The following is a 44,001-nucleotide window of genomic DNA, read 5'->3' as shown; positions in this document are numbered from 1 at the left end:
AATCTCTATGGACTATGAGGATGTGCAAGGAGCTCTCTTCATAACAGCACCGTCACATTGATTTATAAAGATAATCCATTATTTTTCATGAGAGATCATGAATAGCATAGGATTTTCTCATGCCAAATTTAGTTATGTTGCATTAGTTAAAACCATGTCTCTTGTATGTGGCAAGCAGAGAGAGCCTGCGTGAATAAAAGACTTTAGAAAGAATAAGTCCTCTTCATGAATTGTCTCAAGTTTTAAGGGATATCACAACATTGGGTGCTGGCATAGTATAGATGGTGCTGGGTTATTTAAAGAAGAGCTGATAAATAGGCAGAGAGACGCTTTTTATCGATGTTATAAAACAGTGTGAGCACGCAGCATATTTTGCTGTGTTAAGGGTTTTTATTACTTTGAAAATCAATATTTCATGGATCATGCATTTTGAGGGTTTATAAGGCTTTTCTTTAAAGTACATAAATCACTAAAACAGCATTATTAAATACAAATTGTTTTATTTTACCAGCAAAAATATCTATATTTTGTGTATTATTTTTATTAAAATATAATATGTAGTGATTTACAAATCAGATGTACACATAATGATATAATATCGAGAAATCGATGAGAAAGCTGCGTTAAATGTTGGGGAGAATAAAAGAGAGCAAGAATGAGTGAATTGGGCGAAGTGGTAATGGGATTCATATTACTGATAGTCATAGGGGCAATCGCTATCATAGGAATGGTTATATTAAACTATCTTTTTGAGGTTGTGGCAGAGGTTTTTGTAGAGATTATGAAAAAGGTATGGAAAGGATTCGGAGATACAATTTTATTCATTATCATACTCGGTGTGCTTTGGTTTTGCGAATTTTCAATGGAGACTTTGTTAAGTGTGGCAGTTATAGCCTATTTTGTGGAAAGTTTGATGCTGGCGTTCGCAAATAGCCATAAAAAGCAATTAATTGAACAACTTGAGCAATGTGAGAAATTATGGCAGCTAAAATATCGAGAGTGCGCGATATACCAAGATATTATTGCACAAGGGGATCAGAATCTTTTTAAAAAAAACCAAAGAATACTAGAAAAATGGATTAAACAATGGGATGAGGGAGTAAGGTTATGGGAAAGGAGTATATTGGAGATAAAAAATCCTGGGCACTTTTCTCAAATTAGCGAACAGCAACATCCGATGATGGTGGAAGATATCTGTGCTCAAGGATATGCTGATACATTTTTTCTTTATGAGAAGGCGCTGAAAGTGGAATTTACTGCTGAGCAGATTGAAAGAATAAATGAATTAATGATGCGCCCAATTTTTAAGGAAACTTATCCTAAAGTTGTACGATTAATGAGACAGAATGGCATCAAATTGCGAGAATTTGTGGGCCCTATTACGAAAAAAAAGCGCTATAAGCCTACAATGCTGTTGTTTCATTGGTGGTTATATATGATTGATGATACGATTACAGCTAAATACGAACAGCAACAAAAAGACAAAGCTTTACAGCGCGCGGAAAAGTTAAAAGCGAAAATCGGCTTTGAAGATATATCCGAGGATATAGAAGGAAACATGTCTGAATATATAAAAGTAAGCATGTTTGAATATATAGACATAGAAAAAGACAGGCCTAAATATACAGAATATGAGATGCTAGAGTCTATAGAACGGTGTGGACGTTTTCTATCTCATACTTACCGACGACTATGCATTTGTAAAAGAGAGCTTTTATCATTCTTGTATGATGTTTCCAGTGATTATAAGGCGGCAAGAAAAACTTTCATTTACTATAAGCAGCTTATTGATACGGTGAAAGAAGGATATATTGCCTTTGATGAAAATTATTATTACTCTACGGTTGAAAGGGCAATGAAGGTTTGCAAAGAGAGAGATAAAGAAGAGAAAAAAGATCTCTGCATTTCTGAAGAGATGCCAACATTTGAAGAAGCTTACAAATTAGGAGTCAGAGAATGGATAAAGGTGTCAAATGGGAAATGCGATAACCGATTGATCTTTTGGGAGGAACTTACCACACAAACAAAATTAAAAGTTATCTTTGGGAATAAGAAGGTAAAGGCGCTGGAAGAGGCTGTTGAAAAAGATAAAGAACAGCTTGCAAGTGAAATGCAGGAAGCAATTTTGGAAAACAAAGATTTTCATTATTATAAATGTCGTCGGCATTTGATAAACTATTTGTAAAACGGTTGAATAAAGGGGTAGGGAACAGCTCTATAAATCAGTGGGTTTTCTGAAATCTCTGTTATTATGCAGTGGTGGAAAAGAGAGAAAACTTTTCAGCATATGCGGCAGCTTTTATGAGAGAGGAGAGTTTTTCGATCAATGGATAGCGCACTATAAAGAGCATATATTGAGAGAGGGAATGGACTGTGTTTTGCTTTGGGTGCGATAATTGCTTCTTGGGGCATTTTGTTATGATGTTTTTTTGTTTATTGCCTTTTGCAGCTTTTTTGGAGGGGGATTTGAATAACAGAAACGTCAATAAGGTAAGCTGTTGAGGATTGCTTTTGTGGGGGGTATGCGAGTATATTTTTTATTTGTGATGATGTTTTTGTCACTATCTGATCAGTTATTTCCTATCGTTTTCTGTAAAGAAAATTTAAAACTCTCTCTCCACGTGGTTTTTTAAGGTTCTAAGGTTTTTGTAAAAAACTGTAAGAGTTAAATGCCTTTTTTGAGGTTTTTTTCTAGCTTAGTGTAAATGTGTTCATTGCCAGCAATGATGTTTTTTTTGCGAAATATATTGTTACTGCCTTCTTTATCGGTGATAAAACTACCAGCTTCGCGAACCATTATTAGTATGCCGGTAGTTCTATCAAAAATTTGTAGGTTATCTTCCCAAAAGCCATGGTTTTTTTCTGTGGCGACATAAGCTAAACTGCAAGAGAAGCAGTAGCCAAGAAGGTGAAGTTCAGCAACTTTTATCATTACTTGCGCAATTCAATAAGAGATAAGGTTGCGCCAATAAGAAATAAGGTTGCGTAATGAGGGATATCTCTATGGGGATGTTGCAAAGTTGAACTTTTAGCATTGCCTTTTAATAAAAACACTGCTTCTAAGGTCTAAATGCCTTTTTTGAGGTTTTTTTCTAGCTTAGTGCGAATGTGTTCATTGCCAGCAATGATGTTTTTTTTGCGAAATATATCGCTGCCCCCTTCTTTATCAGTGACAAAACCACCGGCTTCGCGAACCATTAATATTCCAGCAGCCATATCCCAAATTTGTAGATTGTCTTCCCAAAAGCCATCGGTTCGGCCAGCAGCAACATAAGCTAAATCAAGAGCAGCAGCGCCAAAACGGCGAAGTCCGGCAACTTCCGCCATCACATTGCGTAATTCAATAAGATAGGTTCCATGATTTGGGCGACCAAAATGAGGCATTCCTGTGGCAATGACACAATCTTCTAGTCTGCGTCGAGCAGAAACGCGACAGCGTCGGTCATTGAAAAAAGCACCACACCCGCGTTCTGCGGTAAAGAGTTCATCACTTACGGGATTGTAAATGACACCACAAACGATTTTTCCTTGACTTTCTAAGGCAATGGAAACAGCAAAAAAAGGAATGCCATGGAGAAAATTTGTGGTGCCATCTAATGGGTCAACAATGAAACGATGTTGGGAATCTTCGCCAATGATTTCTTCAGACTCTTCCATTAGAAAACCAAATTTTGGGCGCGCTTTGCTTAATTCATTGAAAATAATTTTTTCCGCTTTGCGATCTGCTTGGCTGACGTAATCTGCTGGTCCTTTCAAAGAAACTTGCAAATTTTGCACTTCACCGTAATCACGCACCAACGAGCGTCCTGCTTTCATTGCAGCTTGCACCATGACATTCATGACTGCAGAATGGGCCATATTTTATTCCTTTATTTATCTTTTTCATTTGCGCGACGCAAATAAATCAACTCATTGGTGTCTACAATGATACGTTCACCAGCATTCATAAAGGGGGGAACAAGAATACGAATTCCGTTTTCAAGAATGGCGGGTTTATAAGAGGAGGTAACCGTTTGCCCTTTGATGGCAGGATCGGCTTCCGCAATCGTGACAGCAACTTGATCAGGAAGTGAGATGCCAATAGGTTTTTCTTGATAAAGTTCAACTGTGACAGTCATCCCATCTTGGAGAAAAGCAGCACGTTCACCAACAAAATCCTTTTGGAGTTCAAGTTGTTCATAAGATTCTGAATCCATAAAGACCAAAGCATCCCCTTGTTGATAAAGAAAGGTGAAATCCTTTTGTTCAAGGCGCACGCGTTCAACTGTCTCAGCAGCACGAAACCGTTCATTAAGTTTTGTACCATCAATTAAATTTTTCATTTCAACTTGGTTAAATGCACCACCTTTTCCTGGTTTTACAGCGTTGCATTTAACAGCAACCCATAAGCTTCCTTGATGTTCAATTACATTACCAGGGCGAATTTCATTGCCATTCATTTTCATCGTTTCTATCCAATTCTATTCTTGCAAAAAGAACTCTCTTGTTGTCTTTATGGCGCTTTTCTTTGCTGCCTTTAACAGTCAAGCTCTTTTGTTATTTTCGGGCTCAAATCCCTTTGATTAGCTTTGCGGCTCTCTCATGATCCTGTATGCTCTATAGGCTTTCTCATGGTTTTTGCAAAGAGAAAAGCTTAAGTAAAAAGGACATTTATGTATTTTTGCTTTTCAGTTCTTTGCAAGACCATAAAAAGCACTTAGACGCAAGCTTTTTAAAAATTTGCACAAAAATTTTTTTAGAATTTTTGGGGAATTTATCCCGTTGTGTCGTAAAATATCATCATTAATGGCAATGATATAATTGATGGTAATGATATAAGTTCCATAAAATTCACGAGCTATTCTTATGAGAATATATGATGAATATTTGAATACAGAGTTTGTTATAGTGTCTCATGGGATAGAGCGTGGTGTGTACTATCCGTGTGATGTTACCTTGCATTCTGATCAGCGATCAACTGTAAAAAGGCTTTCTTTTTTATCGAGGTGAACGTTCTAAATCTTTTTAAAAGCAGGTATTCCTCTGTGCTTGATGCGATTTCATCGTGGTGGTATGGGGGCTGTTGTTTTGTGATAATATCGGCATAGAAAAAGAAAACTGGAACATTCAAGATATCGGAAATTTCCTTTAAACGCCCTGCGCTGACACGATTTAAGCCGTTTTCATATTTCTGGATCTGTTGGAAAGTAACACCCAAATGTTGACCTGATGTTTTTTGAGACATTTTTAGCATTTTTCGTCTCAAACGAATTTTTTTGCCAATGAATTTGCCACTGAAAATATCGTTATAAGGATTTTTACCGATACCCTAGAAAATGCTACATGGGATATAGAAAGCTATTCAGCTGCTTCAATCACAGATAAGCCAAGTTTTGCATTTACATCTTCGCGTAACAATTTGCTAGGGTGTGGGGCATTTTTCATTATTTTTTAGTATTCTTCTTTCTTTAAATCTTAAAGCTATAATTTACACTATTTTGTATTGTCACAATCTATAATAAAATTTATCCACCTCTGGCTAAAAATGAGGTTTTTTATTGAGGTGCAAATCTCTTTGCCTTTCGCAAGAGCTTTTAAGTCTTTACGTGTAAAATATAGAGAATGTTTACATTAAATAGCGGGTTCATTGGGGCTGAGTACTTATATGAGCACGTGGTTCTCCGTTCACATTATACTGAAGAAGAGACACTATAGTGCTACTATTTAATCTTATTCTATAACTCAAATTCACACCCATGTTTTGCTGCTTTTGAGGTTGATCTGTATAAATCACATTATATCCATTCCGTCGCAACAGATTGATAAATAAAGGAGTAAAGCTGTCTGCTGTATTATTTTTCTTTATAAGAAGTGTGGTTGTAGCTGGTGGTAGAGATCTCTTGATATCGCTAATAAATTTGTTAGCGACTAATTGTGCTTGACGCTTTGTAAGACTTTGATCAACATAATTTGATGAATAATTGCCTACAGACGCACAACCTGCCACCAACACAACCGGTGACAGCAATAAATATTTTAACATCGTTAATTCCTCTTACTTATTGTTACTCTTTTTTGCGAAGCTCCTATTCCAGAAATAAGAGCAACTTTACACATAGCTACGTTAACAACATATCGCTATCTAATCAATCGGTTAATTAATCAATGAATAATGGTTTCAGCTGTAAGGTTGCTTGAAGTGCTTCTGGTGGCGTATATTTTAATAAACAGCTGCTTTTGGTGATTGCGATAAAAAGCAATTTTTTGCGTTTGCATGTTAAGATCATGTCCTCTATCATCATTATAAAATGATGCGTTAAGTGCTGTTCCAGATCGACCAAAAAAATTTTCAAGCATTGCTTTTTGAGGGCTATCTTTTTTAAAATACGCATGAATGCTTATCCTGTTTGCTGTAAAATATTATCGTTTGAGGTATGGTGCTGTAAGGCATCAAACTTTGCATATGTGATATTTTTATGAGAATGTGTGGTGAATATTTGAGAGGGAGCTTGTCCGGATAATCTTGTGAAATGAACCACATGAAATGGAAAGCTAGAAGAGTTCTGTTCTGAGAAGACGGATTGTTTACCAACTGGATAGGGAAAGGACTTCTGTCCTTTGAGATGTGGGAGGCAAGTTAAGAACAGAGGAGTGTAGTGCCCTATATCACAATGTTAAAAGTTTTCATTCTGATCAGCAATGAGCTGTAAAATGGCTTTCTTTTTTACAGTGGTGAGCGTTCTAAATCTTTTGAGCAGCAGGTATTCTTCTGTGCTTGATGCGATTTCATCATGGTGGTATGGGGGCTGTTGTTTTGTGATAATATCCGCATAAAAAAAGGAAACCGGAACATTTAGAATATCGGAAATTTCTTTTAAGCGCCCTGCGCTTACACGATTTAAGCCGTTTTCATATTTTTGAATTTGTTGGAAAGTGACACCCAAATGTTGACCTAATGTTTTTTGAGACATCTTCAACATTTTTCGTCTAAAACGAACTTTTTTGCCTACAAAAAGATCAATATTAAGATTTTTACTTTGCATCTTAAAGCCCCCCGCCGGGTGCGAGCGCCCTCGCGTTGGTATTCCGGGAGCTTGAAAATACTGAATCCGAATCAGCCTTTTTGCTTTTAGTGCTTTAAGCACCTGGACATAGCAAAAACTCCCGGAATCCCGGGATACCCAAAAAGTGGGTTTATTTTCGCGTTCGGATTATAGGGTTTTCAAGGCCCTATTGGTCGTTGCGTATGCGACCAAAACACCTTTCAATTCATAAAGTAATTTCAGCAAATTTACAATAAAAATTAGAATAGTGTTTCTTAACGTGTCGTTTCTTAAAACAGAGAGTTGGCGTGTTTTGCATTCAAGCAATAAGGTGTTCACAAAGGGGGATTTTGAATAGCGCACACTATCCGTGTGATGTTAGCTTGCACTCTCATCAGAGATCAGCTGTAAAATGGCGTTCTTTTTTACAGGGGTGAGCGTTCTAAATCTTTTTAAAAGCAGGTATTCTTCAGTGCTTGATGCGATTTCATCGTGGTGGTATGGGGGCTGTTGTTTTGTGATAATATCGGCATAGAAAAAGGAAACCGGAACATTCAAGATATCGGAAATTTCTTTTAAGCGCCCCGCGCTGACACGATTTAAGCCGTTTTCATATTTCTGGATTTGTTGGAAAGTAACACCCAAATGTTGACCTAATGTTTTTTGAGACATCTTCAACATTTTTCGTCTAAAACGAACTTTTTTGCCTACAAAAAGATCAATATTAAGATTTTTACTTTGCATTTTAAAGCCCCCCGCCGGGTGCGAGCGCCCTCGCGTTGGTATTCCGGGAGTCTAAAAACACTGACCTCGAATCAGCATTTTGCTTTTAGTGCGAAGAAGCACCTGGACATAGCAAAATCTCCCGGAATTCCGGGATACCCGCAAAGCGGGGTAAATTTATGTACGAGGTTTCGGGTTTTTAGAGCCCTATTGGTCGTTGCGTATGCGACCAAAACACCTTTCAATTCATAAAGTAATTTCAGCAAGTTTACAATAAAAAATAGTTTTTTTAATGAGAGTTGGTGTGTTTTTCATCCAAGCAAAAAGAATGAAAAAATAGAGCTTTTGGGATTTTCGTGATAGCCTAGTTCTTTTTCTTATTGGATATTGTTTGCTTAAGCAAATGATACCAGTGCATTTTTTTGCCAATGGAAATGTCGTTATAAAGATCTTTGGTTTGCATTTTAAAGCCCCTCGCCGGGTGCGAGCGCCCTCGCGTTGGTATTCCGGGAGTCTAAAACACTGAACTCAAATCAGCCTTTTTGCTTTTAGGGCTTATCGCCCCTGGACAGTGCAAAATCTCCCGGAATTTCTATAAATTTTATCTCTTTGAAGCAGAGAGGAGTATTTCAAAAAACAGGAAGAAGCTTTATTGCCTCTTTGTGCGCTTTTTCTAGTTGTGTTTTGTCCATGCCTTGGAGCATTATTTCAAGATCAGGGGCTTGCATTTTTGCCTCCTTTGCGAGCATATACCATGCCGCTGCCATTATTATATCGCCTTTTGTTCCTGTGCCATCTCGATAAAGCCTTGCAAGGGAAATCTGTGCTGGTGCTACCATGTTGATAGCATTTCTTTGAAGTAAATGAAAAGCACGGGGAAAATCTGTTTCTCCTCCACGCCCCTGTATAAGCCATTGTGCTAAATGAAGTTGAGCTTTTAAGTGGTTGTTTTGTGCCGCTACCTCCATGAGTTTGCGGGCATTGCGATCATCCTTTGGTCGTTTTAACGTGCCTAAGGAAAGAATTTTTGCAGCAGAAAAAGCAGCTTCAGCATCTCCAAGAGCAGCCCCTTTTAAGTACAATTTTAAGGCTTGCTCGATGGCTTCATTTTCACGACTTTGGGAAGAAACACCAGGGAGAGCTTGTTTTTCCTGTGCGGCTTTATAAAGAAGCAGTTGTCCGTAATAAAAATAGGCTTCCTTGACGCCTGCATTGACAGCTTTTTGAATGAACTGTTCACCAAGTTCTTGATTTTGTTTTATAAAATTACCATCAAACAACATAAGTCCATAGCGTAGTTGTGCTTGGGGTTCCCCCTGTTTTGCAGCGCGTTCAAACCATAAAGCAGCACGTGCACCGTCAATAGGAACAGCACATCCTTCCATATAAATTCGGGCAAGAAGAGTTTGTGCAAAAGGATCATTTTTTTCAGCACGTCGGAGTGCTTCACGAAAAGCTTTTAAATAATAACCTTGGATGTAATAGTCATAGGCTTGGTCATAGTCTCCAGCTTTTAAGGGCTGAAAAGGTTCTTGTGTGTTTGAAGCTTCTTGAATCGTATTGAAAGAGCCTTCAGAACTTGAGAATTCTTCAGTGTTTCCAGCTGAATTGACAGCAGAACTTGCAAGCCCAATCACGCCTAAGATAAGCAGCTTAACGCTTCTCTTGATCATGGTGTTTTCTCCTCATTACCGATCAGAACTTTCACATTTTTTTTTCATCATTACAAGCCGTATAAGAATCTCATTTCTATATTATTTTTTATCTCTTAGTGTTCGTCTTCGTTAAGGTAGGGTTGGGTAAGTTTAAAAAAATAGCGTAAATGTTGACGAGAGCCAGACTGTTTAAAATAGTTCTGTTAAAAATAATAATGATAAAGGGTTATCGTGTGTCAAGATGCTGATCTTTTATTATATTAAGGGCTTCGCCCCCTAAAATGAAAAAATGCTTATAATGGAGGTTGCTTTTTAAAATACTTATGAGTGCTTATGAATAGCACGCGCTATCCGTGTGATATTAGCTTGCATTCTCATCAGAGATCAGCTGTAAAAAGGCTATCTTTTTTACAGTGGTGAGAGTTCTAAATCTTTTGAGCAGCAGGTATTCTTCTGTGCTTGATGCGATTTCATCATGGTGGTACGGGGGCTGTTGTTTTGTGATGATATCCGCATAAAAAAAGGAAAGTGGAACATTCAAGATATCAGAAATTTCTTTTAAACGCCTTGCGCTGACACGATTTAAGCCTTTTTCATATTTCTGGATCTGTTGGAAAGTGACACCTAAATGTTGCCCTAAAGTTGTTTGAGACATTTTTAGCATTTTTCGTTTCAAACGAATTTTTTTGCCAATAAAAAGATCAATATTAAGATTTTGAGATTGCATTTTAAAGCCCCCTGCCGGTTGCGAGCGCCCTCGCATGAGTATTCCGGGAGTCTGAAAACACTGAATCCGAGTCAGCATTTTGCTTTTAGTGCTGAGAAGCACCTGGACATAGCAAAATCTCCCGGAATTCCGGGATACCCACAAAGTGGGTTCATTTTTACGCTCGGATCTAGGGTTTTCAGTTCCCTTTTGGTCGTTGCGTATGCGACCAAAACATCTTTTAATTCATAAAGTACTTTCAGGAAATTTACAATAAAAATTAAAATAGCGTCTCTTAACGTGTCGTTTCTTAAAACAGAGAGTTGGCATGTTTTGCATTCAAACAATAAAGCTTCACAACAGGGGACTTTGAATAGTGCGCGCTATCCGTGTGATATTAGCTTGCACTCTCATCAGAGATCAGCTGTAAAAAGGCTATCTTTTTAACAGTGGTGAGCGTTCTAAATCTTTTGAGCAGCAGGTATTCTTCTGTGCTTGATGCGATTTCATCGTGGTGGTATGGGGGCTGTTGTTTTGTAATGATGTCCGCATAAAAAAAGGAAACCGGAACATTTAGAATATCAGAAATTTCTTTTAAGCGCCCTGCGCTGACACGATTTAAGCCTTTTTCATATTTTTGAATTTGTTGGAAGGTGACACCTAAAGCGTGTCCTAAAGTTGTTTGAGACATTTTTAGCATTTTTCGTTTTAAGCGAATTTTTTTGCCAATAAAAAGATCAATATTAAGATTTTGAGATTGCATTTTAAAGCCCCCTGCCGGTTGCGAGCGCCCTCGCATGAGTATTCCGGGAGCTTGAAAGTACTGAAATCTAATCAGCTTTTTTTGCTTTTAGTGCTGAGAGCACCTGGACATAGCAAAAACTCCCGGAATTCCGGGATACCCACAAAGTGGGGTAAATTCATGTTTAGATTTTCGGGCTTTCAAGACCCTCTTGGTCGTTGCGTATGCGACCAAAACATCTTTTAATTCATAAAGTACTTTCAGGAAATTTACAATAAAAATAGTTTTTTACTTACAAAATTTGTTTTTTAATGAGAGGCTATCCGCTTCTTAAATCTCTCTGGAATGATTACCAAAATCATAATATCAGATCCGTGTTTATCAAAGGGACTAAAATGATTTCTTCCATGGTAATGAATTGCGGTCTCTTCATTAAAATTTGCACAATCGCTTGCTGTTTGAGGAAGGGTGGGGGGTAAATCGTTTCTTTGAGCTTATAGGGTGTGTGTGTCTGTGGAATGTGGTGGGGTGACGTGTGGTTTTGGGCGTGCGCTTTAAAAAATAAACATAAGCATTATTCAAATTTAATTTAATGCATGAGTAATTGTATCTGTATTAAAAGAGAAATCAGCTTCTTTTAAGCGCTTAATAAGTTTGGGAAATGTTTCATTTACCTGTTCTTTAAAAGAAAGGTAGTAAACTCCACCAACATCTGAAAGCATTTCAATGCCTTCTTTTTTTAGAATAGCAATCCTCTCAAGAGGAAGCGCGGCAGCTAACATGCCCATTTCGAAAATAACGTTTTGTCGTGCACGGGGTTGAATTTTTTCTTCATCTTGAGATATAGCATAACCCATGTCATCATGCGTGAGGAGTACAATACCAAAATCTATAGAACTGTCACAAATTTCTTTTTTCAAAGTTTGAATGATGGGTAAACCATTGCCGCTTGTATTTTGTAAGATGTATGGTTCCAGATCAAGCTTGAGAAGAGCATTTTCAAGCTCCTTTAAGGCATAACGATCATGACCGTGAACGATAAAATTTTTTTATTTGAGGTATTGGGGGCAGTTTTTGAGGAAGGAATCGTTGATGTTTCTTCTAGATGCTTTGCTAAATCTTCTATTAACTTTTGTTTTATGTTTTCTTTGCCTTGAACTTGAAGTTTTCCTGTGCTTTTAAACCAATTAATAGTGCCTCCTTTGGAGGTTTTGATCTGATATATTTCAGGGGAATCATGTTTTAGTAATTTACTTTCTATGATTTGATATCCAGCTTTGCAAATTATGTTTGTAAGATCTTCAAGTGTTCCGCTATATTGCATTTTTATGTCCCCTGCATATTTGTATCGTCAGCTATTGGTATTTAGTACCAATATTGAAAATGACCATTTTCCCCAATCATAATGCTTTGTTTTTATAAGACATTGAACGAGAAAGTTTTTATGATCTTTTTTTCTATATATCATATGAAAAAAAGACGCTAGTTTTTTCATCAATTTGATTGAATTATTAAGCAATTTTATTGAGTTTCGAGGTATCCTCTTTATCTGTTATTGTGTGTTCTATATAAGTAATATAGTGGTGAGTGTTTGGATTTTTATTAACGCTTTATTTATAAATTCTCCTCCTATATTACAAGGGGGTGTTTTCACATTTTTCTTGCATTGTTTTAAGCAGTATTAAGGGGTTGTCGTTCCCAAAAATCACTTCTTCTACAGCAATGAATTCACATCCAGTCTTTAAGACTTCATCAAAGGTTGAAAAATCGCTTCCTGCTTGGATAATGGCGGGGGTTTGCATAATTTCTGCCCACCATGTTGCTAACTGGAGATTGCGGGGGTGCGCATGGGGTTTTTTATCAGCCCCTAATTTGCCAAAAAATAGATAATCAATGCCTGTTTCCGCTGCAAGCATAGCACTATGGCGATTGCGTAGATTGCCAAAGCCTATGATCTTTTGTTCCTTTTGCTGATTTTTGAAGCTTTCAAGAGCGTTAAGATCATCTTCTATGTGCAATCCATCAGCCTTTATGCGCCCAGCAATGCGGCTGTCATCAGCAATAAGAAGGGCTGCGTCATGATGTTGAATATCTTCTGCGTAAGTTTGCGCTTGTTGTTGTAAAAAAGAGCTATCATCTTTCTGCTTTTCAGAATCATAGAGGATGACGCATGCAAAAGACTTTGTTTGAAAAATTTGCTGCAAAAATGTGTGTGGGGTGTTGCGCCGAACATCAAGTGTTAAAATCAACTGAGGGAAAAGAGGTGGATCAATTGGTTTATTTTTTTGTTGTGTCATGTCAAAGCCCTGTTTCTTAGAGAAAAATAATGCTTAAAATTAAAGTTTCATTCTATTATGCTTATTTGCGATGAAAGTGACCACCATTTTCACGTAATTTAAAGGATTTGTGGGTGTGTGGGAGCCTGCTTATGAGAAATGAGAGTGTTTTTAAGCATAATATGTCGCCTTTTTGCTGTGATACATGTACGGATTCTTTTCGTTCTTTTGCCTTTAAAAAACTTTTGCCTTTTAAAAAATAAACGCTTAAAATGAAACTTGACTCTTAAAAAATGAAAGTTTCATCCTGTTTATGCTTGTTGGCAATAAGGGTAACCACCATTTTTATGGGACTTCAAGGGGTTTGTGGCGTGTGGGAGTCCACTGATGAAATACCAAGGTGTTCTTGAGCATAATACTCAACCTTTTCGCCGTGATACGCGTATTGACGTTTTTCGTTCTTTAGCTTTATTGACGATTTTCATCAACCATATTCCCAGAACGATCTATGAGTCTTTTACCCATAGAAATTTCGGTTTTTCCGATTCAGCAGAAGTGTTTGTTTTGCTTTCAGGGATTGCTCTTGGGTTAAGCTTTCATGGTCGGTTACAGCAAAAATCCTTTGCTTTTATCATTCGAAAACTTTGGTACAGAGCTTTGCAGCTCTATGGCGCATATCTTTTTACTACTTTTGTCACGTTAAGCCTTTTTTTTGCTGCCTTTTTATTATGGCGAACAGAAAAACTTTTATCGATGAATAATGTGGGACTCTTTTTTAAAGAGCCTGTTATCGCATTTTTGAGTACCTTAAGTTTTGGGCATCAATTGGGATATAATAATATTCTTCCACTTTATATCGTTTTGATGTTTTTTGCGCCTTTTATCCTTTATTTGAGTTGTAAACAGACAAAATGGCTGCTTTTGGGCTCCTTTACACTGTATCTTATCTGCGGATTTTATAAAATTGCTCCTCCTTCTTATCCTTTAGAGGGAAAGTGGTTTTTAAACCCTTTGTCTTGGCAATTCTTATTTGTCATAGGATTGACCAGTACTTTAGCGCTTAAACAAGGAAAAAAAATCGCTTTTCAGTCTTTTTGGATTGTTTGTGCGGCAGCGTATCTCTTGTTGGCGCTGTTATGGGTTCGCTTAAACTGGTGGGGCATTTTGGGGTGGCTTGGCTGGTCTTCCCCATTGTTGAACTTTAATAAAACCTTTTTAAGCTTGCCACGTTTACTCCATGTTCTTGCATTAGCCTTTCTCATTCTTTCTTTACCGCGCATCAATAAATGGTTTTGTGTCTCTCAGAAACATCCTTTAGCAATCTTAGGAAAACATAGTTTACCGGTCTTTGTAACGGGAACTATTTTTGCGATGTTTGGACAAATTATAAAAACAGTGATGACAGAAACGTTTTTTTCCGATACCTTCTTAATAATAACGGGTATTGCTTTGCAATTTGGAGTCGCCTATTATTGTGAAAAACGGCAATCTTGGCAGGGATCCTTTTCGAGGAAACTGATCCGTTTATAAGAAACGTTCCTATAGTGTTTGTAGTGTTTGTTGGGTGCGTTAACCTTAGTATAAAAAGCGCGTTGCGCAAAAAAATTAAAAGAGGTAGCAGTTTTAAAAAAAAGCGTTCTATACAGCAACAAAAGAAACTTTTTAATACTCTGTTCGTTGAGGAGTATAATTTTGTGCTGATACTTGGAGTATAAAAGCGTGAGTGTACATAAACGTCCATATGATGAACCTATTATCATGATTGAGCATAATGCTTTTGAAAATGCTTTTAATCGTCTCTATGAAGAAACAATGGCGCTGATTGAAAAAACCGCAGCGTATATTGATTCAGAAGGGAAATTAGTAGCACGTTCCCTTTCGGCAGAAGTTTCTGCAATCTATGCAAAAGAAGCTATGTATTTAAGTACACGACTTATGCAAATCGCTTCTCAACTCCTTCTTCTTCGGGCAGAGCGTGAAGGGGAAATGTCATCAGAACAAATAAAAAAAGAAATTGTAAAAGTGTCTGTTCATACACCGACATTGGAACTTGAAACCTCTCATTGGCATGAATTGCCAGAAATTTTCCGCCAATTTGTTTCTCATTCATTGCGTTTGGAAGCACGCATACAGTATATGCGTGCTGGGTGGGAAACTGCAGCCTCCTGTGCCTTAGAAGATGATAATCCAGTAGGAAAACAAATTGAATTGCTCAAAACAGCCTTTGGGCGTTCTTAGAGGTATTTCCTTGCTTTGAGCGAAGGGAAATGTCATCAGAACAAATAAAAAAGAAATTGTAAAAGTGTCCGTTCATACACCGACATTGGAACTTGAAACCCTTCATTGGCATGAATTGCCAGAAATTTTCCGCCCATTTGTTTCTCATTCATTGCGTTTGGAAGCGCGCATACAGTATATGCGTGCTGGGTGGGAAACTGCAGCCTCCTGTGCCTTAGAAGATGATAATCCAGTAGGAAAACAAATTGAATTGCTCAAAACAGCTTTTGGGCGTTCTTAGAGGTATTTCCTTGCTTTGGGTGAAGGTGAAATGTCATCAGAACAAATAAAAAAGAAATTGTAAAAGTGTCCGTTCATACACCGACATTGGAACTTGAAACCCTTCATTGGCATGAATTGCCAGAAATTTTCCGCTAATTTGTTTCTCATTCATTGCGTTTGGAAGCGTGCATTTTTTCGTAGATATGCGGCTGTAGTTTAAGCGCTCTGGTCAATAAGAGGTAGTTGTAGTTTAAGAGATGATAATTTCGTGGGAAAATAAATCGAATTGCTCAAAACAGCTTTTGGGCGTTCTGAGAAGAATAGCTCCTTGCTTCTTTCTGGCGATATTTAGAGAAGTATATCCATTTTTACAACCGAAATTTCACAGCTAAAACTAATCTAGAGTGCTTTTTTCTGCCTAATTTTTATTTGAGCGTAGGAAATATCTTGAGCTTATAGCTTAGAGGGAGATAGGTATTGATTTCGAATATGGCATGGAATGGGGTATGGTTGCTCTTATGGAAATCGGCTTTGGTTGATTGCAGCTGGAACACTTTCTGTTGGTATATCGTGTGATTTTGTTTTGGCTATGATAATGATCAGATGCTAAATAGAGCAGGGGCTTGTACATCAATTTATTTACGCTCTTGGTTTTGATTGATTCAAGATAAAGAGGTTTGAAATGAGAAAATTTTACGTTATTCAGGATTTTTATTCAACATACAAAATAATGAATTATCTTTATAGATCAATGTGTTGATTTATTATGGTAGCAACATGTTACAACGTAAAAAGTTTCCATAAAGTGTATACTATCTATTGCATAGCCTCTTTACACTTAATGAATGTACAATCCAGCACTCTCTATTTGCTCGCTTGCGATTTTTAACCGTTATGGCATTGGATATGATACAGAAAGGGAATTTTTATGCTTTATAGGGTGCTTGATAGGGCGCTTGCTTGTGATGTGTGAATGGTTTTGATTGATTTCAGTGATGCTTCATAAAGTATGTTCCATAAAGATGCTGTTCGTTGCGTGTTATAGTTATAATTGTATAAATTGGGGGCATGATCATCTTTTGACTGGTTTTGTCTTGTACTGCTGTTTTCTTTGTGGTCTTGTCTTTATTCACATCTTTATTCACAGGGGGGAAAAGTGTATAGACTGTAGTTTATGGCAGAGACGATTCGTATTATAGGCATTGATCCCGGATTACGGCGTACAGGGTGGGGCGTTATCGATGTTGCGGGTAATCGTCTTCAGTTTATTGCAGCGGGGACGGTTTCTTCTGATGTAAAGTGTGAGCTGGCTTCCAGACTATGTCAGATCCACAAAGGTCTTTCAGAGGTTGTGCATCAATTTATGCCCCATGAAGCCGCTGTAGAACATGTATTTGTCAACAAAGATGCTACAGCAACTTTAAAACTTGGGCAAGCGCGTGCAATTGCACTGCTGGTTCCTGCTCAAGCAAATCTTCCTGTTTTTGAATATGCGCCTAACAAAGTGAAAAAATCGGTTATTGGGGTTGGACACGGTGCTAAAGAACAAATCCATATGATGGTCAAAGTTCTTCTTCCACGGGCTGAATTTGATAGCAGTGATGCGGCTGATGCTCTTGCTCTTACTCTTTGTCATAGTATGCATCGTAAGAGTATTGAGCGATCTTATCAGGCAAGGATGGCGGTATGATTGGGGTGGCAACATGATTGGCAAATTAAAGGGCACCCTTGAACATATCTTGGATGATCATATCCTTCTTGATGTTCACGGTGTGGGTTATGTGGTTTTTGTTTCAAATCGGCTCCGTCCTTCTTTACCCTCTGTTGGGGAGGCGTTAAGCCTTTTTATTGAAACGCATGTTCGGGAAGATGCAATCCGCCTTTTTGGTTTTGCTACAAGAGCTGAACAGGAGTGGTTTTGTCTTTTACAAAATGTTCCTGGAGTAGGGGCAAAGGTTGCTTTGGCAATCTTGGGTACTTTATCGCCAGATGAACTTGCACAGGCTATTGCCTTAAACGATGTTGCGATGATTAGTCGAGCGCCGGGCGTTGGTAAAAAAGTCAGTGAAAGAATTGTGGGTGAGCTGAAAAGTAAAACACTTCCCTTTGAACAAGCGATCAAGACTGTTTCGGTGCCTCAGCGTGAGATGACCAATCAACCTGCGCATGATGCTCTTTCTGCGTTGATGAAGCTAGGATTTGAACGCGAGCAAGCATCTCGTGCTCTTGCTCTTGCGATGAATGCTCTTGAGGGGGAAACTGTTTCTTCCGCCATGCTGATCCGCCATAGTCTCAAATTGCTTTCTTCTCCTACTTAAAATCAAGGTAACAATGCATAAAGATGAAGATAAACGCCTTCTGGGTTCCGCCTCCCTTCCTAACGATCCAGATCGTTCCTTAAGACCACAAGTTCTCGATGATTTTATTGGTCAAGAAGCGGCACGGGCTAATTTAAAAATATTTATTGAAGCAGCAAAAACGCGGCAAGAAGCGCTGGATCATGTTTTGTTTGTAGGACCTCCGGGATTAGGAAAAACAACGCTTTCACAGATTATGGCAAAAGAATTAGGCGTTAATTTTCGCTCTACGTCAGGACCGGTTATCGCTAAAGCAGGAGATTTAGCTGCTCTCTTGACCAATCTTGAAGAACGTGATGTCTTGTTTATTGATGAAATTCATCGCTTAAATCCGGCGATTGAGGAAATTCTTTATCCAGCCATGGAAGATTATCAACTTGATTTGATCATTGGGGAGGGGCCGGCGGCACGCTCAGTGAAAATTGATCTGGCTAAATTTACTTTGGTAGCGGCAACCACACGTTTGGGGCTTTTGACCACACCGCTGAGAGATCGTTTTGGCATCCCAATTCGTCTCAATTTTTATACTATAGAAGAATTGGAATATATTGTGCAGCGTAATGCACGGCTTTTTGCCGTCAAGATTAGTGATGATGGTGCTCATGAAATTGCACGCCGAGCACGGGGGACTCCTCGTATTGCTGGACGGCTTTTGCGGCGTGTTTGTGATTTTGCTTTGGTTAAACAGGCAAAACAAATTGACCAAAAAATCGCTGATGAAGCGCTTTCGCGCCTTGAGGTCGATCATCTTGGTCTTGATCCGCTTGACCGTCGCTACTTGCTCCTGATTGCGGAAACTTTTTTAGGGGGACCGGTGGGGATTGAAACGATTGCTGCTGCTTTATCAGAACCACGCGATGCCATTGAAGATATTGTTGAGCCGTATTTGCTCCAACAAGGTTTTATTCAAAGAACCGCTCGTGGACGCATTCTCACTGAAAAGGCTTGGAGCCATTTAGGGCTTTCTGCTCCTGCCTCTACAACGTCTATACAAAGGCGTTCTCAACTTTCTGATGCTCAAGACAATTCATCACTTCAGGCGTCTTTATGGGAGGGGGAAGATGACTAAGACACTCTCTTTATTAAAAGAAATTATGTGAATATTTTATAGCAAAGTCATAAAATACAAGAGACGCACTTCTTTTTGCATATTCTGACCAAAAGGGTCTTGCTCTATTAAGGGGGGCTTTTGCTTTTCACAACTTCAACACAAAAATGTGTTCAATCTTTTGATTGATAAACAATTTGCTATATTAATATTAAATGATTTTATGGGATATGAAGTCGATGACAGAAATAACACCTTTTAAGAGCAATCATACAAATGCTTTTCATAATTTTCAGGTCCGCGTTTATGTTGCGGATACAGATTTTTCCGGTGTGGTTTATCATGCGCGTTATCTTGAGTTTTTTGAACGAGGACGTTCAGAGTTTTTACGGGATACCGGTTTTAATAATAAGATGTTAGCAGCTGGGGGTGAGGGGGAAAAACTGTTTTTTGTTGTTCGTCATATGGAAATTAACTTTTTAAGACCAGCTAAAATTGATAATCTTTTAGTCGTTAAAACACGTGTTACTCATATCCAAGGGGCACGCTTTTTTATGGAGCAATCTATTTTGCATGAGGCGACCACGTTGGTAACAGCCAAAGTTGAAATTGCTCTGATTAATGAAGAGGCAAAACCGCGACGTTTACCCAAAGGACTTTTTGAAAAAATACTAGGTTAAAAGTGTTATTCATTGAACGAGCAGTTTCAGGAGAGATCAGGGGGTATAAAGTGACCTACAATCTAAGACATATATTTATTATAGCTTAAATGTTTTCCAACAAGGTCATACGATACATCAAAAGAAAGCACCTTTGCTACAATAACTATAATAAATTGGAGATGATATTTCACAAAATTAACACGCCTCATCCATGTTATGATTCAAAATCAATGTCTTATTATCCATTTTCTGCTATAAACTGAAGATACTTTTCTTTTGAAGAAAGATTCGTTGGCATAAGAAAACAGCAGAAAAGTACAAAACAAAAAAAGAAATAAAAAATACATTAAGATTTATTTTTATAAAAATGCACATACTCAGCAAAATATTGCAATAAGTGATAATAAGCTATTAGGTCGACAATTCTCTCCAAACACTTAAAGGGTGTTTTAAGCAGTTTTATTTGTTTTTTAGTAGGTTGTTATTTGGCATCACAAGAGTGCGTGTTCTATCCATTTTCATCTATCATGCATGACTGTATCTGCGCTTCTAAATGCAGTGAATGAATGAGAGATCAATGCATACAAAGCAGAAATGCAAAAGTATATTATTTTATATAATAGATTGACTTAGAAAGATAAATTATCACTTCTTATGGGCACAAATTCCAATAGATTATGGGCACAAATTCCAATAGATTATGGGCACAAATTCCAATAGAGTAATGAGAGTAAAATACTTTCATTTCAAATCTGTTTATGTTGAAACAATTAAAATTATTTGCTTACACATCATCATAAGATGAGCAATGTAAATCATTGAAAAAAATGTAAAATATTCCTTATGGATCATTCTTAATGCAATAATGATCAAATATCGCAAGTGAGCAAAGAGAACGAAAAAGCCGGTTTTCATAAAGTAAAGATGTGAAAAGTTTTTTTTCATGTTACAGAAGCTTTTACGTTATACCATGGAGCCAGAGAGATGAAGGGCATTGAGAGGGGCTAATTCACAACACAATGAGATTATATGAGACTTACACTAGATTATATGGGACTTACCTTAGGGGTGCATGGGTGAGGCGCATTGTTGTGAGGCATTTTATGGTGGTTTATTGTCGTTTTTTTGTGCCAGATGGTGTCCTCGTATTAAATTTGATGGAAATGAGAGAAACAATAGCCTGAGGTAAAGCGCAATCTTTCATGATTATAACATATTTATTTATAATGATAATTCATTGCGTTGTCATTTTCAGATAATTCTGAAACGTGTAAGATGTTTTCTTTTCAAGCTCTATTGTTGCCAATTAATCAAAAACATTTTCTTACATGTCACAAGCGGGCTTGGTGAGTGGGGACAAAAACACTTAAGATAAGGAATAAAAATGCCTCTTATGAATGTTTTCAAGTGCTAAGACTTATCGCTGCATTTTAAGCTTAAAACGTGTATGAGGGTTTAGCTTTCTTTTCATGAACGTAAAGATGGTGGTGCATAATAGATTTGATATCTTTTATTTTTATAGCATTTATGGGGAAGGCTTTATGGTTATATTATTTCATAAATGCTGTTGTGAAATGAGGGAGATGTGTGTTGAGGGAGAGTTTCTCGTCATCACTTTTTATAGAAATTTAAGAAATAAGTCTTGTTTTAGCGCATGAATTTATGTGAAACTAAGGTTTTTTACTTAAATTTAGAAACTATAAAATAATCTGTTTTATAGAATTTTTAAAAATACACCTTTTATTTAGAGGGATAAAAATTATGCCGCATGGTGAACTAACGAATCCGGAAACAATTGGAATGTTACATTTGTTTATGCAAGCGAGTTGGATCGTGAAAGGTGTTATGATCGGGTTGCTGCTTGCTTCCATATGGAGTTGGGCAATTATTTTTGATAAAATTTTTACATATCGGAGAATACGGCGTCAAATAAAGCAGTTTGAACGTACATTTTGGTCAGGCAAAGCGCTAGAAGATCTTTATACATCATGTAAAAGTCAACGCACCAATAGTATATCCGCCGTTTTTATGGCGGCAATGGTTGAATGGAAAAAATCTCTTGAAAAAGGGACCCATACATCGAAAAGTTTGCAGAGCAGAATTGATAAGGCTATGGATTTGACGTTGGGACGTGAAAGTGAAAAAATAGAATCGAAATTAAGTTTTCTTGCAACACTGGGATCCGCGGGCCCCTTTATTGGACTTTTTGGAACAGTTATTGGTATTATGGAGTCTTTTCTTTCTATTTCAGCTTCTCAAAATACATCACTTGCCATTGTTGCGCCAGGGATTGCAGAAGCGCTTTTGGCAACCGCTATTGGTTTGTTTGCAGCAATTCCAGCCGTTATTGCTTATAACAAGTTGACTCATGAAAGTGCGCGCATCATTGCACAAATAGAAAATTTTGCCGATGAATTTTCAACAATTGTATCGCGGCGTATTGATGAAACACGCACAGCACCTTCCTCTTTATAAAAAGGAGCTTATCCCATGGGAATTTCTGTTGCTTCTTCTTCTCGAAAAAATACACGTAGGCGCCATCATTCACGAAGCCAATTGATGAGTGAGATCAATGTCACTCCTTTTGTGGATGTTATGCTGGTCTTGTTGATTATTTTTATGGTCTCTGCCCCCCTTTTAGTGAACGGTGTTCCTCTAGATTTGCCTCGTAGTCAAGCGGGGCCCGTACGAGCTCAAAAAACGCCCCTTACGGTTTCACTTGACGCGCAAGGGCGCTTTGCCATTAATCAAGATTATTATGAAACATCACAGGCACTGATTGCACACCTTAAAACTCTTCTGGAAGAAGATGCTACACAAAAAGATCAACGGGTTTTTGTACGGGTTGCTAAAACTGTTGAATATCAGCAAGTATTAAAACTGCTGGCGGATATTCAAAAAGCGGGGTTTTCTCAAGTTGCGTTAGCAAGTCTAGCACAATAAATAATAAGTAATAAATCCGCATAAATGATTGTTTTTAAAATGTTTTTAAAAGAGTATAGAGTGATTTAAAATGAAAAAATGTAAGGCATAAATAAGGCATAAAGAATGAACAAAGACTCCTATCATAGCATGAAACGAGGCTTGGCTTTATCCCTTGTGGTCCATGTCATTTTTCTCAGTTGGGGAGCCATTCAGTTTACAAGCTCTGTCTCTTTACCACAATCATTGGAAGCAATTCCCATTACTCTTTCTCCTTTAGTGGATGAGTTGTCCTCTCAACGAGGAGCCGTAAAGGCTCCTATTCGTGCAATCCCTGCCGTAAAACCGACTATGCAACCACAAGAAAAAGAAGATGCACGCCATATTGGAGAGGGACAAATAGATAGTCTAGCACCGTTTCAACCAAAGGAAAAACTGCGCCCTGTTGAAACAGCATCGCTACCACCAAGCAAGAACACGTCAGAAACATTGACACCCGAACTTACAAAACCAGAATTATTAGAAGCAAAAACAGAGGATGCGCCCAAAATTGCGCCGGAGACGCCTTTGAAAGCGTCGGAGGAGGTGCCCAAGCCTGCACCGGATATGCCTTTGAAAGCGCCGGAGGAAGCGCCCAAGGTTGCACCTGAGATGCCTTTGAAAGCGCCGGAGGAAGCGCCCAAGGTTGCACCTGAGATGCCTTTGAAAGCACCGGAGGAAGCGCCCAAGGTTGCACCTGAGATGCCTGTGAAAGCGCCGGAGGAGGAGGACAAGGTTGCACCTGAGATGCCTTTGGAAGCGCCGGAAGATGCGCTCAAGCCTGTGCACAAAAATGAAGAGATGATATCGCCAAAAGAATTGGCTCCAACGGTACAGAAGGTACCAGCAGAGCAGATTGTTCATCAAGCGCCCAAAATTACACTTCCAGAAAAAATTTTTCTTCCACAGTTTAAACCAAAATTTGATGAAGATGTTCTAGGGAAGAATGCGGTTACATTGAATCAAAAGACGCCAAAGCTTAACAAAAAAAACCAAGAGAAACAGACCATTGAAGATATTTTAGCACTGGAGGAAAATAATTTGCTCAATCGTGCGCGGTCACAAGGAGGGGGAGCAAAACGTTCTCATACACCAGAAGCAATGGGGGGAAGAAAAAATATTAATGATACCACAAAAATGGCACAAACATTGGTCAACATTGCGGGGGGATGTATTCAACAGAAGCTTAAACTTGTGGCACTTGGTGGCGATTTAAAAAACCGTCCGGTTGTGCGGTTGCGTTTTTACTTAGACCGTGAAGGAATGGTTGTGGGCGATCCTATCATTGATCCCGTAAGCGGTCTTGAGAGTCAACAAGCTATTATGATGAGGCAGGTGTATGCCGCTGTCTTTTCATGCCAACCTTATGCAGATCTCCCACGTGATCAATATGATCTATGGGGGCAAGGTTTTGACTTTAATGTTGATCCTCTCCAAGAAATAAGATGATAAATGAGAAAAAAGCGCTTAACGAAAGGACACATTCTATGACGACTATAACGAGACATAAAGTTTTTGCTTGGTTTATTGTCACTTGTGGATTGTGGCTTTCAAGTATTTCATCGGGTTATGCGCAATTGAAAGGAACTATTTCAAGCGCTGATTTTAATCCCATTCCCATTGCAATTACAGACTTTATTTCCAACGATTCGATTGGGTTGAAAATATCTGCTGTGGTGACAGCTGATCTTGAACGGTCGGGGCTTTTTTTACCGCTTGATAAAACAAACTTTTTTGAAAACATTTCTAATCCTAATAAACAACCGCATTTTGCGTCTTGGCAGAAAATAAAAGCGCAAGGTTTAGTTACGGGGCAAGTCATGAGAGAAATCGATGGACGTTTGAGGGTCGATTTTCGTTTATGGGATGTTTTTGGACAAAGACAATTGAAAGGACGGCGTTTTTATACCGCGACAGAACGTTGGCGGCGTGTGGCACATATGATCGCAGATGAGATCTATAGCGAGATGACAGGAGAAAGTGGTTATTTTGATACACGAATTGTTTTTATCGATGAAACAGGCCCCCAAAATGCACGCATTAAGCGCTTAGCAATGATGGATCAAGATGGCGCAAATTTGATTTATATGTCTGATGGAAGTGAATTGGTGCTTACACCGCGGTTTTCCCCAAAAAGACAAGAAATGACCTATATGGCTTATGAGGACAATCAAGTTCCTCATGTTTATCTTCAACAAATTGAAATGGGACAAAGAGAGTTGATCGGAACGTTTAATAACATGACAATTGCTCCGCGTTTTTCTTCTGATGGACAAAAGGTCATCATGAGTTTGTTACAAAATGATGGCAGTGCAAATCTTTACACCATGGATTTACGAACCCGTACGATGACGCGACTTACAACAACTTCTGCTATCGATACTTCTGCTTCTTATTCACCGGATGGAAAACAAATCGTCTTTTCCTCAGATCGTAGTGGAAAGCCGCAAATCTATAAAATGAATGCGGATGGAAGTGATATTCAGCGTATTTCTTCAAATGAAGGGAGTTATTCGACACCTATTTGGTCACCACGGGGTGATTATATTGCCTTTACAAAACAATTAAGCGGACAATTTTCTATCGGTGTTATGCGCCCTGATGGACAAGGAGAACGAATTTTAACCACAGGTTTTCACAATGAAGGACCAACTTGGGCACCCAATGGTCGTGTGCTGATGTTTTTTCGAAAAAATCCCGGTATGGGACCCAAAATTTATACGATTGACATTACAGGACGCAATGAACGACAACTCCCTACACCCAATGATGCTTCGGATCCAGCATGGTCGCCTTTGCTCAATATACAGTAAAACAAAATGCTTAAAAACAGAACATAGAAGGAATATGGTCTATACAGTCTCAAGTTTACACAATCTCAATTGTTTTTCATTCTTTAAAAGAAGGAACTGATTATAGTGAGCATGGAGAGTTATGTAGATTTCATCCATTATCTACGGTTGTTTATCGATAATGGAATTTCCTTGGGGGAAAATGCTTAAAAAAATTCAAAAATAATTCCTTGAAAAAATAGAGTCAAAAATTCTGAGGTCTCTAGATTTCAACTTTTTATTCAAAGTGTTGCTATATATATTTAAACTTCCTTTTCGATTTGGTTTGCGAAGAGTTTGGACTCCAAGAGTGTTTTTTCTGTTGCTCTGTGATGTGTCTTATTCAAGTGCGCTGTTGTTTTAGGTCTGAATATTGGTTGATCGGTAATAGAAAAAGGACAGATTTTTAAGATAAATGACATAATTTTATGAAACATATGATATTTTATGAAACATACGATGCCATAAAGTTAATGCCATAAAGTCAAAAATTTATTCGCATGGCTTAGAGAAATATACCGGCTTTTTGTACAATACTTTGCTAAACAATCCGCTCTGGCTTTCCATTTGCTTATTTTATATCTGTGATATTGTAAAATACTGTCATTTGAGATGTGGGGATATAAGGCATATAAAACTCCTTGATATATTTTAAGTGTTTTTTAAGTGCGTGGCGAATATTTAGGGAAGTGTGTATTTTTTGCTCCTTAAGTTTCAAGTGAATTTCAAGGGTGATTCGTTATAGAAGAACGTTAAGAAAATCCGAATTATTTACAGATCAGATCATCTTCATTCCTTGAAGGTGGGGAGGTTAATCTTAAAGAACAAAAAGATCGAATAGAGGGGCTATAGGGATAATCTTTGGGGCATGTAAGAAAGGCGTGAGGCTACAGAGTTTTGTATGCTTTCTTTTTTGGTTATGTTTTCTAGAATTAATGGCGGTTTTCTTGTTGTACCAATGGTTGGTCCCCGCTATTGACGCGGGGCTTTTATATGTGCAGATAAAGAGGAGAGCTGACAGATGCTTTTGAAGCCCTCATGAATGAAGAGAGGGCTTATGCAAATGGTGGGAATTATACAGATAATTTTGCCAAAATCTCATCGCTGACATCAAAATTGGCATAAACATTTTGTACATCATCATCTTCTTCTAATGTTGAAATCAGTCGTAAAACGGACAAAGCTTTTTCTTCATCTATTGGTGCAAGGGTGGTGGCTTTCCAAATCGTTTTAATCGATTCTGCTTCACCAAGTTTTGCCTCTAGAGTTTTGGAAACTTCACCAATATCTTCAAATGCGCAGGTAATATGATGTCCGGTTTCTTCTGATTGCACATCTTCGGCACCGGCTTCAATCGCTGCATCCATGATGTTATCGGCTGTTCCTGCTTCTGGCTTATAGATTATTTCACCAATCCGATTAAACATGAAACTGACCGATCCTGTTTCTCCTAGGGCTCCTCCTGATTTTGTGAAGGCGGCGCGCACATTTGAAGCGGTCCGGTTGCGGTTATCGGTTAAAGCTTCAACAATGACGGCAACGCCGCCTGGTCCATAGCCCTCATAGCGTACTTCATCATAATTTTCGACATCGGTGCTTGAAGCTTTTTTAATCGCGCGTTCAATATTATCTTTCGGCATCGATTGTGCTTTGGCATTTTGAACAGCCAGCCTTAAACGGGGATTCATGGCTGGATCAGGAGCACCTTGTTTTGCTGCTACGGTAATTTCGCGCGCAAGCTTAGAAAATATTTTCGAGCGCATTGCATCTTGACGCCCTTTACGGTGCATAATATTTTTAAATTGTGAATGGCCTGCCATAGTTTTCCTTCCTATTTGAGGGCTTTCTTTCCAGTTGGATACTCTTTAGAATTTAAGGCGATAAAGCATGCATCCCACCAGAATAAATGTGCCACAGCATGAGGTGAAATAATCGAATAAACCCTTTATAAGAAAATTCATCTTAAAGGTAAAGAGACCTTAGTTGAGGATCATTACAAGAGAGATCTCTTGTCGTTAAGCAAAAATAACGCTATAACAGAATGTAATCTCATAGCAAAATGGTTTATTCCATACTTCGCTTTGTTTTAGGAGTGGTTGGAGAGACCTAGTAACATATAAAAAGTTTCAGTGCTCTTGAGTGGGCGGTAACCGGCCTCATAGAAGAGGCGCAGAAGAGGATTTATAAAAATGGCAACGCAACTTTTGATGCCCAAAGCAACAGCTGTTTGGTTGGTTGATAATACAGCTCTTTCTTTTGATCAGATTGCAGAATTTTGTAAATTGCATGTCTTGGAAGTAAAAGCTATCGCCGATGGTGATGCAGCTTATGGTATTAAAGGTTTAGATCCAATTAGTTCTGGGCAATTGACGCGCAGTGAAATTGCACGGGTGGAGGCTGATCAAAACGCACGCTTAAAAATTTCTCAATCTAGGGTGCATATTCCTGAAAAAAAACGTAAAGGGGCGCGCTATATCCCTCTTTCTCGACGTCAAGATCGTCCTAATGGTATCCTATGGTTGGTCACAAATCATCCCGAATTGAAAGATGCACAAATTGCACGGTTGATTGGGACAACAAAAGCGACAATTGAACAAATCCGCCTTAGAACCCATTGGAATAGTGCAAATTTGGTTCCTCTTGATCCTGTAGGACTTGGTTTGTGTTCGCAAATCGATTTAGATTTTGAGCTCCAGCGTGCGGCGAAAAATCGTCCTGTTGCTGCAGAAGAAGATAGGTCGTTGCTTCCGGCTTCTGTGACGGAAAACGCTGCTCTAGAGGAAAATGAGAGTGAAGAAAATCTGCATAAGACTTTTGACGCTGATAAAGTTTTTGCAAAGCTGAACGCACTGCAAAAAAGTCGTCAAGATCAAGATGATGCATAGAAAACCAGATGCATAAGGGAAACATTTCTTATGGCAATGTGAGAGGAACAGCTGAAAAGAAGAAAAATTGGCAGAGACTCAAAAATAAAAATAATGACCAAAAAAACAGAAAAATTTCATCTTCATTAGGAATTAACGGTTATTCTTGAAAATGTTTTTAAGAATTTATCCTTCTTTACGCCACTCAAGGAGAAACGGACTATGCGCTCTACCAAAAAAAACTTCTCTCATTCCTTAGCTATCTTCTTTTTTTTCTCACTATGCTTGGGTGGGTGTGGTAAAAAAAATGTTGGTGCACTTAACGGTATGAATGGCGTTTATATGAATGATGCTGGTTTGAATCAGGTGTCACCAGGTTCAGGACAAGAATTTACGGTTAATGTGGGTGATCGCGTATTTTTTAGTCTCGATTCTTCTTCACTTGATGCTGATGCCGAACGTATTTTAACGCGCCAAGCAGAATGGTTGCTTCATTATCCTTATTATTCTATTATGATCGAAGGTCATGCTGATGACAGGGGAACACGTGAATATAACTTGGCACTTGGACAGCGCCGTGCTGTTGCTGTGCGAAACTATTTGGTGTCTCTAGGTGTGTCTGAACAACGGATTCAAACAATTTCTTACGGAAAAGAAAGACCTGTAGCGGTCTGTGATGATATTTCTTGTTGGAATCAAAATCGACGTGCTGTGACAACGTTGAGTGACATGAATAGTCATTAAAAAGGAGATTGTTTGTTTCAACTATTCAATAAGCTCTTAAGGGGAAAAAAGAATGTATCGTAAAATCAATTGGAAAACACTCTTTTATATGGGGGTTTTCATAGCTTGTTCTACTTCACTTGTTCAAAGTGCGGCACGAAAGGCTTCCGAATATCCTGCACATGATACGGATAAAGTTGATGCAGTTGATAAGGCATCTGATGCAGTGAAGAACGCGCCTGAAGCAGCTGATAAAGCAGCATCTAGCGCGGTGGAAAAAGCTACTGATGCAGTTGAAAAGGCTGTCGATGCTGTGAAGGATGCACCTGAAGCAGCTGATAAAGCAGCATCTAGCGCGGTGGAAAAAGCCACTGATGCAGTTGAAAAGGCTGTCGATGCTGTGAAGGATGCACCTGAAGCAGCTGATAAAGCAGCGTCTAGCGTGGAGGAAAAAGCCACTGATGCAGTTGAAAAGGTTGTTGATGCTGTGAAGACAGCGCCTGAAGCAGCTGATAAAGCAGCGTCTAGCGTGGAGGAAAAAGCCACTGATGCAGTTGAAAAGGCAACTGATGCTGTGAAGACAGCACCTGAAGCAGCTGATAAAGCAGCGTCTAGCGTGGTGGAAAAAGCCGCTGATGCTGTTAATAAGGCTGTCGATGCTGTGAAGGACGCGCCTGAAGCAGCTGATAAAGCAGCATCTAGCGTGGTGGAAAAAGCCACTGATGCAGTTGAAAAGGTTGTTGATGCTGTGAAGGATGCGCCTGAAGCAGCTGATAAAGCAGCATCTAGCGTGGAGGAAAAAGCCACTGATGCAGTTGAAAAGGTTGTTGATGCTGTGAAGGATGCGCCTGAAGCAGCTGATAAAGCAGCATCTAGCGTGGAGGAAAAAGCCACTGATGCAGTTAATAAGGCTGTCGATGCTGTGAAGGATGCACCTGAAGCAGCTGATAAAGCAGCATCTAGCGTGGAGGAAAAAGCCACTGTTGCAGTTAATAAGGCTGTCGATGCTGTGAAGGACGCGCCTGAAGCAGCTGATAAAGCAGCGTCTAGCGTGGTGGAAAAAGCCGCTAGTGTTGCGGAACACCAAGGGATTATTTTAGAGAATCAACAGGTTTTATTTAAAGATTATGATTTAGATAAGCTTTTGCATAAGCTACGAATGGTGCTTGAGCATAACAATCTAAAAAATGTTAACAAGCAGTTTCATGGGCTTTTTGATACAAAAGACTCTTCTGTTTATTCTTGTTCTTTTGAAAAGTCCGCTGTGGATGAAAAATCTCAAACTGTAAAAAAAGAGACGGAGCAGGACCATAGTGCGGGTGATCAGACAAAGGTTGCTGCTGTGGAAGCTAAAGTGGAGAGCCATAATCCTGAAAACACTCAACATTTTAACAAAGCGCATGAAGTAAGTGCTCCAATTGAAGCACATCAGAGTGACAATCTTTCTTCTTCTAAAGCTTTGTATAAGGAAGGGTATGATTTTATTCGTTCTGCCAACTATGTTGATGCTGAAAAAAGCTTTTGCGCTTTTCAAAATCGTTACAAAAAAGATTCTTTGAGTGATGATGCTTTATTTTGGTTGGCCGAATCTTTGTTGGGACAAAAACGCTATCATGAAGCAGCACAAGTTTATCTTACCGCATGGTATGCAGATAAAAAGAAGCTCTATACCTCCGAGATTTTGCTGAAGTTAGCAAGAAGTATGGTTGCTCTTGAGCCAAATAAAGACGATTGTGCTCATTTTGTGAAAAATTCAAAACGTCAAAAAACATTAGAGTCTATTTTTTGTAAACCTGCAAAATAAATAGCGAGGTCGTTTTCGGTGTGCGTTAGACTGGCAAGAAATCTCTTTAAAACATCGGATTTTATTCAATGTCAGAAGTTGATTCTTGCCGTCTCAGGGGGAAGTGATTCTTTGGCTTTGATGTTTTTGGTCAAAGAGCATTTGGAAACTCTCTCAGTTCCTCCAGAAATGATTGTTGTCACAGTTGATCATCAATTGCGTAAAGAATCGACGCGTGAAGCAGAAACTGTTGCGAAAATTTGTCAAGTTCATCAAATTCAACATATCGCTGTGCGGTGGGAAGGTGAAAAACCAAAGACGCATATTGCTTCCAGTGCTCGTGTTGCACGCTATGATCTCTTGGTTAAAGAAGCACAAAAACAAGGCGCATCAGTTATTATGACGGGCCATACACTCAATGATCAGGTTGAAACCTATCAAATGCGTTATCAACGTCTCCAAAAGAATAGAGGTGCGGTGTACGGTGAAGTTGGTACCATGCGTGATGGAGTTTCTGTGGGCGGTTTTTTGGGTGCTTTGCACGGTAACGTTGGTGCTCTGCATGATGAGGTTTATGCCAGTGGTTTTACCAGTGCCATGCGTGGTGAAGCCGAGGGTATGCGTGATGAGAATCATGCCAGAGAAACAAGAAAAAATATTGCCGAAAAAAACGATGGTTTCCTATATGAGCGTGGTTTGTCCTGTATTCCGCGTGAGGCGTTGTTGCATAGAAAAGTGCGTTTGATTCGTCCACTCCTTGGTGTAAAACGCCAAACATTACGAAATTATTTACGCTTACAAGGACAAACATGGATTGATGATCCAACCAATGAAGATCGCAATTTTGAACGTGTACGCGTGCGTCAATCTCTTTCTCCACAAAAATTGGCTTATATTGCTCACAAAATAAATGAAGCCGCATTGCGGCGTCGTCAACAAGCGAAAAATATTGCTGATTTGATCTTAGCGCTGGATATTACTGTTCAACATGGGCGTTGTTTCATAGCAAAGCCTGCGCTATTTTTACAGAAACATTCCGGTTTTCCTTTCGTGGTGGGGCTTTTTGCTGTGTTGATGGGAGGGGGATTTTATTTGCTGCCCAATCAGAAATTAAGCATGCTTGTTCAAAAACTCTGTCTCGATTCTCCAGAAAAGAAGCGTTTTACTTATGCGGGATCTGTTATTGAATATAACAAGCAAGGAATTTCTTTGTGGCGTGAAAGGCGAAATATGAAAGAGGCTATCGTTGAGCCAGATAAAACTTTTATATGGGATGGGCGTTATCAAATCATAAATCATGGATCTGAGGCTATAAAGGTTGGAGCCGCAAATTTAGAACAGCTGAAATTTTTATTGAAAAATAGTGATTTTGAGCTTGCAAAGCCTCATTTTCCCTCTTTACAATCGCTACTGATGATCTCAAATCACAAAGGGTATGATATTCCAGAGTTGATTTCTCAAGCAGTTGTTCATAAACATGTTATCATCAAGCGTATTATGGCACCTTTCGATTGGCTTTCCTCACGAGAAGATGCTTCCTTGGTAAATGTTGTGGAACCTTTTTTTAATATTAAGGTGAAAAGATAAAGGAAAATTACTCTAAAAGAAAATAAACAGCTTCTCATCTCTTGGCAAGGGGCTGACAAGGTTATATGTTAAGAGGAACTGTTTGAAATCTATATTTGATTAAGTGGGCTGAATATGAATTCCAATTACCGCTCTCTCCTTATTTGGGGAGTTATTGCCTTGATTTTGATTGTGTCGTTTTCTTTCTTTAATGGAGATAGTCAGCGTTCTGGTGGTGGAGAAGTCTCTTATTCTGAATTTTTGCAAAAAGTTGAGAATAATGAGTTGAAATCTGTGACCATTCAAGGTCAAAAATTAACAGGACAAACCATTGAACATAGAACTATTTCAACCTATGCTCCTCGCGATCCAGGTTTGATACAAAAATTGGAAAGCAAAAATGTCAATGTTAAAGCTATTCCTGAAAGCTCTGGAAATAGCATTTTCCTTAATCTCCTCTTTTCCTTATTACCTGTTATTATTATCGTGGGGGCGTGGGTCTTTTTTATGCGGCAAATGCAAAATGGATCACGTGGTGCAATGGGATTTGGGAAATCAAAAGCAAAATTGCTTAATGAAGCGCAAGGACGTGTTACCTTTAAAGATGTTGCTGGCGTTGAAGAAGCAAAGCAAGATCTGCAAGAAATTGTTGAATTTTTACGTGAACCACAAAAATTTCAACGCTTAGGGGGGCGTATTCCACGTGGTGTTTTGCTTGTTGGTCCTCCAGGAACTGGTAAAACTTTGCTCGCACGTTCTGTGGCAGGTGAAGCCAATGTGCCATTCTTTACCATTTCAGGGTCTGATTTTGTGGAAATGTTTGTTGGTGTTGGGGCCAGCCGTGTGCGCGATATGTTCGAACAAGCTAAAAAAAATGCACCTTGTATTATCTTTATTGATGAAATCGATGCTGTTGGACGTCATCGGGGGGCTGGACTTGGTGGTGGAAATGATGAACGTGAACAGACCTTAAATCAGTTGCTTGTCGAAATGGATGGGTTTGAGCCCAATGAAAGTATTATTCTCATTGCTGCAACAAACCGTCCTGATGTGCTTGATCCCGCTTTGTTAAGACCAGGACGTTTCGACCGACAAGTTGTTGTGCCAAACCCTGATGTTTCTGGGCGTGAACAAATTTTGAAAGTGCATGTGCGCAACGTGCCTTTAGCGCCTAACGTTGACTTAAAAATTTTGGCAAGGGGAACACCAGGATTTTCCGGTGCGGACCTGATGAATCTGGTCAATGAAGCTGCTCTTATGGCTGCGAGCCGTAATAAAAGAGTTGTCACGATGCAAGAATTCGAAGATGCTAAAGATAAAGTGATGATGGGGGCTGAACGTCGTTCAACCGCTATGACACAAGAGGAAAAAGAACTCACTGCGTATCACGAAGCAGGGCATGCTATTGTGGCTCTTAATGTGCCGGCTGCTGATCCTGTCCACAAAGCAACAATCGTTCCAAGGGGAAGAGCATTGGGAATGGTGATGCAATTGCCTGAAGGTGATCGCTATTCTATGAGTTATCGGTGGATGATTTCTCGTTTGGCTATTATGATGGGTGGACGTGTGGCTGAAGAATTAAAGTTTGGAAAGGAAAATATCACCTCTGGTGCTTCTTCTGATATTGAGCAAGCAACTAAATTAGCACGCGCAATGATCACACGGTGGGGATTTTCTGATCTGCTTGGAAATGTAGCTTATGGCGATAACCAAGATGAAGTCTTTTTGGGGCACTCTGTTGCGCGAACACAAAATGTCTCTGAAGAAACAGCGCGCATGATTGATATGGAAGTGCGTAAGCTTATTGATGATGCCTATAAAAATGCGACCAATATTTTAAAAACAAAAAGAAAAGAATGGTTTGCTTTGGCACAAGGTTTGTTGGAATATGAGACTTTAACGGGAACTGAAATTAACGAAGTTATTGCAGGAAAGCCTCCTTCACGCACTCAGAAAGATGAGGGTGCTGCGCCACGGGAGTCTTCTGTTCCAAAAACTGGAAAAATGAATACAGAGACAACAGTGGAAGATGCAAAAAACGCTGAAGCAGTCTCTAAAACAGTGTCTCATAAAGAAGAGAGCAATAAAGGCAAGGCAGAAAAAGCAGAGGCAACTGTTGGGAAAAAAACAGCAAAATCCGGTAATATTGAGCCTAAGGAGGCTCAGTCTAAAGAAGGACAGTCGAATGAGACTGAGAAAAAAGTGCAAAGCACAAAAGGTACCACAAAATCAGTCAACCGCTCTAAAAGTAACGCTGAAAAGAAGTCCAATACTGCGGGAGATAATAAAGAAAAATAAAAACTGTTTAATAACGCTTGAGTAACGATGTTTTAGGAAAGCTTTTAAATTCTTTGAGAAAGGCGCAAGCAAAGCTTGCGCCTTTAATGTAATATTTGCAAAAATATGGAAGCAAAAAATTAAGCAAAGCCGTTGTATTATGACGGCTTTAGAAGGTTACAAGGCGAGATGGTATTTTCCTTTACGGATTTGACAACTGTATGAGGTGAGGCGATAGATTTCCTTGGGGGGGTGTAAGGTTTGAGGTTAGGTGCTGGGTTTCTTTGCGGATTTGGTAACTGTATGAGGTGATCCTTTGATTATGTTCAAGGGATGTATAAAGTATTTTGAGGGGATAATATTGCTTTTATGTGCGAGGGTGTGAACATAATTGGTTGAGAGTGGTTTAGATGTGTCGTTGGTGAATAGGTTCTTGATTGTCTAAATGCATGGAGGTTTAGATCAATGATCTGATTTTATATGGGGAGGGGACTATTGTACCAAGGGGGCTTGTTAGGGTTTTAAAAAAAGCCAAGGGAAGAATTATATATTAAAGGAAAGAGGCATGGTGCAAAAATATTTTGGTACAGATGGAATTCGGGGGAAAGCCAATTCATTTCCTATGACACCTGATTTTGCCATGAAGGTGGGAATGGCTGTAGGGGTTTTATTCCGCTCACAACATCAATCTCATCGTGTGGTGATTGGCAAGGATACACGATTATCTGGCTATATGTTGGAAAACGCTTTGGTTTCAGGATTGACTGCTGCGGGGATGGAAGCTTTTTTATTGGGGCCAGTGCCAACACCTGCTGTTGCAATGCTTTGCCGCTCTTTGCGAGCGGATCTTGGGGTGATGATTTCTGCTTCTCATAATCCGTTCTATGATAATGGAATTAAACTTTTTGGTCCTGATGGTTTTAAACTTTCAGATGATATGGAAGCGAAAATTGAACAGTTAATCGATACAGATCTTTCAAAGTCTTTAGCAAGTTCTGCTGAAATTGGTTATGCAAAACGGGTTGAGGGGGATATTTATCGTTATATTGAATATGCTAAACGAACTTTGCCGCGTGATGTTCGCTTAGATGCTTTGCGTATTGTTGTGGATTGTGCCAATGGAGCTGCTTATAAAGCTGCGCCCCGTGCTTTATGGGAATTAGGGGCTGAGGTTTTTGCTATTCATGATGAGCCCAATGGAACCAATATTAATAAAAAATGTGGATCAACCGATTTAAGCTCTTTAAAACGAAAAGTGCATGAAGTGCGTGCTGATGTGGGGATTGCTCTTGATGGAGATGGGGATCGTGTTCTCATTGTTGATGAAAAAGCACAAACGGTTGATGGAGATCAGTTGATTGCTGTCATTGCTGAAAATTGGCATAAAATGGGACGATTGCGGCGCAATGGTGTTGTCACAACGATTATGTCAAATCTTGGACTGGAGCGTTTCTTGCACAGTAAAGGGTTGCACCTTGTCAGGACAAATGTTGGAGATCGTTATGTTGTCGATGCCATGCGCCAAAAGGGATATAATGTTGGTGGTGAGGCTTCTGGGCATATCGTGCTCAGTGATTTTGGTACAACCGGTGATGGCTTGGTGGCTGCATTGCAGATTTTAGCCTGTATGAAGGAAAGCCAAAGTCCTATGAGCCAATTGTGTAAACGGTTTGAACCTGTACCGCAAATTTTAAAAAATGTAACGATTAAAAATAAAAATGTTTTGAAAAAAAATCCCGTCAAAGCGGCCATTGATCAAGCAGAGAAGCGGTTGGGAAAAGAGGCACGGCTGGTGATCCGCGCTTCTGGAACTGAGCCGGTTATCCGCCTTATGGCTGAAGGCGATGCACGAGAAGTATTGGACACAGTCGTGACAGAGTTGATGGATGTTATTATTCATCATGATGTACGCATGGGGACTGCACTTGAGGAATCTTGAATTTTTTGAGAAAATTATCAGATCATCTTTTGATAAAGGTCTTATTGTAATGCGAGATTTTGGCAATTATAAAGAGTGTGATTATTAACTATGTGAGTGATGTAATAACGGTAATGGATACTCTATCGACTAATAAATTAAATCAAAAAGAGAAAAATCGAGTTCTAATAACTATAATTCGTAGAGTGTTCTCTATAGTTCGTAAGATATTACATAAGATATTAAAAATATGTCTTTTTTTTGATTTTCCTTTTTCTTTTACTTATTCGTAAACCGGTTATTATTTTAACAGAGTTTATAGCAGGGGGGAGTTTATTAGTGTTATTCATTCTTTTTGTTGGATATACAGCGGGGGCAGATCCTTATGAACATCAAACAGCAATGGTCATTGGTTATATCGTCGTTATGTTTCTAAGTGCAGCTGCCAATTGGGGATATGATGCGCTCCTATTACGTTTAGCGCCTCCTAATTATGAACTTATACTTTTCCGATAATGAGTAGAATAATGAGAAAGAGATGAGAATGAGCAATTTTTTCACGACAGTTCTAATGTTTATAAAGTAAAAAAGCCGTGTAGTATAAAAATAATGAACGTTTTTTGTATCTTATGATTTTAGGATTTAAACCTAAAAGGATTGAAGATTTTTATAATACTGGCACGACTAAAGGGGTTAGAACCGCCCATGCGCAAAAATTAAAGTGTATTCTAGGTGTTCTTGAAGGTGCTATATCGCCAAATGATTTAAATTTTTCGTCTTTTTGATGACATTTGCTAAAAAGTGATTTCAATGATTATTAGTCAATTACTGTAAATGGAAATTGTCGCGTAATATTTCGCTTTGATAGCATAGATGACGAAATGGTCGATTATCTGGATTGTCATCAAAAAGGAGGTCTAAACAATGATGAAGAATCCTTCACATCCCGGTGAGTTATTGCGTGAAGATGTGATCAAAGAGCTTGGTTTATCCGTGAATGAAGCAGCAGAGAGGCTTGGTATATCTCATGTAGCACTTCTAGAGTTTTAAATGGAAAAGCCGCTCTGAGTGCTAATCTTGCTATTAGGCTTGAAATGGCTGGTGTAAGTACAGCACGTGCTTGGCTTGCTATGCAAACAAATTATGATTTATCAAAAGCAATTTTTTAAAAACAGTCTCATGATAAAGAATGCATAAAAGAGTTTCAAACGGCGATTAAATTTTTGCAACAAAGACATGTGGAAGAGCAAAATAATGCGATAGCGCGTACAAAATTAAAAGATGTGACTACGGTAAAGAAAGGCAATAAAATCTTGTTTCTATAGTCTGTTTGGCTATAATAAATGTAAGCAAAGGAGGGTTTTATATGTTGAGTGAAGAGGAAATTAAGCGACGTCGCTTTGCTGCTAAAAATGCATTAGCAAGTCAACGTTTAGAGGGATTGGAACCAGATCCAAAAGTCGTTGCTCAAGTAGAGCGTTATATTATAGGTGAACTTGAAATAAGTGATATTATCAAAGATTATATAGAGCGGATAAAACGTGGAGAAGTATAAGGGGAGGGGTGATCCTTACACTGATCCTGAAACTGGTGTGATGTATAATCGGCTTGGTATTAAAGACAAAGCCACACTGCAACGTGTAGAATCTACGATTTCTTATGTAAAATCTTTCGAATTTGTACATACTCCTATTCGTGGTGAGTTTGATCTGGGTTACATGAAAGAGATCCATAGAAGACTGTTTGGTGACGTCTATGAATGGGCGGGACAAGTTCGTTTAGTGGATATTGCCAAAGGCAATAGTATGTTTGCTAGTTATAATCAGATTGAAAGTTATGCACCGAAGATTACACAAAAGCTTGCAAAAGAACAGTATCTGCGTGGTCTTGGCGCTTATGACTTTAGTCAAAGGGCTGGATATTACATGGGTGAGTTGAATGCGTTGCATCCGTTTCGAGAGGGGAATGGGCGCACTCAGCGTGAATTTATGGTGCAACTTGCTCGTGAAGCTGGTTATCATATCAACTGGAAGGGTATTGAGCGACAAGAAATGACACGTGCGTCGATTGAAGCACATTTTGGTAATTCAGAATATCTGTCTGCACTCATTTATAAGAACCTTATCAAGTTTACAGAAAATAAAAGGGATGATGTTTCTCAAGGTATTGGCAAAAATATTGCTTTTTGCGTTGATCTTAATAAAGAGTGCTTAGAACAACAAAAAGAGAAGATTGAAACCCTTTGGGATAGAGAAAAGACAGCTTTTAGCAGACTTCAAAAAGAAGAACTTGAAGTTGAGCAATCGCAAAGGGATGTTAATGCTACGTTAGAAGCAACAGAAAAAGCGCCATACCTTGCGGCTTATACGGATAACTCTGATCTAGAACAGAAGGTGTTAAACGCCCTTAGGCATGAAAAATCTTATGTTAATATGTTTAAGGAGTTAAACAGTCGTTTAGCATTTATTTATAAAGATCCACAAGAGGCTGCGCTTAGGATTGAGCAAACGATTTTAGCAGGTAAAGGCGATAAACTTCCTGATATTTTGGATAGGGCACCTGATAGAGCGGGTGAACTGCGTGGGTCAGATCGTTTTATCGATAAATTTAAGGCTACAGGAAAAGAACGAAAAGAAGCGCTTTCTCATGTTCCTCTTGCTGTTTCTACTATGAGATCGCTTCAATCCTTTTATAAGAATTCTTATGAGACACATATGGATAGGTTTACACGGGAGCGTGAACAGTTAAAAGTAGAGGTTCCGTCACTTTCACAAGAAGCAGTGACTTTTATGAAAAATGTTGAAGCTGGTCGTGATAGTTATTCAAAGATACCAGAGCAGGTTAGTGAAGAATTTTTAAAGTTGCAAAGTGCTTTAGATAAACGTTTTGGACATGATGCCATTTATAAATATGGTTTTGATTTATCAAAAGTGATCCCCAAAGAACAGTCTCATGATAAAGATTGCATAAAAGAGCTTCAAATGGTTGTTAAATTTTTGCAACAGAGACAACAGGAGAAAATCAACGTAATAGCGCGTGCAAGATCAATAGATATGATACGGTGAGGGCAAGGATAAAGCCTTATGCTGTATAAGCCCTATTAAGCCATATGACAAAAGAGAAGTAATCAAAGGAGGTGTTTAATATGGGTGTGACAAAAGATGTTGTACGTGCCCGCATAGATAGGGCGTTAAAAAAATCCAGTGAAATATTAGCAAATTTAGGACTTACGATGTCTGATTTCATACGAATTTCTTTATCTAAAGTTATTGATGACAAGGGATTGCCGTTTGATATGTATGTTCCTCATGCGGAAACGCTTAAAACTTTTGAGAAAAGTGATAAGGGTAGATATGTATTGCTAAAGATAAGTAAGATTTGTTTCGTCATTTGGATATTTGATATTTCTGATCATTCACTTCAAAGTGGCTTTTAATTTACATCATTATCGTTATGGGTGTTTCCGTATATTGAATGATGTATGCAAACCGTGATTAAAACGGCAGCTTATTGAATTTCTGCAAAAGAAGAAGGCATATCGCTTGAAGAATTATTTGATATTGTTTCTTTTATTGCTGCTCATCCAGATGCTGGTGATTTTATGGAAGGTACGAGAGGGAAGCCAAGGAACGTTAAGTTTTAAAGCATAAGGAGTAAAAGAGGGAGATATAGGGTTATAGCCTTTTTGGGTGGTCAAAATATTCCGGTGTTGATCGAAGATGTTTACAGTCAATCAGATTGAGGAAATTTGATAAAATCAGAGAGGAATGCGTTGAAGAAAATTTTTATACTGCGCCTCGGTGAATATCGAAAAGAATAATAATGGATAAGGCAAATAAAGCAGGATTTCGTATATTACAAAGTGTTCGTGAGGCTCTTGTCTAAAGCTAAAGGTGAAGCGGATACTGAATTTGGGGTCCATATTCCTGCAAATGTTGATGTCAAAAAAATCAGAAAAAATATTAGGTTATAGATATTATTTTCGGTATGTTGTGGTTTTTTGTGGGGCGCATGCGTGATTGGGAATGGGAATGATATTCTATCGATACATCTTCTAAGATATTGCTTTCTGTCATTGAAAACGAGCCAAAAGCTGTAAATCATGCTCTTAAAAAGGCTTTAACAGCATAAAGGAGGTTTACTATGAGCGTAGCTGTAGATTCAAAAGATGTTGTACGTGCCCGCATAGATAGGGCGTTAAAAAAATCCGGTGAAATATTAACAAGTTTAAGACTTACGATGTCTGATTTCATACGAATTTCTTTAGCTAAAGTTGTTGATGAAAGAGGATTGCCGTTTGATATGTATGTTCCTCATGCGAAAACGCTTAAAACTTTTGAGAAAAGTGATAGAGGATAAGATGTATACTTTGCGAAAGATATGAATGATTTGTTTTGTAATTTAGGTATTTATTGTTTCAGATCATTCACTCAAATCAATTTAAGCACGACCTTAAAATAGTTGCTAAGCGTGGAAAAGATTTAAGAAAAATCAAAAAGTAATGCTGTTATTGCAAAAAAGAGAGCCGTTACCTTTGCGTTATAGAGATCACTCACTTAGAGCAGGTTGGCGTGGTTTTCGGAATATACACATCGAGCCAGATTGGCTTTTAGTTTATAAAATTAGTGGTAATCAATTACGATTTGAGCGTACAGGGACGCATTCGGATTTATTTAGTTAGATTGTTTTTTTAAAAGGCATCACGGCGTTTGAAGGGGTCGTAATAGATTTCTGTTACACGAAATTTTCCTTCGAGGCGTTTACATTGGATGATGACATCTATCATCGAGATTAATAAGCCGCGGATATCATCGCGTGCTAAATTACCACCACCGTCACTTTCTTTGACTAAAAGGGTCATTTGTTCAAAGGCTGCAAGGGCTGTTGAGGCGTGGACGGTGGTAATGGAGCCTGGGTGACCAGAGTTGACATTACGGATATAGTAAAAGGCTGTACCATCACGCAGCTCTTGTAGAAGGATTCTGTCGGGGCGCATGCGTAAGCCAGATTCAAGCAGTTCTTTTGCGCCTGCTTTTGCTAAGCCTTGGTTATCTTTTGAATAAAAGAGTTGGACTTTGTTGGCGTGCGGAACGACAAGTTCTGGCGTGTCTTCAATGGTGAGAATTCGTTCATAGTCAGGGATTTTTGCAATTAAAGCTTTGGAGAGGGTTGTTTTCCCTGAACCGGTTTTGCCCGATATTAAGATATTTTGTTGTGTAATAACGGCTCTTTCTAAAAAGGTGCAAAAATCTTTAGCGATAAAGAGATCTGTTAGCTCTTTTTCTGTATCAGAGAGTTCGGATAACCGTTCAGTCATTTGTTGCGTGGGTGTGAAACTGGTGTTTTGGGCGACAGAAAACAGATTGTTTTCATGTAAACTTTCAAGAGAAAAAGTGCGTGATGAAGGTTTACGAATGGTCATGCTAATGGTATTGGCTGCAACAGCTGGAGGCATAACAATTTGTATGCGTTCGTTGTTTGGCAGTGTTGCGGAGAGAACCGGGTTTTCTACACTGATTTTCTGAGTTGTATAGGCAGCAACAACTTTTGCAATTCCTTCTAGTTCGCCGTAGGTTAGTTCTTTTAAGATGTGGGTTTGCCAACCATCTGGACCCTCAACGATTACTTCGCCGGGGCGATTGATGACAATTTCAAATAAATTCTCATTATTGAGGAAGTCATCTAAGATTTTTAATTTTGTTAAAACGATAGAGGCTCGTTCTGCATTTTTTGCTGATGGCATAATGTGACTTTATTGGCTTAATGAAAAAAGGAATAGCTGGGAGTAGAGCGGTTTCTTTTGCTTTTTACGACGAGTTTATAGACAGATGAAAAATCGAGATCTCTTGCTACAAAGATGTTGACGAGTTCGCCTTGAAATTTTTCTAGAGTAGGAGGGATGTTGATTTGATTTTCAAGGGCAATGGTGGCAGTATCTTTTCCAATGTTGTCTGCGCCTTCAAAACCACCACCCGCAGAGTTGTTTGCACCTGCTTTATTGGATTTTTTTTGCATTCTATTGGTGAGGTTTGTTGTGACACCATCAATAACGGTGAGTAAAAGGGAAGAGCCAAAGCGTTCCCACCAATGGGTGTTGATGTTGCCATCAAAACCAGCTCTGCCTAAAGTGTCCGTTGCTGGTGAGGCAAGGGGAATGATGACACCGGTTGGGGTTTTGGCTCTTGTCCAGAGCACAAAGAGGCGAGATTGACCTTGTTTTATCCCACCGCGGTATTCTCCAATGACTTGGGTTCCTTTATCAAGCAAAACAACGCGCCCATTGTCAGAGAGGATATCACGGTTGATTATGCAGCTTGCAAAGCCTGGTTGGTCGCTGTTTAATGCCGTTTCTAAGATACAGGGGATAGAGGTTCCCATGGCGATGATAAAGTTTCTATTGCCGATGAGTTTTGCTTTTGTTTCTTCTGTTGTGGTGGGTTTTAAAAGGGTTGCAAAATTTTGTGTGTTTTGAAGGGCAGGAGAATTTTGCGCATTCGCGAGATTTTCAAGGGCATGGAATTTGTCAAGGGGGTTTAGAGCAGTGTTGACGATGTCTTTTAATTCAGATTTAGAGCCTTTGGCAAAAGCGAGAACAGGGGCACGTCTTGCGGCATCAAGTAGTGGGTCATCTTTTTTGGGTTCTGGTGCGAGTGGTTGTGGGGGTGGTAAGGTTATTGGCGCTATGTTGGCACGCGGGTCAGAGGGGGCGAGCTCTAAAGGAGCTAGGGTGTTGTGAAAGCTTTGTTCTTGTTTTTTATGAGCTTTTGCGGTGTCTTTTTGTTCTGTGGGGGTGGATAAGATGTTCCAGAGCACATAGCCGCAGATTCCTATACAAGCAATTGCGACAACTATTTTTTTGCCGGCGGTTTTGGCGCTATTGTTTTTGCCATCCCCAATAGATCCGCGATCTTCGATGATTGGTTTATCACTCATGTGTTGTCCCCTTCAATTCCCGCTTATTTAAAGATCTGATGCAACTTTACGTTCAACAGATGGTGAGGTTGTTCCGGTATTTGGATTTGTGCCTTTTGGTTGATAGGCTTCGTTAAAGACGCATAGGACGTTTTTTCCCTTTCTTAGGGTGAAGCGTGCGCTAATGGCATGGACAATCACCATGTTGCCTCTTGTGGTTTTGGGAACCAGCGATTCTGTACCGTCATTGTTGACGATGTAAATGGCAGGGATTTCTTGGTTGTCTGGAAATGTAAATGTTGTGGTTTTGCCATTGTCGTAAACGGAGGAGGGTTCGAGTACGCTTGAGCCTTGAGCGGTGTAAGCCCAATTGCGTGGTCCGTAGGTTTCATAAGCGTTGAAGACATTATCAATCCGTTGGGATTGTTGTTTTTCTTGTCGCATAAGGGCTGCAAGTCTTCTTTGTTCTGCTTCTT

At 39.0% G+C, this 44,001-nt stretch carries 41 protein-coding genes and 3 pseudogenes; 26 read left to right on the top strand and 18 right to left on the bottom strand.

Annotated features, from left to right (window positions below):
* Window positions 1-655: 655 nt before the first annotated feature.
* Window positions 656-2,185: a hypothetical protein gene (locus PVV60_RS06175; protein ID WP_273723832.1), complete on the top strand. Its 1,530-nt coding sequence runs from the start codon at window positions 656-658 to the stop codon at window positions 2,183-2,185.
* A gap of 480 nt (window positions 2,186-2,665) precedes the next feature.
* Here PVV60_RS06175 and PVV60_RS06170 read toward each other — a convergent pair.
* The 14 genes and pseudogenes from PVV60_RS06170 to PVV60_RS06105 all read right to left on the bottom strand — a co-directional run.
* Window positions 2,666-2,935 (bottom strand): annotated as a pseudogene (locus PVV60_RS06170) (inositol monophosphatase family protein); the annotation flags it as partial.
* A 131-nt stretch (window positions 2,936-3,066) separates the two neighbouring features.
* Complete coding sequence (locus PVV60_RS06165; RefSeq protein ID WP_273723830.1) at window positions 3,067-3,858, bottom strand: inositol monophosphatase family protein; 792 nt, start codon at window positions 3,856-3,858, stop codon at window positions 3,067-3,069.
* 11 nt (window positions 3,859-3,869) lie between these two features.
* On the bottom strand, window positions 3,870-4,445 hold the full coding sequence (efp, locus tag PVV60_RS06160) for an elongation factor P (RefSeq protein WP_273723829.1): 576 nt from the start codon (window positions 4,443-4,445) through the stop codon (window positions 3,870-3,872).
* A 485-nt stretch (window positions 4,446-4,930) separates the two neighbouring features.
* The gene (locus PVV60_RS06155; RefSeq protein ID WP_404977299.1) at window positions 4,931-5,305 is read right to left on the bottom strand and encodes a helix-turn-helix domain-containing protein; all 375 of its coding nucleotides are present in this window, start codon (window positions 5,303-5,305) and stop codon (window positions 4,931-4,933) included.
* Window positions 5,306-5,623: 318 nt separating this feature from the next.
* Window positions 5,624-6,022, bottom strand: coding sequence for a hypothetical protein (locus tag PVV60_RS06145; RefSeq protein WP_273723828.1), 399 nt, complete (start codon window positions 6,020-6,022; stop codon window positions 5,624-5,626).
* A 115-nt stretch (window positions 6,023-6,137) separates the two neighbouring features.
* Entirely contained in the window at window positions 6,138-6,371 is a 234-nt protein-coding gene (locus tag PVV60_RS06140) for a hypothetical protein (RefSeq protein ID WP_273723827.1), read from the bottom strand.
* Between the two features lie 282 nt (window positions 6,372-6,653).
* The gene (locus PVV60_RS06135; RefSeq protein ID WP_273723826.1) at window positions 6,654-7,022 is read right to left on the bottom strand and encodes a helix-turn-helix domain-containing protein; all 369 of its coding nucleotides are present in this window, start codon (window positions 7,020-7,022) and stop codon (window positions 6,654-6,656) included.
* A 378-nt stretch (window positions 7,023-7,400) separates the two neighbouring features.
* Complete coding sequence (locus PVV60_RS06130; protein WP_273723825.1) at window positions 7,401-7,766, bottom strand: helix-turn-helix domain-containing protein; 366 nt, start codon at window positions 7,764-7,766, stop codon at window positions 7,401-7,403.
* A 608-nt stretch (window positions 7,767-8,374) separates the two neighbouring features.
* Window positions 8,375-9,418 (bottom strand): tetratricopeptide repeat protein, encoded by a 1,044-nt coding sequence (locus PVV60_RS06125; protein ID WP_273723824.1) that lies wholly within the window; start codon window positions 9,416-9,418, stop codon window positions 8,375-8,377.
* Window positions 9,419-9,761: 343 nt separating this feature from the next.
* A complete protein-coding gene (locus tag PVV60_RS06120; protein WP_273723823.1) occupies window positions 9,762-10,163 on the bottom strand; it encodes a helix-turn-helix domain-containing protein in 402 nt (133 codons plus the stop codon).
* 340 nt (window positions 10,164-10,503) lie between these two features.
* Window positions 10,504-10,905 carry a helix-turn-helix domain-containing protein gene (locus PVV60_RS06115; protein WP_273723822.1) on the bottom strand — a complete coding sequence of 134 codons (402 nt, stop codon included), beginning with the start codon at window positions 10,903-10,905 and terminating at the stop codon, window positions 10,504-10,506.
* Between the two features lie 527 nt (window positions 10,906-11,432).
* Complete coding sequence (locus tag PVV60_RS10775) at window positions 11,433-11,888, bottom strand: nucleotide-binding protein (protein WP_342752789.1); 456 nt, start codon at window positions 11,886-11,888, stop codon at window positions 11,433-11,435.
* Window positions 11,858-12,172 (bottom strand): hypothetical protein, encoded by a 315-nt coding sequence (locus PVV60_RS10770; RefSeq protein ID WP_342752788.1) that lies wholly within the window; start codon window positions 12,170-12,172, stop codon window positions 11,858-11,860. The genes PVV60_RS10775 and PVV60_RS10770 overlap by 31 nt, the downstream gene beginning before the upstream one ends.
* 310 nt (window positions 12,173-12,482) lie before the next feature.
* On the bottom strand, window positions 12,483-13,145 hold the full coding sequence (locus tag PVV60_RS06105) for a thiamine phosphate synthase (protein ID WP_273723821.1): 663 nt from the start codon (window positions 13,143-13,145) through the stop codon (window positions 12,483-12,485).
* Between the two features lie 366 nt (window positions 13,146-13,511).
* On the opposite strand from PVV60_RS06105, the gene PVV60_RS06100 reads away from it, so the two are divergent.
* The 11 genes and pseudogenes from PVV60_RS06100 (at window position 13,512) to tolB (ending at window position 25,464) form a co-directional block, all read left to right on the top strand.
* Window positions 13,512-14,654, top strand: coding sequence for an OpgC family protein (locus PVV60_RS06100; protein ID WP_273723820.1), 1,143 nt, complete (start codon window positions 13,512-13,514; stop codon window positions 14,652-14,654).
* Between the two features lie 189 nt (window positions 14,655-14,843).
* Entirely contained in the window at window positions 14,844-15,362 is a 519-nt protein-coding gene (locus tag PVV60_RS06095) for a DUF1465 family protein (RefSeq protein WP_273723819.1), read from the top strand.
* A gap of 26 nt (window positions 15,363-15,388) precedes the next feature.
* Window positions 15,389-15,642: pseudogene (locus PVV60_RS06090) on the top strand (DUF1465 family protein); the annotation flags it as partial.
* Window positions 15,643-16,797: 1,155 nt separating this feature from the next.
* Complete coding sequence (gene ruvC, locus PVV60_RS06080) at window positions 16,798-17,313, top strand: crossover junction endodeoxyribonuclease RuvC (RefSeq protein WP_273723818.1); 516 nt, start codon at window positions 16,798-16,800, stop codon at window positions 17,311-17,313.
* A gap of 13 nt (window positions 17,314-17,326) precedes the next feature.
* Complete coding sequence (gene ruvA, locus PVV60_RS06075) at window positions 17,327-17,941, top strand: Holliday junction branch migration protein RuvA (RefSeq protein ID WP_273723817.1); 615 nt, start codon at window positions 17,327-17,329, stop codon at window positions 17,939-17,941.
* Between the two features lie 13 nt (window positions 17,942-17,954).
* On the top strand, window positions 17,955-19,049 hold the full coding sequence (ruvB, locus tag PVV60_RS06070) for a Holliday junction branch migration DNA helicase RuvB (RefSeq protein WP_273723816.1): 1,095 nt from the start codon (window positions 17,955-17,957) through the stop codon (window positions 19,047-19,049).
* Window positions 19,050-19,267: 218 nt separating this feature from the next.
* Window positions 19,268-19,708 (top strand): tol-pal system-associated acyl-CoA thioesterase, encoded by a 441-nt coding sequence (gene ybgC / locus PVV60_RS06065; RefSeq protein ID WP_273723815.1) that lies wholly within the window; start codon window positions 19,268-19,270, stop codon window positions 19,706-19,708.
* Between the two features lie 1,743 nt (window positions 19,709-21,451).
* Window positions 21,452-22,165: a protein TolQ gene (gene tolQ / locus PVV60_RS06060; protein WP_273723814.1), complete on the top strand. Its 714-nt coding sequence runs from the start codon at window positions 21,452-21,454 to the stop codon at window positions 22,163-22,165.
* Between the two features lie 15 nt (window positions 22,166-22,180).
* On the top strand, window positions 22,181-22,633 hold the full coding sequence (gene tolR / locus PVV60_RS06055) for a protein TolR (protein WP_273723813.1): 453 nt from the start codon (window positions 22,181-22,183) through the stop codon (window positions 22,631-22,633).
* A gap of 105 nt (window positions 22,634-22,738) precedes the next feature.
* Window positions 22,739-24,100 (top strand): cell envelope integrity protein TolA, encoded by a 1,362-nt coding sequence (locus tag PVV60_RS06050; RefSeq protein ID WP_273723812.1) that lies wholly within the window; start codon window positions 22,739-22,741, stop codon window positions 24,098-24,100.
* 38 nt (window positions 24,101-24,138) lie between these two features.
* Window positions 24,139-25,464: a Tol-Pal system beta propeller repeat protein TolB gene (tolB, locus tag PVV60_RS06045; protein ID WP_273723811.1), complete on the top strand. Its 1,326-nt coding sequence runs from the start codon at window positions 24,139-24,141 to the stop codon at window positions 25,462-25,464.
* Between the two features lie 1,091 nt (window positions 25,465-26,555).
* On the opposite strand, the gene PVV60_RS06040 is transcribed toward tolB, so the two are convergent.
* On the bottom strand, window positions 26,556-27,302 hold the full coding sequence (locus tag PVV60_RS06040; protein WP_273723810.1) for a YebC/PmpR family DNA-binding transcriptional regulator: 747 nt from the start codon (window positions 27,300-27,302) through the stop codon (window positions 26,556-26,558).
* 369 nt (window positions 27,303-27,671) lie between these two features.
* Between PVV60_RS06040 and PVV60_RS06035 the strand changes: the two genes are divergently transcribed.
* From PVV60_RS06035 to PVV60_RS05970, 14 genes and pseudogenes are all read left to right on the top strand, one after another.
* Window positions 27,672-28,367: a DUF1013 domain-containing protein gene (locus PVV60_RS06035; protein WP_273723809.1), complete on the top strand. Its 696-nt coding sequence runs from the start codon at window positions 27,672-27,674 to the stop codon at window positions 28,365-28,367.
* Between the two features lie 8 nt (window positions 28,368-28,375).
* Window positions 28,376-28,516, top strand: a complete 141-nt coding sequence (locus PVV60_RS06030; RefSeq protein WP_273723808.1) for a hypothetical protein — start codon at window positions 28,376-28,378, stop codon at window positions 28,514-28,516.
* A gap of 52 nt (window positions 28,517-28,568) precedes the next feature.
* Window positions 28,569-29,090 carry a peptidoglycan-associated lipoprotein Pal gene (pal, locus tag PVV60_RS06025; RefSeq protein ID WP_273723807.1) on the top strand — a complete coding sequence of 174 codons (522 nt, stop codon included), beginning with the start codon at window positions 28,569-28,571 and terminating at the stop codon, window positions 29,088-29,090.
* A 52-nt stretch (window positions 29,091-29,142) separates the two neighbouring features.
* Window positions 29,143-30,873 carry a tol-pal system protein gene (locus tag PVV60_RS06020; protein ID WP_273723806.1) on the top strand — a complete coding sequence of 577 codons (1,731 nt, stop codon included), beginning with the start codon at window positions 29,143-29,145 and terminating at the stop codon, window positions 30,871-30,873.
* 18 nt (window positions 30,874-30,891) lie between these two features.
* The gene (tilS, locus tag PVV60_RS06015; RefSeq protein WP_273723805.1) at window positions 30,892-32,439 is read left to right on the top strand and encodes a tRNA lysidine(34) synthetase TilS; all 1,548 of its coding nucleotides are present in this window, start codon (window positions 30,892-30,894) and stop codon (window positions 32,437-32,439) included.
* Between the two features lie 114 nt (window positions 32,440-32,553).
* Window positions 32,554-34,716 carry an ATP-dependent zinc metalloprotease FtsH gene (ftsH, locus tag PVV60_RS06010; RefSeq protein ID WP_273723804.1) on the top strand — a complete coding sequence of 721 codons (2,163 nt, stop codon included), beginning with the start codon at window positions 32,554-32,556 and terminating at the stop codon, window positions 34,714-34,716.
* 544 nt (window positions 34,717-35,260) lie between these two features.
* Complete coding sequence (glmM, locus tag PVV60_RS06005) at window positions 35,261-36,634, top strand: phosphoglucosamine mutase (protein ID WP_273723803.1); 1,374 nt, start codon at window positions 35,261-35,263, stop codon at window positions 36,632-36,634.
* Window positions 36,635-36,952: 318 nt separating this feature from the next.
* The gene (locus PVV60_RS06000) at window positions 36,953-37,129 is read left to right on the top strand and encodes a hypothetical protein (protein WP_273723802.1); all 177 of its coding nucleotides are present in this window, start codon (window positions 36,953-36,955) and stop codon (window positions 37,127-37,129) included.
* A gap of 408 nt (window positions 37,130-37,537) precedes the next feature.
* A pseudogene (locus tag PVV60_RS05995) lies at window positions 37,538-37,782 on the top strand (HigA family addiction module antitoxin).
* A gap of 197 nt (window positions 37,783-37,979) precedes the next feature.
* The gene (locus tag PVV60_RS05990; RefSeq protein WP_273723801.1) at window positions 37,980-38,168 is read left to right on the top strand and encodes an antitoxin VbhA family protein; all 189 of its coding nucleotides are present in this window, start codon (window positions 37,980-37,982) and stop codon (window positions 38,166-38,168) included.
* Window positions 38,155-39,678 (top strand): type II toxin-antitoxin system protein adenylyltransferase VbhT, encoded by a 1,524-nt coding sequence (vbhT, locus tag PVV60_RS05985; RefSeq protein ID WP_273723800.1) that lies wholly within the window; start codon window positions 38,155-38,157, stop codon window positions 39,676-39,678. Before PVV60_RS05990 ends, vbhT begins: the two co-directional genes overlap by 14 nt.
* An 80-nt stretch (window positions 39,679-39,758) precedes the next feature.
* On the top strand, window positions 39,759-40,049 hold the full coding sequence (locus PVV60_RS05980) for a type II toxin-antitoxin system RelB/DinJ family antitoxin (RefSeq protein WP_273723799.1): 291 nt from the start codon (window positions 39,759-39,761) through the stop codon (window positions 40,047-40,049).
* A gap of 707 nt (window positions 40,050-40,756) precedes the next feature.
* The gene (locus PVV60_RS05975; RefSeq protein ID WP_273723798.1) at window positions 40,757-40,972 is read left to right on the top strand and encodes a type II toxin-antitoxin system RelB/DinJ family antitoxin; all 216 of its coding nucleotides are present in this window, start codon (window positions 40,757-40,759) and stop codon (window positions 40,970-40,972) included.
* A 142-nt stretch (window positions 40,973-41,114) separates the two neighbouring features.
* Window positions 41,115-41,294, top strand: coding sequence for a type II toxin-antitoxin system YafQ family toxin (locus PVV60_RS05970; RefSeq protein WP_273723797.1), 180 nt, complete (start codon window positions 41,115-41,117; stop codon window positions 41,292-41,294).
* 9 nt (window positions 41,295-41,303) lie between these two features.
* Here PVV60_RS05970 and virB11 read toward each other — a convergent pair whose 3' ends face one another.
* From virB11 to PVV60_RS05955, 3 genes are all read right to left on the bottom strand, one after another.
* The gene (virB11, locus tag PVV60_RS05965) at window positions 41,304-42,356 is read right to left on the bottom strand and encodes a P-type DNA transfer ATPase VirB11 (RefSeq protein ID WP_273723796.1); all 1,053 of its coding nucleotides are present in this window, start codon (window positions 42,354-42,356) and stop codon (window positions 41,304-41,306) included.
* Window positions 42,357-42,373: 17 nt separating this feature from the next.
* The gene (gene virB10, locus PVV60_RS05960; RefSeq protein WP_273723795.1) at window positions 42,374-43,546 is read right to left on the bottom strand and encodes a type IV secretion system protein VirB10; all 1,173 of its coding nucleotides are present in this window, start codon (window positions 43,544-43,546) and stop codon (window positions 42,374-42,376) included.
* Window positions 43,547-43,573: 27 nt separating this feature from the next.
* On the bottom strand, window positions 43,574-44,001 hold a 428-nt coding region (locus PVV60_RS05955; protein WP_273723794.1), incomplete at its 5' end, for a TrbG/VirB9 family P-type conjugative transfer protein.

This window comes from Bartonella sp. AU18XJBT, assembly GCF_028618595.1.
Classification (GTDB): Bacteria; Pseudomonadota; Alphaproteobacteria; order Rhizobiales; family Rhizobiaceae; genus Bartonella.
The sequence above is the reverse complement of the archived record's forward strand: the minus strand, read 5'-3'. Positions and strand labels throughout refer to the sequence as shown.

Coding starts and splice junctions, on each gene's coding strand:
- PVV60_RS05975 (WP_273723798.1), top strand. CDS start 40,757: ATGAGCGTAGCTGTAGATTCAAAAGATGTTGTACGTGCCCGCATAGAT.
- PVV60_RS06105 (WP_273723821.1), bottom strand. CDS start 13,145: ATGACACAACAAAAAAATAAACCAATTGATCCACCTCTTTTCCCTCAG.
- PVV60_RS06125 (WP_273723824.1), bottom strand. CDS start 9,418: ATGATCAAGAGAAGCGTTAAGCTGCTTATCTTAGGCGTGATTGGGCTT.
- virB11 (WP_273723796.1), bottom strand. CDS start 42,356: ATGCCATCAGCAAAAAATGCAGAACGAGCCTCTATCGTTTTAACAAAA.
- efp (WP_273723829.1), bottom strand. CDS start 4,445: ATGAAAATGAATGGCAATGAAATTCGCCCTGGTAATGTAATTGAACAT.
- ybgC (WP_273723815.1), top strand. CDS start 19,268: ATGACAGAAATAACACCTTTTAAGAGCAATCATACAAATGCTTTTCAT.
- PVV60_RS06130 (WP_273723825.1), bottom strand. CDS start 7,766: ATGCAAAGTAAAAATCTTAATATTGATCTTTTTGTAGGCAAAAAAGTT.
- ruvB (WP_273723816.1), top strand. CDS start 17,955: ATGCATAAAGATGAAGATAAACGCCTTCTGGGTTCCGCCTCCCTTCCT.
- tolQ (WP_273723814.1), top strand. CDS start 21,452: ATGCCGCATGGTGAACTAACGAATCCGGAAACAATTGGAATGTTACAT.
- glmM (WP_273723803.1), top strand. CDS start 35,261: ATGGTGCAAAAATATTTTGGTACAGATGGAATTCGGGGGAAAGCCAAT.
- PVV60_RS05990 (WP_273723801.1), top strand. CDS start 37,980: ATGTTGAGTGAAGAGGAAATTAAGCGACGTCGCTTTGCTGCTAAAAAT.
- PVV60_RS06135 (WP_273723826.1), bottom strand. CDS start 7,022: ATGCAAAGTAAAAATCTTAATATTGATCTTTTTGTAGGCAAAAAAGTT.
- tolB (WP_273723811.1), top strand. CDS start 24,139: ATGACGACTATAACGAGACATAAAGTTTTTGCTTGGTTTATTGTCACT.
- pal (WP_273723807.1), top strand. CDS start 28,569: ATGCGCTCTACCAAAAAAAACTTCTCTCATTCCTTAGCTATCTTCTTT.
- PVV60_RS06175 (WP_273723832.1), top strand. CDS start 656: ATGAGTGAATTGGGCGAAGTGGTAATGGGATTCATATTACTGATAGTC.
- PVV60_RS06020 (WP_273723806.1), top strand. CDS start 29,143: ATGTATCGTAAAATCAATTGGAAAACACTCTTTTATATGGGGGTTTTC.
- PVV60_RS05970 (WP_273723797.1), top strand. CDS start 41,115: ATGCTGTTATTGCAAAAAAGAGAGCCGTTACCTTTGCGTTATAGAGAT.
- PVV60_RS06050 (WP_273723812.1), top strand. CDS start 22,739: ATGAACAAAGACTCCTATCATAGCATGAAACGAGGCTTGGCTTTATCC.
- PVV60_RS06115 (WP_273723822.1), bottom strand. CDS start 10,905: ATGCGAGGGCGCTCGCAACCGGCAGGGGGCTTTAAAATGCAATCTCAA.
- tolR (WP_273723813.1), top strand. CDS start 22,181: ATGGGAATTTCTGTTGCTTCTTCTTCTCGAAAAAATACACGTAGGCGC.
- ruvC (WP_273723818.1), top strand. CDS start 16,798: ATGGCAGAGACGATTCGTATTATAGGCATTGATCCCGGATTACGGCGT.
- PVV60_RS06030 (WP_273723808.1), top strand. CDS start 28,376: ATGCATAAGGGAAACATTTCTTATGGCAATGTGAGAGGAACAGCTGAA.
- PVV60_RS06165 (WP_273723830.1), bottom strand. CDS start 3,858: ATGGCCCATTCTGCAGTCATGAATGTCATGGTGCAAGCTGCAATGAAA.
- ftsH (WP_273723804.1), top strand. CDS start 32,554: ATGAATTCCAATTACCGCTCTCTCCTTATTTGGGGAGTTATTGCCTTG.
- PVV60_RS06035 (WP_273723809.1), top strand. CDS start 27,672: ATGGCAACGCAACTTTTGATGCCCAAAGCAACAGCTGTTTGGTTGGTT.
- PVV60_RS06120 (WP_273723823.1), bottom strand. CDS start 10,163: ATGCGAGGGCGCTCGCAACCGGCAGGGGGCTTTAAAATGCAATCTCAA.
- virB10 (WP_273723795.1), bottom strand. CDS start 43,546: ATGAGTGATAAACCAATCATCGAAGATCGCGGATCTATTGGGGATGGC.
- PVV60_RS05980 (WP_273723799.1), top strand. CDS start 39,759: ATGGGTGTGACAAAAGATGTTGTACGTGCCCGCATAGATAGGGCGTTA.
- PVV60_RS06140 (WP_273723827.1), bottom strand. CDS start 6,371: ATGCGTATTTTAAAAAAGATAGCCCTCAAAAAGCAATGCTTGAAAATT.
- ruvA (WP_273723817.1), top strand. CDS start 17,327: ATGATTGGCAAATTAAAGGGCACCCTTGAACATATCTTGGATGATCAT.
- PVV60_RS06145 (WP_273723828.1), bottom strand. CDS start 6,022: ATGTTAAAATATTTATTGCTGTCACCGGTTGTGTTGGTGGCAGGTTGT.
- PVV60_RS10770 (WP_342752788.1), bottom strand. CDS start 12,172: ATGCAATATAGCGGAACACTTGAAGATCTTACAAACATAATTTGCAAA.
- PVV60_RS06040 (WP_273723810.1), bottom strand. CDS start 27,302: ATGGCAGGCCATTCACAATTTAAAAATATTATGCACCGTAAAGGGCGT.
- PVV60_RS06100 (WP_273723820.1), top strand. CDS start 13,512: ATGAAATACCAAGGTGTTCTTGAGCATAATACTCAACCTTTTCGCCGT.